The sequence below is a fragment of the Paraburkholderia haematera genome (genome assembly GCF_905220975.1).
GTDB classification, from domain to species: domain Bacteria; phylum Pseudomonadota; class Gammaproteobacteria; order Burkholderiales; family Burkholderiaceae; genus Paraburkholderia; species Paraburkholderia haematera.
Genome location: NZ_CAJNBK010000013.1, coordinates 112532 through 159670 on the forward strand (window position 1 = coordinate 112532; position 47139 = coordinate 159670).

The window sequence follows — 47139 nt, forward strand, 5'->3', positions numbered from 1 at the left end:
CACGAAGCCGATCAAGTAACGCACGCTGGATGAAACGAAGGGCGGTATCGTCGACGATGCCGCCCTTCGCTTTTGTCTATGATGTGCGCTTCGATGTGCACTTTGTGCGCCAACCCTTCCCACCGCTCATGTCTATCACTTCCCTGCTCGTCCAATCGCTTCCTGTGCTCGCACAGGGCGCCGTCCTGACGGTCAAGTTCGCGGTCCTGTCGATGATCTTCGGCCTGCTCGCAGGCGCCGTTCTCGCGGTGATGGGCATCAGCCACAGCCGCGTGCTGAACTGGATCGCGCGCGTGTACGTCAGCCTGTTTCGCGGCACGCCGCTGCTGGTGCAGATCTTCGTGATCTATTACGGCTTGCCGAGTCTCGGCATTTCGCTCGACCCCACGCCCGCGGGCGTGATCGCGTTGTCGGCGAACGTGGCGGCGTATCTGTCGGAAAGCATGCGCGGTGCGATTCTCGGCATTCCCAGCGGCCAGTGGCTGGCCGCCTATAGTCTGGGACTCTCGCGACGCCAGACGCTGCGCTATGTGATCGCGCCGCAGGCTTTGCGCATCGCCGTGCCGAGTCTGTCGAACAGCTTGATCAGCCTGATCAAGGATACGTCGCTGGTGTCGGTGATAACCGTGACCGAACTGCTGCGCAGCGCGCAGGAGATCATCGCGTCGACCTATCAGCCGCTGCCGCTGTACCTCGCGGCAGCCGCGGTGTACTGGGTGCTGTGCCAGGTGCTCGAATGGGTGCAGCACTGGTACGAAAAGCGCCTGGCGCTGCCGTCACGCCACTGAAGCCCCGCACCTCGCCGCCAACCTACCGGCTGACGGCGAGCGACGCCGTATCCAGCGACGCGCCGAAGCGCTCGAAGCGCGGCTTGTAGTAGTGATCCGGGTCGAGCGAAAACGCGACGTGACGCGTGCGGCCCATCAGTTCCTTGCGCGGAAAGAAGCCGAAGTAACGCGAGTCGGCGCTGTTATCGCGATTGTCGCCGAGCATCAGATACTCGCCTCGCGGCACAACCACCGGCCCGAACGAACTACGCGGACTCGGCGCCTCGGGCGCAAGCCGCACGCTGTGCGCAACGCCGTCGAAGCGCTCGGTCAGATAGTCGCCAGGTGTAGTTGCATCGCCTGGCAGCGGCTTCAGGTGCAGCGGCCGATAATTCGCGCGCACGCCGTTCACATACAGCACGTTGTTGCGCATGGCGACACTGTCGCCGGGCAAGCCGATCAGACGCTTGACGATCAACTCATGCGCGGCCGAAGAATCGATCGTGACGATATCGCCGCGCTGCGGATCGTGCAGATGCGCGATCGTGATGTGGGTGAGCGGCACGCGCAGATCGTAGGCCATCTTGTCGACGAAAATCCGGTCGCCTTCGCGGATCGTCGGCAACATCGAACCGCTCGGCACGACGTTCCAGTCGGCCACGGCGCTGCGGAACAGCACCATCAGAAACAGAAAGGCGATGAGGCTCTTGTTGTCGCGCCACAGTTTTCCAAGCATGCGCATTGCAGGCGGCTCCGGAGGAAGGGGAATCGAAAGCTGTGGGTACGCGGCCCTTTTTCGAGTCCGCGCGCCCGTGCAAATCGTACCACCGCCACTGGAAGCACCGCGGCGACGCGCCCTTACTCTCCCGCGAACTTAAGCCCCAGCGCGGCGCGCGCGGCGTCGGCCATTTCGATCATCTGCAACGATTTGCTATGCGGCATCAGCGGGCTCTCGATCTGCCCCGCCCGAATCAGCTCGCAAAAGTGCGCGGTCTCGTAGTTCAGACCGCCGCCCTCGAACGGTTCCTCGAGTTCGACCACGCGACCATCGGCGTAGCGGATCGTCGCGCGTGCCGGATTCCACCAGGGCTCATGAATCGTGACATGCCCGCCGGTGGCCATCAGCAATGCGTCACCCTTGCCGTGCAGATCGAGTCCACAAAACAACTGAGCGATCCCGCGCTCATGCTGACTGTTCAGACTCGCGAACGTATCGACGCCGGTCTTGCCGAGCCGCCCGAGCGTCTGCACCTCACGCGGCGCACCAAGCCAGTCGACCGCGAGAAACATCTCATAGACCCCGATATCGAGCAGCGCGCCGCCCGCGTGCTCGAACGACAGCGACGGATGATCGTCCGGCACACCCGGCACCGAACAGCCGGCACGCACGAGACCGATTTCGCCGATCGGCTCGGCATCCAGATGCGCGCGCAACTTTCTGTAGAGCGGATAAAACGGCGGCTTCATGGCTTCCATGAAAAGCCGTTGCCTGGCGCGCGCGACGTCGAGCACACGCTCGAGTTGCGGCTTGTTGATGGTGGCGGGTTTCTCGCACAGCACGTGCAGGCCGGCTTGCAACGCGGCGATCGCGTAGTCGGCGTGACTGTCCTGGACCGTGGCGATATACAGCGCGTCGATACCGCTCGCGAGCAATGCGTCGAAACTCGCGCACACTTCGCCACCGAATTCTCCGGCGAAAGCCAAGGCAGGTTCCGCGCGACGTGACCACAGCGCGGTCAGTTGCGCCTGCGGCACATGAGCGAGTCCTTGAGCAAACCGACGGGCAATGCGGCCCGTTCCGACGATCCCCCAGCGAATCATGCCGCGCGAGGAGGTTTCTTGCGTTGCGATTGTCATCGTTCCTTCGAGTCCGTGCAGTTCAGAACAGGCGCTATTGTGACGCAAGCCGCGCGCCTGCGCGCACACTGCCGCACCGTTCGCTATGCAAAAGACTCTGCGGGAAATCGATCTGAACCGACGTAGCAGCCGCGCTCAGTCGCGCATTGGCGGTTCCGAAGTGAACTTGCTGCCAATCTCTTCCGCGGTGTAGTCGATCATCGCCAGCGAGGCGATTTCCGCTTCCCTCGGATCACGCCGTTCGATCGCTTCCACCACGCGTTGATGCGTGCTCACCGCCTTCTCCCACAACCCTTCCTTCTGATTGACGATCGGGTTGACGGTCGACAGCGCGCCGCGAATGATCGCCGCCATCTGCTTGAAGAACTGATTGGCGCTCGCCACCACGATGCGCGCGTGGAACAGTTCGTCGGCGGCCTGGTAGCCGGCTTCGCCCGGCCGGATCACACGGAACGCTTCGAAGGCCTCGCGAATCGCCGCGACGTCGGCGGCACTGCCCCGTCCGGCCGCCTGCGCCGAGGCGCGTGGTTCGATCAGGATGCGAAACTCGATGACGTCGCGCAGAAAAAGCGGATCGGGCTTCGCGCGAAAACGCCAGTTCACGACGTCCTCGTCGATCATGCGCCAATCGCTCATCGGCCGGATGCGCGTGCCGATCTTGGGCCGCACGTCCAGCATGTCGCGCGCGAGCAGCATCGACAGCGCCTCGCGCATGACGGTGCGGCTGACGTCGAACTCCTTCGAGAGCACATCCTGCGGTGGCAGGATGGCGCCGTATTTCTCTTCGACAATGCCGGTCACGAGCCCGTCCATGACTTTGCTGACCAGCGATCGATCCTTGTTTGCCTGTTCCATGACCCTCTCCCCGAAGCGGTGTTTGCCCCCGCGTAGCCTGTTGATCAACCGGCCCGATGTGTCGTTTTATCGATGCGTATCGGTTCTTTTACGATACGTTGCTAGCTTCGAAACGGATGCGCCAGTTGGGAAACGTCCTGAGAGGGTTATCCCTCTGAAGAATTGTTTCTTCCATGTAACGCCGCATGTTTTGACGGGCCATAAGCTTGCGTCTCAAGCGTGCCTGCGTAGCAAAATTTGCATAGTGCGAAGACGCACGTAGTGAATCGAATTGTCTGATCCTCACGCCCTGGACGGTTCCGGACAGGCAAGCGGTGTTTCAAAACGACGCGTCCGCCAACGCATGGCGCCCGCCAAAGAGCGTTCAGCGACGGTTTGAGTGAACTCGACAGACAGGCATCGCGCGCATTGACCGGGAATGGACCGCACGAGTTCACCGTGCTGCTCACACGCATGCGGACCGTGCCGGGCGGAAAGAAATATTCGGACAATTCAATGTGCGCGGAAGGCGGGAACAGCATCCGCACCATTACAGGAGCTCGGACGTATTGACGAACGCCGCGCCGTCGCGCTCGCGGCGCCGCGCCCCGAAGAGCGGCTGGCTGCCGCGCACCTGGCGGGTCAGGCCGATGAACGGCACGCCATGTTCGAGGTACGGCCCTTCCGTCTTGCGAAAGCCGAATTGCTCGTAGAAGTCGCGCAACCCGAGCGGCGCGCTCACGCGAGCGGCATGTCCCGGCCAACGTTCGGCGATCGCCTGCAGCACCCGTTCGAGCAACAGCTCGGCGGTGCCGTCGCCGCGCCGCAGCGGGCTCGTCAGCACCTTGTCGATGGTGATTTCCGGATCTTCGGCGTCGCCGGGCTGCAGCCGTGCGTAGGCGAGAACCGGCATGGGCCGCGCCATATCCTCGACGGCGAAGACGTGCAGCGCGCTCTCATCCCGGCCATCGGCGTCAAGACAGACGTGCGATTGCTCGACCACGAAGACCGCACTGCGCGCCCGCAAGATCAGATACAACTCACGTGCCGAAAGCTGCTCGAAATCCAGCGTTTTCCAATTCATCGCATTCCCCAGCGGTAATAAGTTCAGCGAGGACGGCGTCGCACGCCGCCCCCGACGGCCTGAGTCAACACGCCGGCTTGTTGTCATGGCTACACGGTACGTCCGCGAAACGCGTGTTTCCGTGCGCCATCGCACTGACGCTGGGCTTTACCAATTCTTAAATACGAGGAGGCGTCGGGGCGTGGCATGCCCCGTTCGTTTTATGCCAGCAATACTCGAGAGACCGTCCATCAACAAGGGGGCACCCCAATATGAAAACAGCTCTGCGTCGCATCCTTTCCGAATCGGCCCGTCTCGACGTCCCGCCGGACACTTTGGCCGACGACGCCGACCTCTACGCCGCGGGTCTGTCCTCGCTCGCGACAGTGCATCTGATGCTGGCCATCGAAGACGAATTCGACATTGAAATTCCAGACCGCATGCTGACGCGCCGGTTGTTCTCGAGCATCGATTCGATGGCCGCCGCGGTCGCCGAGCTGCAACAGGCGAAGGCGGCGGCATGAGCGCCCCGCTGCTGGACGCGTCCGCGGCGACGGCACCGCTCGCCGGTGCGGGCGTCGTGCTGAGCGCGGTGGAAACCGAACCCGGCTGGCGTGCGGCGGCGCAGCGCTGCGCCGCCGTGGCCGCGCAGTTCGCCGATTCGGTGGACCGCGACGCGCGTTTTCCTCAGGAGGCTTTCGAAGCGCTCAAGCGCGAACGTTTGCTGTCGGCGATGGTGCCGGCCGCATTCGGCGGCGCGGGGCTGTCGCTCGCGGATGTCGGTGCGATCTGCGAAACGCTCGCGCAGGGGTGCGCTTCCACCGCGATGGTGTATGCCATGCATCAGATCCAGGTGGCCTGCATCGAGGCGCACGGCAGCGAGTCGGCATGGCAGCGGCAACTGCTCGCGCGCCTCGCCGAGCATCAATGGCTGCTGGCTTCGGCGACGTCTGAAGAAAACATCGGCGGCAATATGCGCACCAGCGCCTGCTCGGTCGAGCTCGATGGAGCGCCTGGTCAGCAACGCTTTCGCATCGAAAAGCTCGCGCCGACGATCTCGTACGGCGCACACGCCGACGGCATTCTGGTCACCGCGCGGCGCACCGCCGAATCGGCCGCGGCCGACCAGGTGCTGATCGTCGCGTTACGTGAAGAAACGCAGCTGGAAAAGCGCGGCGGGTGGGATTCGATGGGTATGCGCGGCACGTGCAGCGAGGGTTTCCGGCTCGTCGCCACGGGTCTCGCCGAACAGATCCTGCCGACACCCTTCGCCGAAATCGCCGATCAAACCATGCTGCCGGTCTCGCACACGCTGTGGGCCTCTGTATGGACCGGCGTCGCCGGCGACGCGGTGAATCGCGCGAAAGCCTTCTTCCGTGCGCAAGCGCGCTCGACACCCGGCTCGATTCCGCCGGCAGGCCTGCGCCTCGCCGAAGCGGTCGGCCTGCTGCAGATGATGCAGGCACGCCTGTCGGTCGCGTTCGACGCGGCGCGCGCTGCCCACCACGCACGGCACGGCGGCTGCCAGGCCGATGCGCCGCTCTCGGCGATGCTCGGCTTCGCCTCCGACATGAATACGCTGAAGACCAGCGTCTCGACCACCGCGCTGCAGGTCGTGCAGGAAGTGCTGATGATCTGCGGCATGGCGGGCTACAAGAACGGCACGGAATACAGCGTGGGACGGCATCTGCGCGACCTCTACTCCGCGCCGCTGATGATCAACAACGACCGCATCGCGCAGAACACGGCGAGCCTGTTGCTCGCGCAGCGTCCTGCCGCCCCGGGGAGAGCCTGACATGAACACGATGACCGATACCGCCGCGCTGGCGGCGGCAACGGCCGCTTCCGCTCAGGAACCCGCGGCGCCCACGTTCCGCGACGAACTGCTCGCCGCCGGCCTGTTGATCGATACCGGCGAAAACGGCCTGTATGGCCGCAGCCAGATTTTCGAGGACGTGGTGGAGCGTCTGAACGTGGCGATCACGCATCTCGGCGCGGATCAGCAGCCGGAAGTGCTGCGCTTTCCGCCCGCCATGCGCCGCACCGATTTCGAAGACAGCGAATATCTGAAAAGCTTTCCGAACCTCGCCGGCACGATCCATTCGTTCTGCGGCAACGACCTGGGCCACCACCGCCTGCTGCGCGCACTCGACGACGCGATGACCGAACGCGACGACGACCGCAGCGACGAATGGATGGCGCAGCAGAAGCCGACCCGCGTGGTCCTCACGCCGGCTGCCTGCTATCCGATCTATCCGGTGATGGCGCGACGCGGCCCGCTGCCCGCCGGCGGCCGCACCATCGACGTGTTGTCGTATTGCTTCCGTCACGAGCCGTCGCTCGATCCGGGCCGCATGCAGATGTTCCGGCAACGCGAATACGTGCGCCTCGGCAACGCCGAGCAGGTGATGGCGTTCCGGCAGATGTGGGTGGAACGCGGCTCGCTGCTGATTACGCTGCTGCAACTGCCGGTGGAAGTGGATCTGGCCAACGACCCGTTCTTCGGCCGCGGCGGCAAGATCGTCGCCGATAGCCAGCGTGCTCAGGCGCTCAAGTTCGAACTGCTGATTCCGATCGCGGACGCGGACGGCAAGACCGCGTGTCTCTCGTTCAACTATCACATGGAGCACTTCGGCGCGATCTGGAAGATCGCATGCGAAGACGGCACGGTGGCGCACACGGGTTGCGTCGGCTTCGGCATGGAGCGCATCACGCTCGCGCTTTTCCGTCATCACGGGCTCGACGTCAAGGCATGGCCGGACGAGGTGCGCGCGCTGCTGTGGGGCGACACCGGGGCGTGCGTGGCGCGGGGCATGCAGGCCATGCGGCCGGCTTCCATGGTGGCCGGGCAAGGTGGCGGAGATCGCGTATGAATCCATCCTTGATCCCCACACCGAAGGGCGGGCAATCGGCCTTCCCATTGTCCCGCCGGCTCGATCTGCCGGCTCAGGATGGCACGACCGCGCCCGCAACGCCGCCGCTGCGCCAGCACGCGCCGCATGCGCTGCACCAGGGCGAGCGCGTGTGGCAGGAGACCAATTGCTACGTAGACCTGTGGATCGAACTGCTGCACGGCTTTGGTCTCGATCCGCGCGCGGCATTCGGCTTTACCGTCACGCAGGACTTCGAAGGCGATCAGTTCACGTTTTTTAAATTCCCGCTCGAAGACCTCGAGCGGCTGTACGGCACGCAAGTGCAGGAACTGGCGATCTACGACTCACTCGAAGCACGCGTGCTCGCGCAGACTTTGCGCGGCCATACCGTGCTGGTGGAAGTAGACGGCTATTACCTGCCGAATACGCGGGCCACGTCGTATCGGCGCGAGCATCCGAAAACCACGATCGGGATCGACTTCATCGATCCCGCGGCGCGCCGCCTCGGCTATTTCCACAACACCGGCTATCACCTGCTCGAGGGCGAAGACTACGACGGCGTATTTCGCAAGCTGCCGCAATTCGCGCAGCAGCCGGACCTGCTGTTTCCGTATGTAGAATTCGCCAAACAGGTTCGGCCGGCCCTGGAAGGCACCGCGCTCGCCGAAGCATCGGCGGAATTGTTGTGCGCGCATCTAAACCGGCGGCCGCTGACCAATCCGATCTCGCAGTGGCGCGAAGCGTTTCCCGCGCATCTGGAAACGCTGCTCGAACGCGGCGAGGCCTTCTTCCACCCATACTCGTTCAACCTGATGCGGCAGCTCGGTGCGAACTTCGAATTTCTCTCGAAGTATCTATTGTGGCTCTCGGCACAAGGCTTCGAGATGCCGGCCTCGATCGTGACGGCGGCGCAGAGCATTGCGTCGGAGTCGATGGTGATGCAGTTCCGGCTCGTGCGCGCTATCGCGCGCGGGCGCCGCGATTCGTGTGAAGACTGTTTCGACGTACTCGAAAGCGCCTATGAAAAGACGCTGCCGCCACTTGCCGCGCTTGTGCTGTGACGCGTTCGGACCTCTGGCCACAACAACTCGACACCGGCTGGCAATGCGTCAGCACACCGGCCGGCGCATGTGCCTCTCCCGCCGACTTACCCATGCAGGGCTGGCTCGCCGCGCAAGTACCCGGCACGGTGGCGAGCGCGCGCCGTGCCGCGGGCCTGCTGGACACCGCGAATCCACCACCGCTCGCCTTCGACGATCACTGGTACCGGCTCACGCTGACAGGTACAGGCAAACGCCGCTTGCGCCTGCACGGCCTCGCCACGCTCGCCGAAGTGTGGCTCGACGGCATCAAGCGGCTCGACTCCGATTCGATGTTCGTCGCGCACGATCTTGACATCGAACTGCACGGCAGCGCGACACTCGCGCTGTGCTTCCGCTCGCTGACACCGGCGCTGGCGGCCAAGCGCTCACGCGCGCGCTGGCGGCCGCGGCTCGTCACGCCGTCCACCTTGCGCAACGTGCGCACCACCCTGCTCGGTTATATGCCGGGATGGTGTCCCCAGGTGCAAGCGGTTGGCCCATGGCGGCCGATTGAGATATTGAGCGACGCATCGCACGCATTCGACACGCTCGATCTTGGAAGCCGCCTCGAAGACGACGACGGCGTTGTTTCGCTGACGCTACATTTTCTTCATCCGCATGACGGCAACGCGTGCGACGCCTTGTTGAATTGCGGTGGCTCTGTTTCGTCTTTGAAATGGAGCGATGCATATACACTGACCGGCAGCGTACGTGTTCCCCATGCCGAACGCTGGTGGCCACACACGCACGGCGAGCCCACTTTATATCCTCTGACGTTGCAGCTTGATGACGCGCGCGCGACATCCCATTCATTGGGATCGATCGGCTTTCGCAGCATCGAAGCGGATCGCGGCGCGGACGGAACGGGCTTCGCATTGCGCGTAAATGGCACGCCGGTTTTCTGCCGCGGCGCCTGTTGGACCAGTGCGGACCTCGTCACGCTGGGCGGCACCGAGGCGCAACTGCGCCATGCTTTTACGCTCGCCCGCGATGCGGGCATGAACATGCTGCGGGTCGGCGGCACGATGGTGTACGAGTCCGACACGTTCTACGCGCTCGCCGACGAATACGGCCTGCTCGTGTGGCAAGACTTCGCGCTGGCGAATTTCGACTACCCGAACGATGCCGCCTTCGGCGCTTCCATCGAGCGCGAAGCAACACAATTTCTGACTCGCACGCGGCGCTTCGCATCGCTTGCGGTGCTGTGCGGGGGCAGCGAAGTCGACCAGCAGGCGGCCATGTTCGGCCTGCCTGCATCGATGCGCGCGCAACCACTTTTTACAGGGCTGTTACCCGCCATCGTCGCGCGCGAACGGCCAGATGTACCGTACGTGAGCAACTCCCCCTCGGGTGGCGCGTGGCCGTTCTCAACTAATGAAGGCATTACGCACTACTACGGCGTGGGCGCCTATCAACGCCCGCTCGACGACGTGCGCCGCTCGCAGGTACGTTTCGCAGCCGAATGCCTCGCCTTCGCCAATGTGCCGGACAGCGCCACCTTGAGCGACGCAACCGGCACGATCCATCCGCACGATCCGCGCTGGAAAGCGGCCGTGCCGCGCGATCCCGGCGCCGGCTGGGATTTCGACGACGTGCGCGACCATTATCTTCAGACGCTTTACGGAATCGAGCCGGCGCGCTTGCGTTACGAAGATCCGGAGCGCTATCTGGACGTGTCGCGCGCCGTGGTCGCCGAGCTGATGAGCGACGTGTTCGCCGAATGGCGCCGCGCGGGCTCGACGTGCGGCGGCGCACTGGTGTGGCAGCTCCAGGATCTGCGCCCCGGCGCGGGCTGGGGCTTGATCGACGCCACAGGACGGCCCAAAAGCGCACTGCACGGGCTTGCGCGCACGCTGCAACCCATCCAGCTGCTCATCACCGACGAAGGGCTCAACGGGCTCGATATTCATCTGCTGAACGAACGTCCTCAACCGTTGCACGCGCAACTGGATCTGGTCTGTTTACGCGACGGCTGTGTCAAGGTCGTGTCGGCCAGCCGCGCAATCGAACTGGAGCCGCACAGCACGCAGCGTATCGGCGCGGCGGAATGCCTCGGCCAGTTCTTCGATTTCACGCACGCCTACCGCTTCGGCCCGCGCGCCCACGACGTCACGATTGCAACACTGCGCGATCCGGCGAGCGGCCAGATCGTGTCAGAAGCGGTTCATCTGCCGGAGCGCCACGCCGGCGAGCGCCACGAGCTCGGCCTGACGGCTCGCGCCCAGCGCACCGCCGACGGCTGGCAGTTGATTATCGAAGCGAAGCGCTTTGCGCGCTTCGTTCATATCATTGACGCACATTACCGCGCCGCGCACGACTGGTTCCATCTGCCGCCGAACCGCCCCTGCGCCGTGCCGCTGCAACGCATTGAAGAACTCGTTGCAGATGCATCTAATGCGGTGTTTAAAGCTGATGCAACATGCGAGACGCCCGCCGGCGAAGTTCGTGCTCTCAATGCGTTATCGGCCACGTTCTACGGCTGAATGTCGTCCTTGAACTAACTATCCCTCAAAAACGCGTAAAACCTCGCGCCGCGCGAACCAACTGTCTGGTCTGCGGAATCACTGTCGGTTTATTCGCGACTTTCCAGTCTTCAAAAAAGACACTTCGCACTGCTCCGTACGCAGCGCATGGAACACATCTGAATCAATTCCGGCACATCTTGGACGGCCTGCTCAAACGCACACGCGACGGCGATTTCATCTCCGAGACATCTGCTGCAATGCGATGCGCAACAGGCGCTAACCCAATCCGATCAATGACTTGGCTCGAATAAAAATACCCCTCGAGGGGAGTGTGCGTTAAGCGGACGTTGTACAGAATTGAAACAAAAACCCACATTTGGCTTCGCGCATCGCTATGGCTTTGTTCGCTGCGCCGCACCAGCACTCGTTTTCCCCAGGGTTGGCACGCTCCTCGCTAAAGGTAAAGCGCAACACCGCGTCGTTGCAACGAGATCGACATAAGAACAGCGGTGGAGCATCAGGCCAATACGGGGCCGTACCTGTTCATCCCTTTGCTGCTCGCCATGCAGCACATCGTTAAGTCAAGGATGCAGGCATCGGATTAAAAACACGAAACCATGCAATGCGTGGCTTCAACGAGGACCGATCATGTTGACACTTCAATCAGATCTGCACGGCAACCATTTGCTCGGCGCTTTACCGTCCCACGAATGGCAAGCACTTGCCCCTCACCTCGAACTCGTTCATCTGCGCACCGAACAATTGCTGTGCGATTCAGGTCAACGCATCCATCACGTCTACTTCCCGACCACAGCGATCATCTCGATGCTCTCGACGATGGAAGACGGCAGCTCGGTCGAAATTGCCGCGGTCGGCCGCGAAGGCATGACCGGCGTGCCGGTCCTCACGGGCGGCGAAACCATGCCGAACCGCGTGCAGGTGCAATGCGCCGGCTTCGCCTACCGGATGAGCGCACAGGCGCTCAAGCAGCAATTCGCGCGCTCCGACTTCCTGCGCCGCCTGATGCTGCTGTACATGCACGCCCTTCTCACGCAAGTCGCGCAAACCGCGGCCTGCAATCGCCACCACGCGTTGAACAAGCAGCTGTGCCGCTGGCTGCTGATCGAGGTGGACCGCGTGGCATCGAACGATCTGACGGTCACCCAGCAACTGATTGCCGACATGCTCGGCGTGCGCCGCGAAGGCATTACCGAAGCGGCGGGCAAGCTGCATGACGAAGGCCTGATTCATCACAGCCGCGGTCATATCAAGGTGCTCGATCGCAAGGGCCTCGAGGCTCGTGCCTGCGAATGCTACGGCCTCGTCAAACGCGAATTCGATCGTCTGCTGCCGCGCCTGCGCCAGGCTGAAACCGTCGAGTAAGCAGGCCAATCGGGGCTGCGATGTTCGACTACAGGGTTACAGGGTAGATCACCATGTTCAGGAATACTGCGCGATGTCTCGACGCACTCTTTGTGATTGCGGGCGGGCTGCTCGCTCATTGGATGCGTTTTTCCACGCCAATTGCGTTGCCGGACATCGAGCGTCTCCTGATCGCCTTTAACTGCGTGCTCGTGTTGCTGCTGTTTCCCGGCTTCGGCGTGTATGAACCGTGGCGCGGCAAGGCGCTGCCTGCCATGCTATTGAGAGTGGCCGCCGCGTGGCTGGTCGTGGTCGCGACCTCCCTTCTGCTGGCCTTCACCCTGCACCGCATGGATGCGGTTTCGCGGCTGTGGTTCGGTTACGCCACACTGATCTCCGGCGCGCTGATCGTCTTCACCAAGTGCCTCGTGCATGTGGCCTTGCGCAGCGTGCGCCGGCGCGGCATGAACGTTCGCACGGTCGCGATCGTCGGTGCGCCCGGTTTCTCGCGTACGTTGCTCGCGCATCTGGATCATGCGCCGCAAGCCGGCTTCAAGCCGGTCTGCGTGTTTGATACTAGCGACGCCAGCATCGAGGCGGCCGGCATGTATGGCGCGCGTTTCCATCGCCTGCCGGTGCTGACCGATCCGAACGCGTTCGCCGCCAAGGTGCGCGAAGAGCATGTGAACGAGGTGTGGCTCGCCTTACCGCTTTCCGAAGAACATACGATCTATCGCTTCACGCGTATCTTCAGACATGACTTTGTGAATCTGCGATTCATTCCCGATGTGCGCAGCCTCTCGCTTTTCAACCACGCGCTGGTTGATGTCGTCGGTTTACCGACGCTCAATCTGAGCGCGACCCCCGTCTCGTCGCCGCAGATGTGGCCCAAACTGATCTTCGACCGGTTGTTCGCGACGGCCGCCCTATTCGCACTCGCGCCGGTGTTCCTCGTGCTCGCGATCGGCATCAAGCTGAGCTCGCCCGGGCCGGTGTTCTTCCGCCAGACCCGCAAGGGCGTGGACGGCCAGCCGTTCGCGATCTACAAGTTCCGCTCGATGAGCGTGCACCACGAAGCCTACGGCCAGCTCACGCAGGCCGCGCGCAACGACACGCGTGTCACGAAGCTCGGCGCCTTCATGCGCCGCACCAGTCTCGACGAACTGCCGCAATTTCTGAACGTGCTGCTCGGTCAGATGTCGGTAGTCGGTCCGCGTCCCCATGCGGTCGAACATGACGATCTCTACAAGGATCAGGTGTACGGTTATATGAACCGCTACCGGATCAAGCCAGGTATCACCGGCTGGGCGCAAGTGAACGGTTATCGCGGCGCCACCACCAAGGTCGAAAAGATGGAGGCGCGCGTCAAGTTCGATCTCTTCTACATCCACAACTGGTCGTTCTGGTTCGATATGAAGATCGTGTTCATTACGATTTTCAAGGGATTCGTCGGCCGCAACGCCTTCTGAGCGTGCCAGCGCGGATTCCTGCGCGCATTGTCGTTGGCATCTGAGCGCGGGGGCGCGGAGGCGCGGCGCTCGCGTTTTGCAAATGGCGAGTTGGCCGACTCCCCGCAATGCGCGGGGATTGCAGGAGGTGGCCCGCTTATAGAAACGCGCTGACGTCGGTATGAAAACGCACGGCCAGCGCCTTCGCCACCTTTTTGCTGATGGCGCGCCGGCCCGCGAGAATATCGCTCACCACCGTGGGCGATGCGATACCGATCAGATCCTTCTGCTTGAGCCCATGCGTCTCCAGCAGATGCCGCAACACCTCGCGTGGCTCCGCCTTCGGGATCGTCACGTTGCTCGCTTCCCAGCTTTCGATCAGGTCGGTGACGATCGCAAACAGATCGGCAAGCGGATCCTCCGCGTTTCCGTTCAGGTGATCGGCGAGCGAATTGGCGAGCCGCACCATCTTCTGATAGTCCTGCTCGTTGCGAATGGGGGTGATCGGCAGCTGCGTTTGCAGTGCGGACCAGGTTTGAGCGATGTCGGGAAAGGCTCCCGGAAGGCGATCGGCATTCATGAGTTTATATTCTTCCTCGTCCAAACGTCGTATTCCGCGTGCGTCGAACCGTGACGAACGAATAACGACTGCCTGTTGTAGTGAATCGCCGCGATGATCCGGAACCGGTTGCCGCCACCATCGAAAACGATGTAGTGCGGCGGCACGTAGTCCACACCCGCGAACGTCTGCGTCAGGTCGTTATAGCCATACGCGAGGCAAGCCCGCGCAAGTGCGTACCACGCCAACGACGCACTGCGCGCCTGCGGATGTCTCTTTATAAAGTCCAGCAATGCCTTCTTTGAAATGACCCGCATCGAATTTCCTCGCATGGTTTCGCGCACTGAACATGCACGCTCTACCTGCAAGGCTAATGGGACGGGATCAGCACCGATAGTCGGCCATTTGGCATAGGCCAAACAGCTGACTATCGCTCACTGCGGTACAACAAACTCATTTTATTCGCATATCGCGAAGTTCTCGATATGCGAACAGTCATATTCTGCCGCGATCATGCGCGTCACTTAGCGCCATGAAGGCGCCCGCGTTGCAGATGATCGTTGAGGACTTTGAACGGCGCCGCGCAAACGGCAGGTTTTGGATGAACGAGGTTGTGACGGGTTTGCCGCCCAGCGGCCGGCGGTCTTCGAGGAAATCGACGAGACTGAAGCGATCTGCATCGGAAGAGCACTCAATGATCTGTTCGAGCACTTTCTCGGCGACGCCGGGTGCGACGAGCCAGTCGTGCACGATCGCCACGTTCATGATCTCCCCACCTGTAGATATGCGAAGCGCCCCACAGCCATACCGACGAGTGTAAGTGCCACATTATTTACCGTGCGTGCGCATGCCCACATTCAACGCGCGACAGTGAGCGAATAATGACGGCCAGCCGTTCGCTTCTTGCGAACCCGGTGCTTGCCGATGCGGGTTTGTGCAGATGGATGCGGGGCGATGCGGGGAGAGCGAGCCCGCAGAAGCAGGCTCGCAGGCGGATGGAAAACCGCGGTAATCAGCTCTTGCTGTATTCGATCGTCTCGACGCCCGTATCCGTGCCGAGCATGCACAGATTCGCGCCACGGCCCGCGAACAGGCCCACCGTCACCACGCCCGGCCATGCATTGATGTGCATTTCCAGCGTGCGCGGGTCGCTGATGCGCAGACCCTTGACGTCGATAATCTCGTTGCCGTTATCGGTAATGAACGGCACACCCTCTTTGGTTACGCGCACCACCGGCACGCCGCCGAGCGCCGTCACACGGCGGCCGATCGCGGTGCGAGCCATCGGCACGACTTCGATCGGCAACGGGAAGTTGCCAAGCGTGTCGACCCGCTTGCTCGCATCGGCGATGCAGACGAACACGTCCGACACCGAGGCGACGATCTTCTCGCGCGTCAGCGCGCCGCCGCCGCCCTTGATCATGGCGCCGCTGTGGTCGATCTCATCGGCGCCGTCCACATACACCGGCAGCGAATCGATTTCGTTCAGGTCGAGCACCTTGAAACCGTGCGATTGCAGACGCGCGGTGGTGGCGAGCGAGCTCGACACCGCGCCGCGATAGCGGGTCTTGCTGGCGGCCAGCGCGTCGATGAAACAGTTCGCGGTGGAGCCCGTGCCGACGCCGATCACGGAGCCTTCCGGCACGTTGGCGTTCACATAATCGGCAGCGGCCTGGCCGACCAGTTGCTTGAGTTCGTCTTGGGTCATGGGGAATGCAGGCGAGCGTAAAAAACGACAAGTTTACAGGAGTCGAGAATGAGCGCTGGTTTTATCGGACGCGGAGGCCGCTAAAAATGATCGCCACGAGCGCCGGAACGCCGTTTTTTCCGGCGACATGTGAGCCGGTCCTGCCGTGAGCATTGAGAGCTCGGCGAACGGACCGGCGTCGATTGATCAGTAGATTTACTTCTTCACCGAGCGCTGACGGACGGCTTCAAACAGGCACACGCCGCTCGCCACGGAAACGTTCAGGCTTTCGACGGTACCCGCCATCGGAATCTGCATGACCACGTCGCAGGTATCGCGCGTGAGGCGGCGCATGCCCTCGCCTTCAGCACCCATCACCAGCGCGACCGGGCCGTCGAGTTCAGTCTCGTACAGGCTCTTGGTGGCTTCGCCGGCGGTGCCGACCACCCACACGCCCGCGTCCTTCAACTCACGCAGCGCGCGCGCCAGATTCGTGACGGTGATGTACGGCACGGTGTCGGCTGCGCCGCTCGCCACCTTCGCGGCCGTCGCGTTCAAACCCACCGCGCGGTCGCGCGGCACGATCACCGCGTGCGCGCCGGCCGCATCGGCCACCCGCAGGCAGGCACCGAGATTGTGCGGATCGGTCACGCCGTCCAGCACCAGGATCAACGGCGAACCGTTGATGCCGTCAAGCAATTCGGCCAGGTTCTGCGCGAGCGGCATGTCGGTCGCACGCGCGACCACGCCCTGGTGACGCTCGGTATGCGCGAGACCCCACAGACGCGTTTCGTCGGCGGCGATCAGACGCACGCCCGCTTCCTTCGCCGTATGCAGGAATTCGGTCATACGACGGTCTTTGCGCGTAGCGTCGTAATAGACCTCTTCGACCGTCGACGCATCGTGCCGCATACGCGCGGTCACTGCGTGGAAACCGTATAGAACCTTGAGACGTGACATGACTGAAAAACCTTTGATTGAGCGCGCCTCGAAACGCGCGCTGCTGTGATGAATACGCGCCTGCCTGGCGTGTTGCTAGCGTATCTGATTCGATACTTGACTTGATTGCGAAAAACGAAAACTGCGAACGAAGACCGCGAACGAAGACCGCGAACAAAAACCACGAACGAAGACCGCGCGCAACCGGTACGTTTGAACGTACCCGATGCGCGCGGTTCAGGCCGTCACGCGACTTCAGCGCTTTTTTCGGGCCTGCGATTTCGATGCCGGCTTGGCCGACGCGCCGCCGTGCTTCTTCGCCGCGCCGCGTGCTGCGCGTGCTTCCTTGACGGCCGCGGTTTGCGCCGGTGCAGCCTTCTTGCGCCGTCCACCCGCGCCGGCCGCCGCGCCGCCCACGCCATCTACCGGCGGCAACGAACGTACGCGCGCACCGCCGCTTTCGCCGGATGCCTTGTCGGCGAGAGCCGGACGACTCGCGGGCGGCTTGATCGGCGTATCGCGCACGAGGCGGAAGTCGATCTTGCGCGCATCGAGATCGACGCGGCTCACCTGCACCCGCACGCGATCCGACAGGCGGTAGCGAATGCCGGTGCGCTCACCGCGCAGCTCGTTCTTGATCTCGTCGTACTGGAAGTAGTCCGAGCCCAGTTCGGTGACGTGCACGAGGCCTTCGATAAACAGTGAATCGAGCTGCACGAAAATGCCGAACGACGTCACGCCGTTCACCATGCCGCCGTACTCTTCACCGAGTTTGTCGCGCATGAAGTAGCACTTGAGCCAGGCTTCGACGTCGCGCGATGCTTCGTCCGCGCGGCGTTCGTTGGCCGAGCAATGCAGACCGAGTTCTTCCCAGATCGCCACGTTGTTCGCGCGCTGACGGCCTCGTTTTTCCTCGTCGGACTGCTGCATCGCGCGGGCACGCGGCGACAGCGCCGTATTCAACTCGACGCCCTGCGGCGGCTCCGGCTGATACTTGCGGCCTTGCAAAATGGCGTAGATCGCCCGGTGCGTGAGCAGGTCCGGATAACGGCGAATCGGGCTCGTGAAGTGCGCGTACGCCTCATACGCCAGACCGAAGTGGCCGATGTTGTCCGGACTGTAGACGGCCTGTTGCATCGAACGCAGCAGCATGGTTTGCAACATCTGCGCGTCGGGCCGTTCGCGGATCTGCGCCATCAGCGCGGCGTAATCACTGGCGTGCGGTTTGTCGCCGCCGGCAAGCGTGAGGCCCATGCCGCGCAGGAACGTGCGCAGATTCTCGAGCTTCTCGGCGGTTGGCCCGGCGTGCACGCGGAACAGACCCGGGTGCTTGTTGCGCTTGAGGAAGTCGGCCGCGCAGACGTTCGCGGCCAGCATGCATTCCTCGATCAGCTTGTGTGCGTCGTTGCGGGTGCGCGGAATGATCTGTTCGATCTTGCCCTGCGCATTGCAGACGATGTACGTTTCTGTCGTATCGAAGTCGATTGCACCGCGTTTCTGCCGTGCGGCGAACAGCGACTTGTAGACGCCATACAGATTCTGCAGTTGCGGCAACAAGGCAGCGCGGCGCGCGGCCTCCGGCCCCTTGGTGTTTTTCAGCACCGCGGCCACTTCCGTATAGGTCAGCCGCGCGGCCGAGTGCATCACACCGGGATAGAACTGATACGCCTTCACTTCGCCGCGCGCGGTGACGATCATGTCGCACACCAGCACGCAACGGTCGACGTTCGGATTGAGCGAGCACAGTCCGTTCGACAGCTTCTCCGGCAGCATCGGAATCACGCGGCGCGGGAAGTACACCGAGGTGCTGCGCTCGATCGCGTCCGCGTCGAGCCCGCTCTTCGGGTGCACGTAGTGCGAGACGTCCGCGATCGCGACGATCAGGCGGAAGCCTTCGCCGCGGCCGACCTGAACCGGTTCGCAATAGACAGCGTCGTCGAAGTCGCGGGCGTCTTCACCGTCGATCGTGACGAGCGGCACGTCGCGCAGATCGATGCGATGGCGCGCGTCGACCGGGCGGACTTCGTCGGGCAGCCTGGCGGCTTCGTCGAGCGCGGCCTGGCTGAATTCGTGCGGCACGCCGTACTTGCGCACCGCGATTTCGATTTCCATGCCGGGGTCGTCAATATCGCCGAGCACTTCCACCACGCGGCCGAGCGGCTGCGAATGACGGCTCGGGAAATCGGTCAACTCGACCACCACCACCTGGCCGACCTTGGCCTTCTTGGTGTTCTGCGTGATCAGGATGTCGTGACCGATCCGCTTGTCTTCAGGCGCGACGATCAGCGCGCCGTTCTCGTTGAGGAGGCGGCCGATCACCCGCTTGTTGGCCCGATCCGTGACTTCGACGATATGCCCTTCCGGCCTGCCGCGGCGGTCATAGCCGACGATGCGTGCGAGCACGCGATCGTTGTGCATGACCTTCTGCATTTCGCCGGTGGGCAGGAACAGATCGTCCTGACCGTCGTCGCGAATGAGGAAGCCGTAGCCGTCGCGATGGCCCTGTACGCGGCCCCCGACAAAGTTCGACGGATGGGTCAGTTGATAGAGATTGCGCTGATCGAGCCGGATCTGGCCGTCGCGCTCCATGGCGCCTAAGCGCTTGAAAAATCCTTCGCGCTCCTGGCGCTTGATCGACAGGGCTTCGGCGATGTCGTTCGCGGCAAGCGGCGCTTCACTCGTGCGCAGGACGCCCAGGATTTCTTCGCGGCTCGGAATCGGATACGGGAATTTGCTCAAGGGCTTGTCGATGATTTTTTCTCGTTGCATGGACGTCGGTCGGCGATGTGGCTCGGCTTAAGAAGCGTTTGGGTTGCGCTTAAGTTGCACTTGCGATTGCACTGGAATGACTGCTCGGGTCCGGCTCGTTCAAGTCTGAGTCCGACGGGCGTGTGCACCGTGCCAACGAACTACTGCGAGGCATTCTAACACCCGTCTTGGGCGCCACGCGGCCCGTCAATAGCCGCTGTGAGCCGCATGCAGGCTCGCTGCCGCGATGTTTAAGCGACTTTTGAGAAACGCTTGACAGCCCTGAATCTGTCGCTATAATGGCGTTCTTTGCTGTTCATCACCTGCCCAGGTGGCGAAATTGGTAGACGCACTAGGTTCAGGTCCTAGCGGTGGCAACACTGTGGAGGTTCGAGTCCTCTCTTGGGCACCAGATTCGAAAATGAAGCCGCCTTCGGGCGGCTTCATTTTTTTGTGTGAGGCTGCGTGATCCGGTTCGGCTTGTGTCGATCCGATTGTGTGGTTAGCAGGACGGTTGAGTCTCCGTATTTGAGCAGTGAAGTTTTGCTTCGCTGCACGACTCAACCGGGCGATTGATGAAGCGATAGTTAGTTCGCATGTGGGGATTGACACGCTGCATCAGCACGCTAAAATAGCTGTCTAGCTTGAAGACGTGCCCAGGTGGCGGAATTGGTAGACGCACTAGGTTCAGGTCCTAGCGGTGGCAACACCGTGGAGGTTCGAGTCCTCTCCTGGGCACCACCCCTCTTCAAGTGAAACAAAGCACCCCGTTAAGCCTTAGCGCTTCGCGGGGTTTTTTGTTTTTGGACATGCAAGATCGCCTGCGCCAAGCCAGCCTCCAAGTAGTACAACAGCCAGTACGTTGAAAGTTCAGGAGATCGCCGCTGACTGACTGGAACTAGCTGACAGACTCGGGTGGCAACGCTTTCGTTTTTCTTTAGTCAGCGAGCTCGTACGCTGACAACCTTAAGTCGCTTCATGATTCAGCGTTCTGAGTCGCTTGGATCGGCCGGGCGCCCTTGCCTCGGCGAAACGCGTATTCGGAGGCGCGTCGCATATCGTCATCGAGCTCGAACGCCAGCTTGCGTCGGCGGAATATAAGAGGCACCCAAACCGCAGTCGTCAATGCCCAACGACTCGATAGAGCCGAGTAGAGAATTACACCTGGCAAATATCGATAGCGCCGATATTCGACCACGTCACCGAAGAAATCCCAAGGGTTCCAACCAACCAGACCAAATCGGCCACAGAAACGCATGGCTAGGTGGAGCTTTAATTCCCGTATTTCGTCCTCGATGGCCTTGGTGCTGTAGAGCTTACCGCGCCAGCGCCGCCAACCACTGGCTTAATGGCCCACGAAACCAAGGCAGATCCGACCGCCCCAAGCCATTTGAGCGCCAATTTCCCCAATTGCGTCACGATCTGGCTTTCCAGCATGGCATTCCTCGTTTGTTGCTCGTCGGTTCGGTGCACACCGAGGGCGCTCAATGCCACCAACCTTCCTACCTGCTGACCGACCGGACCCCATCTGCGAAACGGCGGAGTGTAGTGGTCAAGTTATTTCGGACGGGGCAGATAGGTTCTTTAACTGTCGGTTTCGCCTCGTAGGCAACAGCTCTCCCTCGAGCACAGTCAGCAAATCACGGCCCGGGCCATTCCATCAGCCCGATCCTGAATTCAGCAAGCCGGTTCTCAATCTCCCCTACCGCGTCGCCGTAGTGAGACTCGCCCCGCAACATATGCATCACCAGCCGATCATGCAGGTCGGGGGCATCCAGAATGCCGACGATCTGTTGCTTGCTTTCCGCGGAAGCGATAGACGCTATATCCAATCCCAGCAATCTCGGACCGGCGCGCTCGAACACATAATCGCACGCGGCCAGCAATGGCAACTCTTCTCCATACAGCCTGTCGACGTTGCCTGCAGCAGCATAATTTTCCAGCAGATACCGGAAGTCCACCGCGTCTTTCGAATTGGACTGCCCACGGTCCAGCCACGCGATCAACTTTGTCATCACGAGACCCGGTATCGATGCAACGGGGATCTCACAGTGATCTGCGATGCACACGGTCACCGCACTATCCAGCGCTTCGGCGTAGCCCACTACGTTCATCACGATTGTCATGTCCGGAGGCCACGCCACTTGCGCGGGAGAAATCTCGACGCCGCCGAACGGGACCAGATCGACCGGAAAGCCATCTCCCACGGTTGGCGAATAGTGAAACCGATGCAGGACTGGCGCGGTTGAGAGGGAATCCGTGGAGGTGATACATCAGGATATCGCGCGCCGTCGCACCGACAACGAAATACCGCATGCCCATCAATCGGGCAACGCGATCCATGATCGTCAGCAGAACCTGCTTTCCTTCCGGTAGCGGCGTCTTAAGATGGACTGGAGTCATCCGCCTGCTCCATCTGGTTGCGAATCAACACCGCAGCCTCCGCATTGCGAGGCTCCCTCGTACGCTGCAAATCTGCGTACACGAGCAAAGGTGGCGCCGTCACTTTTTCCGTCCGTGCCTCGTCGAGATGCCAGAAGGCATCGATGATTTCGAGTGTGCCGGCGGGATCGGCACGCAAGCGGTGACGCTTCGCGAGCGCCATCGTCACCGCCAGTCTTGCCGTGGGTTCGACATAGAGCGTTTGCGCGGCCGGTCGAAGCTGCCCGGTCAGTTTTGCAGCAGCAACCTCCCCGCTCCACCACGCCTGCCCTGCAGGAAGCTCGGCATGCTGCCACCACGATGGATCGCCTACTGCGAACCGTTGCACGTTGAGCTTCGGCAGCAGGCGAAGCGCATAGTTGATCGCCCACTCTTCCCAGAGCGCTGCAGGATCGAGCAATCGCCTGTCGTCCGTGCCCGCCAGCAAGCCGCGCTCACGCAGGTCGTCCAGCACACTGCCAACGGTGCCAAGCGCCACACCCGCCGCCGCCGCAATTTCCCGGTATGGACGGTTAAGCAACTCTGGAGCAGATAGCAGCACAAAAATCATCCTGAGCGCAGAGGCGCTCGCGGAGACGGCGGGCTTCCCCGATCTCGATGCCAGACGCCTGATCTCGGGATTCGCCGGCCTGCCTGTTACAAGCATGTACTGGCCAGGCGCATGCACGTACAGATTGCCAGCCAGATCGATGAACTGCAGGTCGTGCTCGACGCACTCGTCCGCTAACGCGGGTGTCAAATAGGCAGTGGTCAGCAGGACTGGAAAGGCCGCGGCGTGGTTCATCGCCGCAAGGGCGTTGACTTCTTCCCGCGATCTTATCCGGCCTCTGGCCGCAAGCGTGTATTGCTGGATCACACTGTTCACATCGAGCGTCAGTTGCCCCTCTCCGGCTAGCCCGGCTTTTCTCCCGCCAGGATAGAAGCCGACGATACGCAATGGAACGCGTCCTCGCCGGGTCACGGCGCCAACGATCCGGCTGAGCAGCGCTTGGGTCGGGCGGTCGAAACCCAGAAGGTCATACGGATCGGCGTTCATAAAGTTTGCTTGTTCAGAAAATGTGAACATACTGACATTATGAACAGCAAACCTCCCTTGTTCAACTATTTTTCTTGTTCATACTTTTTGAACAGCAATCCAGCCTGAACAAGCTCGTACTCCCAACGCTACATTGCCGGCACCGAAGATCGTTGACTGAAATGACCTTCGCTGTCTCTGGGTTCAGGGTTCAGGGTTCAGGGTTCAGGGTTCAGGGTTCAGGGTTCAGGGTTCCGGCTTCCGGCTTCCGGCTTCCGGCTTCCGGCTTCCGGCTTCGACGCTATCTCAGCAGCGAACGCATCGACGCGCCCGCGAACAGAGGTCTGTAGACCACAGGAAGGCATTGATCCAGTCGAACATCGGCGGGCCGAGTCCACCGCCCGCAAACGCGCAGCCGAAGGCGCCTTCCATCTCGTGGCCAGGCGGTGGCTCGACTTCAAACGCAAGGAATGGGCCGACGAAACCTACCGGAAGGCAGAGTTTGTCGTACGCGAGTACCTGACTCCCGCGCTCCGCAAGAAACCCATCTCAACGCTCGCCACGCCAGAGGTCAAGCCCGTACTCGAAGCGATTGCCTCTCATGCGCCTAACCTCGCGACCAAGGTACGGCAGTATGTCGGTGGCATCGTGACGTACGCCGTCCAGACCAGACTGCGCGAAGATGGCGCCGCCTTGACACCGCGCGGCGTTGTGCCGCGCCACAAGAAAGGTCACATACCAGCGATTACCAAGCCTGCGGACATTGCGCCGCTCGTTCTTGCTATCGATGCCTACAAGTCGCCCATTACTCGCGCCGCCCTCAAGCCTTGCTTCTTCAAGCCTCTTGACCCAGGATAAATTTTCGGTCATCTGCACTTCTGTGACAAGAGAGATGACGTGAAGCGACTCTTTCAAATTGACCGGAGTAGGTTTTCTTTTCGGTTCACGCGTAGTTATCCTTATTAGATGACGTTACCGGCTACGGCAGCACACAGTCCAACCATCGCGTGTCGGAAACAAATTGCGGTGGCGGAGTCACGCGACTCCGCCACCCTGCCCGCTTAGAAGCGGTGAATGATACCCACGCCTGCAGCGAACTGGCTGCGTGACGAGGACGGCGCGCTGTTCTGGCCGTCGCCGATATCGGCCGTTGCGTCGATGATGCTCGTGGCGGTGCCGGCCTTGTTCGGGACCAGGGTCTTGCCGCCCGCACGCTGGTAGGCCTCCAGCGCGTACAGGCCGGTCCGCTTGGAGAGGCTGTAGTACTGCGAGAGATTGAACTGCTGATAGCTGGCCGCGCTCGTGATGCCGTTCGACTCCGTTGCGCGCGTATAACTATAGCCGGCGGCCAGGTCCAGCGCCGACAGCGGCTTGAAGTGCAGCACCGCGCCCGCGGTGTTGAAAATCGCCTCGTTGTGGAACGCCGAGTGGATGCCCGGGATGTACTGCACGTTCGAATACGAGAACGACACGTCCCATTGCGAAGTGAACGCATAGCCGCCCGTCACCGCAACGCGCTGTTGCGCCTGCGCCGTCTGGTAGCCGTTGTTGATGCCCGACACAGCCGTCTGCGCGCCGTTATTCGACGTCGTGGAGTTGGGGTCCCACGCACCGCCGCCCGACGCCGCATTATTGATGCGCTGGTAACCCGCCGCGATCCCGAACGGACCGTTCAGGTACTGGACCGCCGCGCTATACGTCGATCCGGCATTGGTGCTGCCCGCCACGCCGCCCAGCGAATACGAACCGCTCACCGTCAGGCCATGCAGGCTCGGCGACGTGTACACCAGCGAGTTATTCGCGCGGTACAGCGTATCCAGCGAATCGATGTCGCCCGGGTGTGCGCCGTATGCGCCCGTCAGCCACGTGGTCGGGCTATAGGGCGACAGCAGCGTGTAGTACGACGTGTACTGGCGGCCGGCCGTGAACGTACCGTACATCGCATTGGTCACACCGACGTAGGCTTGCCGGTTGAACGCCAGACCGGTGACGGACTGCGCGCCGGTTGCACTGTTAAAGCCTTCTTCCAACTGGAAGATCGCCTTCGTGCCGCCGCCCAGGTCCTCGCCGCCCTTCAGGCCGAAGCGGCTGCCCGCCCAGACGCCGTTGACCATCTTGACCACCGAACGACCGCCGGTCGTCGAACCAAGCGACGTCTGGCTGCTCTGATAGCCGATCCCCGCATCGACGATACCGTACAACGTCACGCTGCTCTGAGCGTGCGCGCCGAGGGCGACCAACCCAAGGGCCGAGGTTACCAATGCCTTTTTCATTTCTGCTCCTCTTTAAAAAAATTATTCTCAATCACTAACACCAGTCATCGCCCCGGCAATCCAAGGTGTGTAGCGCTAGCCGGCACCAGCATGCCGGTGCGAATGCGCAGAGGGGTGAGCACTGAGTGGCCCAGATTTGCAATCCAACCCGAAGTGTTGTTCAAACGCGGTCCGATGTCTTTCGGGGTTTATACGCATTTGTACGATCTAGTTAGTTTTTTTACTCGCGTGGTTCTGGTTGAGGTGGAGTGGCGGCTTGGTATCGAGCACGATCGAGCGGAGTCAAAATTCCCCTTTACAATATCTGACATATCAGTTATTGTAAATTTCAACACATCAAGGGGACGTCATGGACCACTACACGACCAGGAATTTCACGCTCACGCAAAGCGTCGGTTTCATGCTGACCAAGGCGCGCAACCTGATCACCGCGGAAATGGATTCAGCGCTCAAGGACCTCGACATCACCAGCCAGCAGATGGGCATCCTGCTTTCAATGCGGCGCGGCGCGGCGTCAACGCCGTTCGAACTGTCCAAGCTGCTTGGGATCGATACGGGCCTGATGACACGCATGCTGGACAAGCTGGAAACCAACGGTTTGCTGGAACGCTCACGAAGTGGCGACGATCGCCGCGTGGTCAACCTGGCGCTGACGGCGAAGGGCGAGGAAATCGCGGCCCAGATTCCCGAGATCGCGCCACAAGTGTTGAACGCCCGGCTGAAGAAGTTCACCAAGGCCGAGTTCCAGGAATTGTGCCGGCTGCTTCGCAAGTTCATTGGCGACTGAGCCGCGCGGAGCAAGAACCGCGAAGCGCTGAAAGCGGCCGTACGTCATGTCCGTTTCACCGGTTCTTTTTAGAGCCGTCTAGCGAGGGCAAAAAGTCTACCGGGCTCTGCCCGCCTCACTCCAATTGAAACCTGAACCAAGCTGCATCGCCGGCGCCCACTTCGTGCACGCCTGAAAACCCAGCGCGGCGCCGCCGACCGCAAACAGAACCGGGATCAGAAAATCGTGGCTCACCCGGGTGAACTCGAAGACGAGAACCACGGCCGTTATCGGCATCTGCATCGAAGCAGCCAGAAACGCCGTCGCCCCGACAACGGCAAATGCGCCTAAGGAAGCGCCGGGCCAAAACAGACTCCAGGCCCCGCCGAGCACGATCGCCAACAACGCGCCATTCGCAAGCCCTGGCGTCAATAGACCGCCTTCCGCACCCGAGCGCAGACTACTCACGGTAATCACCACTTTCAGCACCAGCAGCATGGCCGCGAGAGCGATCGTCAGGTTGCCGTCGAATGCCAGTCCCGCAGGTCCTTTGCCGTTGCCGAGCAATTGCGGAAAGTGCATCGCCAGGACGCCGATGATCGCGAAGTTCAAGAGCGACAACACCGGCATACGCCAATCCTTCGGCGCCTGCGCACGCGCGCGCTTCGTCAGTTCCGTAAAACCCCACGCCGCTGCACCGAAAATCGGCCCGCACACCACGGACCAGGCCACCAGCGATGCGCTCAACGTCAACGGCTGCACCAGATACTGATGCTCATTGCCCAGACCGGATTGTGCGACCAGCGCCGCCACCGCGGATGTCACGACCGCAGGCACCAACGCCTTCCAGCCGAACGTCCCCAACAGGACCTCGAGCACGAACACCGCGCCGCCAAGCGGCACGTTGTAGACGGCAGCCAGACCTGCGCCGGCGCCACACGCGACCATGATCCGGCTTTGCTCGACCGATAACCCCGCGCGCTGCGACAGCCACCCGGCCAGCACCGAACCGATCTCGCGCGGAGCGACTTCGCGCCCGAGCGGCGAGCCGAGCGCCACCGTCACAATCTGCAGCAACGCATGCACGACAGTACTCAGTACAGGCATGCGTGGATCGTCGGATTTGACGGCCTGCCGAATGCTCACGAGCGGCCGCCCGAAGCGATACAGCGACCACCAGCCGAGCCCGGCCACCAGTCCGCACGTCGTCAGAACGAGCAGGCGACGCTCAGGCACGGCATGGGTGACACCTTGCAGAAAACTCTCGTCGCCGATCAGGTACGCCACGCTGTAGCCGTAGGCCAGATGCTGAATGCCGTGCAGCAGCAAGGCGAGCAGCATGCCGCCGAGGCCGGCGCCAATGCCGGTCAGCAACGTCACCGCGGCCAATACTCCAAGCGGTTTTGGCCCGCGCGGCACGGCCGCGGAAGTGAGTAATTTGAGTGACATGACGCGTCGAGACCGGTGGTATCAATGGGATGGCGGTCATGTTATTCCGCGCCGCAGCATGAATCAAATTGATTTTTCTGCTCGACTGATGCGTCATGCGCATATATTGCACGCGCCGCTCTCCTTCAACGGAAACGGAAACGTCAATACCTGAGCCGGTCCCGATCGTGGGACCCGGCGGCACGCATCCACCGGCATCCCCCCACTCTTCGCCTTACCTCAGTTCACCGACAAGAAAAACATCGACACCACACACACGACGCCGACGAACCACACCAGCGAGCGCAACGACGCCAGATTCGCCACATACAGCACGCCATGCAGCACGCGCGTAACGACAAACGTAATCGCCAGCCAGTTGATCCATTGGCTCGAACCGCCTGCCTGCCCGGCGACGACGATCGCCGCGGTAAACATCGCCAGCGCTTCCCACGCATTCTGATGCGCCGCGTGAGTACGCGCGCGCCAGCCTTCGAGGCCGGCGAGATAAGCGCGCGGCGCGCCGTTGTCGTAGCGCTTGCTGACCTTCGCGAGCATGGTCCACGGAAACGGCAGCACCATCACGATGAGCAGGCATAGATGCGGAATTGTCATTCGTCTTTTCCTTTGTATGCGCGGCGCGAATGCCGCGAGCCGCTGTTATACCCGCCTGCATCCGCTGCCGCCAATCTGAATCACACGAGTGCCGCCTCTACCGGCACGCGAAACCCGGAAGTCAGATTGACCGTATTGCCACTCGCCGACACCAGATAAACATTACAAATAACAAACGAAACGTCAGACACGATTAATACAATAATTACATTTACCAAACAATCCCTATGCTGCGAGATTCAGTATGAAATTCGCTCCAGGGATTAATACGGATAAACGTGGGTTCAATCATGCAAGCGTTTAACGCTCGGCGTACACTCGCTCGGAGCCCACAGCACAGGCCGCACGGGGCTGCAGAGCCGCCCGTTGTGAAACACGGGTTATTGGAGACTCAGGAGAACAATCAATGAGCTGGACACGGGAACAGAGAAACGTCACGATCGCCGCCTATCTGGGCTGGACTCTCGACGCATTCGATTTCTTTCTAATGGTGTTCGTATTGAAAGATATCGCGGCGGAGTTCAATACAAAAATCCCGACGATCGCCTTCGGCATTACGCTGACCCTGGCGATGCGTCCACTCGGCGCATTGATTTTTGGCTGGCTCGCCGACAAATACGGCCGCCGTCCCACGCTGATGGTCAACATCGCGTGCTTCTCGCTGCTGGAATTGCTGTCCGGCTTTTCGCCCAACCTGACCACCCTGCTCGTGCTGCGCGCGCTGTTCGGCATCGCGATGGGCGGCGAATGGGGCGTGGGCGGCGCATTGACGATGGAAACCGTGCCGGCGAAGTCGCGCGGCATCGTCTCGGGTCTCCTGCAGGCCGGCTATCCGAGCGGCTATCTGCTCGCCTCGGTCGTGTTCGGGGTCTTCTACCAATACATCGGCTGGCGCGGCATGTTCTTCGTCGGCGTGCTGCCCGCGTTGCTGGTGCTGTATATCCGCGCGCACGTGCCGGAGTCACCGGCCTTCAAGACACTCGAGAAGAAAGAGCATCTGGGTCTCGTCGCCACGCTCAAGCAGAACATCGGGCTGTCGCTCTATGCAATCGTGCTGATGACCGCGTTCAACTTCTTCTCGCACGGTTCGCAGGATCTGTATCCGACCTTCCTGCGCGTGCAGCATGGGTTCGACGCGCATACCGTGTCGTTGATCACGATCACGCTGAACATCGGCGCGATTTGCGGCGGCCTGTTCTTCGGCTATATCTCGGAGAAGATCGGCCGTAAGCGCGCGATCTTCATCGCCGCGTTGATCGCGTTGCCGGTGTTGCCGCTGTGGGCTTTCTCGTCCACGCCTGTACTGCTCGCGGCCGGCGCCTTCCTGATGCAGATCTCCGTGCAAGGCGCATGGGGTGTGATTCCGGTGCACCTGAACGAAATCTCGCCCGATGAAATTCGCGCGACGTTCCCGGGCCTCGTGTATCAACTCGGCAATCTGATCGCGTCGGTGAACGGCCCGCTGCAGGCGAGCGCCGCCGAGGCACACGGCAACAACTACGCGCTGATCATGGCAGTCGTGATCGGTATCGTGGTGGTGGTGATCGCCGCGTTGATTCCGTTCAGCCGCGAACGCCGCGGCATCGACATGACGCAGTCGGCGAAACAGGTCGAAGCACGCGCCTAAGAAAGTCCCCCTGGGATCGGGGGATTGATGGACAGCTTTAAGCGTTCGAACTAAACGGCTTTTTCGCCGGCGCTTTATCGGGCACAATAGAAACAAAGGCGGCTCGAACCGCCGCCAAGAAAAGCAAGCGCAAGGCCAAACACAGGTAGCAAGCAATACGAGGCCGTTCCGATTTCGATCGGAACGGCCTTTTTTATTTCCGCGCGGTTTGACGCGCCCGCGCGCATTGGAAAGACGGACCTTCGTCAGGTCTTCTAGAGGAGTTAGTCCACACAGAGTCCTTGATCGCAGTCCTCATCCTTCTTTATCCTGAAAAAAACGACTGTTTCAAATAGTCATTTGAATCGCTTGTTTGCGGGCCGGATGCCCGGCAACTGGGAGACGCAAAATGGCAGTTCGCACAACAGGCCGGCATGCCGGCGACACGAAGTCCCGCATCCTCGACGCCGCCGAAACACTCTTCGTCGAATGCGGCTATGAGGCTATGTCGCTGCGCCAGATTACTTCGCGTGCCGAAGTGAATCTCGCGGCAGTCAACTATCACTTCGGCAGCAAGGAATCGCTGATTCACTCGATGCTGTCGCGCCGGCTCGACCGGCTCAACCAGGAGCGGCTCAAGCTGCTCGACCGCTTCGACGAAATGCTCGGCGCGAGACTGACTTGCGAGCACGTGCTCGGCGCGATGTTCATTCCCGCGCTGCGGCTGTCGCGCGATCCGCGCGTCGGCGGCAAGGCGTTTCTGCGCTTGCTGGGGCGCGCTTATACGGATCCGTCCGCGTTCATCCGGGACTTTCTGAATGCGCATTACGAGTCGGTGGCGATACGTTTTTTCGATGCCTTCCAGCGCGCGCTGCCGCATCTGCCGCGTGAAGAACTCGGCTGGCGTCTGCACTTCGCCATCGGTGCGCTGTCCGGGGTGCTGGCCGGCACCGATACCGACAGCCTGATTTCCGAGTTCTCACAGGGCAAGTCGATGAACGATCTGCAACTGATCGCGCGTCTCGCTTCGTTGATGGTGGCCGCGCTGAAAGCGCCCTTGCCCGACGGCTCGCAACTGGCCACCTTCGCCGCCGTGCTGGGCGATGCAACCGAAGGCGGCCCGGAAGGCCAGATGGAATGCGCGACCCCGGCTGTGGACATACAGCAGGTGTCAGGCGGGTTTGAGCCCTCGGAGCCGGGAGCCTCGGACGGTGAACGACACGGCGGCGGCAACATGGAGGCTAGTTCGTTTCAGCCCGCGTTGCACGGCACGGCGTGAACCGAATGGCGCGGGCGGCGCTGCCGCAGGCCGTCCGCGCGCAAATAAAACATCATGAATACCGCACACCCGAGCAGCACGTCTAAGTCCCGCACCTAAGCAACGTCACGCTGTCGAACTGTAAACACGACACGAAACGCGAAGCAGGCACGCAGCGCAGCAGCAACACCGCCAGTTAGAAGACCAACAGAACGCGAGCCGTCCGCGACCCGTGGATGCGTTCGCACGCACCATCGAAACAGGAGGAAACGTCATGCCGTGGTTCATCCTAGTGCTCGTCATTGCCGCGCTCGCGCTCGTCTACGTTCAGGCGCGCGCTTCATGGTGGCTTGCCTTCATGATCGTCTGGGTGGCAGCCGCGCATGTCAGCGGAGCAGCGGGCCCGGTGGCGACGACGGCGCTCGCGATCATCTTCGTCCTCCCCGCCCTCGTTCTTACGATCAAACCACTGCGCCGCGCGTGGCTCGCGAAGCCGGTCCTCGACATCTTCCGCAAAATCCTGCTGGAGATGTCACCGACCGAGCGCGATGCTATCGAAGCCGGCACCGTCTGGTGGGACGCCCAACTGTTCTCCGGACGCCCGCATTGGGACACCCTGCTCGGCTACGGCCCGGCCACGCTCACCGCCGAGGAACAGGCGTTTCTCGACGTCGAATGCGAGCATCTGTGCGATCTGGCGAACGACTGGGAAACCACCATGGTGTGGCAGGATCTGTCGCCGGAAACCTGGCAGTACATCAAGGCACAAGGCTTTCTCGGCATGATCATTCCGAAGCGGTACGGCGGCAAGCAGTTCTCCGCGTATGCGCATTCGCAGGTCATCATGAAGCTCTCCACGCGCTGCTCGGCCGCCGCCGTTTCGGTGATGGTGCCGAACTCGCTTGGCCCCGCTGAACTGCTGATGCATTACGGCACCGAAGAGCAGAAAAATCATTATCTGCCGCGGCTCGCTCGCGGCGACGATATCCCCTGCTTCGCGTTGACGAGCCCTTATGCGGGTTCGGATGCGGCAGCGATTCCCGACGTCGGCATCGTCTGCAAGGGCACGTTCGAAGGCCGCGAAACGCTGGGTTTTCGCGTTACCTGGGACAAGCGCTATATCACGCTCGGGCCGATCGCCACCGTGCTCGGCCTCGCGTTCCGCGCGCTCGATCCCGACCATCTGCTCGGCTCGAATGAAGAACCGGGTATCACCTGTGCGCTGATTCCGACCGACCATCCGGGTGTCAATATCGGCCGCCGTCACTGGCCGCTGAACGCGGTGTTTCAGAACGGTCCGAACTCCGGCAAAGACGTCTTCATTCCGCTCGACTGGGTAATCGGCGGCCGCGCGCAAGTCGGCAACGGCTGGCGCATGCTGATGGAGTGTCTCGCGGCGGGCCGCGCGATTTCGCTGCCCTCGTCGAATGTGGGGATGGCGAAGATCGCCGTGCGTGGCACCGGGGCCTATGCCGCGATTCGCCGCCAGTTCCGCACCGCCGTCGGCAAGTTCGAAGGCGTGCAGGAAGCGCTCGGCCGCATGGGCGGCAATCTCTATGTGATGGACGCCGCGCGCCGCCTGTCCGCGCATGCGGTGGACCTCGGCGAAAAACCCTCGGTGATTTCGGCGATCGCGAAGTATCACATCACCGAACGTGCCCGCATGGTCATCAACGACGGCATGGACGTCGCCGCCGGCAAGGGCATCTGCATGGGTCCGTCGAACTTTCTTGCGCGCGCCTATCAGCAGGTGCCGATCGCGATCACCGTGGAAGGCGCGAACATCCTCACGCGTTGCCTGATCATCTTCGGCCAGGGTGCGATTCGCTGCCATCCGTATGTGCTGAAGGAAATGGCAGCCACGCGCGAGACGGATCGCGCCAGGGCGCTGCGCGATTTCGATGCGGCTTTCTTCGGCCACGTCAGCTTCACGCTCTCCAACGTCGTGCGCAGTTTCGTTTATGGCATCACGGGCGGCGCGTTCATCGCCAAACCGCGTACGGCGTACGCGCCGCTGCTGCCGTACTACCGCGCAGCGACCCGCATGTCGAGCGCATTCGCGCTGCTCGCCGACGTCTCCATGTTCGTGCTCGGCGGCGATCTGAAACGGCGTGAGCGCATTTCCGGGCGTCTGGGCGATGTGCTCTCGCAGCTCTACCTGATCTCAGCGACACTCAAGCGCTTTGAAGACGAAGGCCGTCAGGAAGAAGATCTGCCGCTGGTGCGCTGGGGCGTCGAAGACTCGCTGTACAAGGCGCAACATGCGCTCGACGGCGTACTCGCGAACTACCCGAACCGCCTCGCCGCGAATCTCGTGCGCGTGCTGGCCTTCCCGTTCGGCCTGCCGTATCGCGAGCCGTCCGATCGCCTCGGCACCGAGATCGCGGAGCTGATGCAAACGCCGGGCGCGGCGCGCAACCGCCTCGTGTCCGACTCGTATGTGCCGCATCCGGATGTCGATGCGCTCGGCTACGGCGAACTCGTGTTCGCGCTCAACCCGCGCTTCACGCAGATCGACCAGAAACTGCGTGAAGCGGTCAAGCAAGGCCTGCTCGAACCGATGCCGCAGAGCTTGCCGCAACTGGCCGCGTGGACCGAAGCGGCCCAGCACAAAGGCCTGATCGATGCCGACGATCGCCGCGTGCTCGAAGACTACGCGCGGTATGGCGCGCAAGTCGTGCAGGTCGACGACTTCCCCGCCGACTTCGATATGCTCGCCAACTTGCAAAAGCGCAAGGACGCGCTCGAAAAAGCGCTGGAACTCGCGGCCTGAGTACCTTAAAAAAACATCCAGGCGGGGCACACGCAGATGCCCCAAACTGGGTGCACACTGACACACGTCCGACTTCCCCCAGGGGACTTCCTTCGACCGTGGCCAGCGGAGCAACCAAGAATATGAACGACTCTTATCTGAACTTCGTCAATTCGCCATTCGGCGCGCGCCTCGCGCGCTCGTTAGGCCTGCCGAAGCCTGAGGTACTGCGCCGCTATCGCGCGGACCAGCCCGAGTTCGACGGCCTGATCGCGATCGGCGCGGGCCGCGAGCCGCATCTGCTCGACGCGCTCGCGAATCTCGTGGCGGGCATCGGCATGACCAGCGTGGCGCATGAAAGCGCGGGGCTGTGGGTGCCGCTCGCGCATCGCCATGGTTTGATGACCGGCCGATTCGAGGCCGCGGAATCCGGTTCGCACGGCAAGCTCACCGCCCTGCTATTCGACGCGAGCGGTATCGAAGACAGCAGTCAGCTCGAACCGCTGCATGGTTTCTTCCACGATACGTTGCGCTCGCTCGGCAAGTGCGGCCGCATCATCGTGCTGGGGCGGCCGCCGGAAGCCTGCGCGACCCCGCGCCAATGGACCGCGCAGCGCGCGCTCGAAGGCCTCACGCGTTCGCTCGGCAAGGAAGCACGGCGCGGCATTACCGCGAATCTCGTCTATGTGGAGCAAGGCGCCGAAACCGGTATCGAAGCGACGTTGCGATTCTTTCTATCGCCGCGCTCCGCCTATGTGTCGGGACAGGTCGTGCGCATCGGCGCGCGGGCCGGCACCGGGACCATGCCGGCGTTCGACTGGCATCAGCCACTGGCGGGCCGGCGGGCCGTGGTCACCGGTGCCGCGCGCGGCATTGGCGCGTCGATTGCGAGCGTGCTCGCTGCGGAAGGCGCGCACGTCATCGGCATCGACATCCCGTCGGCGCGCGAGGCGCTCGACGCGACGATGCGCCAGTTGAACGGCACCGCCCTCGCCTTCGACATCGCCGCGCCCGAAGCGCCCGCGCAGATCGCCGCAGCGCTCGACGAACAGGGCGTGGATATCGTCGTGCACAATGCGGGCATCACCAAGGACAAAACCATTGCGAAGATGACCGACGCGGCGTGGCAAAGCGTGATCGACATCAACCTGTCCGCGCAGGAACGGATCGACGACGCCCTGCTCGCGGCCGGCATCTTGCGCGACGGCGGCCGCATCATCGGCGTGTCGTCGATCAGCGGCATTGCCGGCAATCTCGGCCAGACCAATTACGCCGCGTCAAAAGCCGGCGTAATCGGCCGGGTGCAAAGCATGGCACCACATCTGCGCGCGCGCGGCATCACGATCAATGCAGTCGCGCCCGGTTTTATCGAAACGCAGATGACCGCGAAGATTCCGCTGACCATCCGCGAGGCCGGCCGCCGGATGAATTCGATGAGCCAGGGCGGCCAGCCGGTGGACGTCGCACAGACCATCGCGTGGCTCGCGCATCCGGGATCGGCGGGCGTCAGCGGCCAGATCGTGCGCGTATGCGGACAAAGCCTGATTGGAGCGTGAGCATGGCTGAGCCGGGTGATCCGTTCACGAGTGGTCAAAGTGCGGGCGCGGTCCGTCCGAAGACCGTCGTCATCGAGCAATTGCCGGCGCCGGCGAAGCTGTATGGGCGCGCGTTGTCGGGCATCGTCAAACGCGGGCGCGACTCGCACTTGCCGGCGTTGCGCCTCGTGCGTCCCGCGGTGGCCCTCGACCCAGGACCGGTCTGGCGGTATGCGCGGGTCTGCGGCTTCATCCCCGAGCACGGCGTGCCGCTCACGTATCCGCATCTGCTGGCCTTCCCCCTGCATCTGCTGATGCTGACCGACCCCGCGTTTCCCTGGCCGGCGCTCGGCCTCGTGCATCTGGCGAATCACGTGCGGCTGCGCCGGCCGCTCGCTTACAAGGACATGTTGCGCGTCGAGGTGGAATTCGGCACGCTGCTGCGTCACGACAAGGGCCAGGCGTTCGTGCTGCATACCCGCATGTATCGCCGCGGCGAAGCGGTATGGGACGGCGACAGCGTCTATCTGAAACGTAGCGTGCCGGCGAGCGGCAGCCCCCTCGATCCGCTGGAACTCGGGCAGGACGCGCTGGAGCGCATCTCGCGCTGGCAACTACCGCCGCAACTGGGGCGCGACTACGCGAGCGTGTCCGGCGACTACAACCCGATTCACCTGACTGCGCTGTCCGCGAAAGCATTCGGCTTTCCGCGCGCCATTGCGCATGGCATGTGGACGCTGGCGCGCGCCGTCTCCGCGCTGCAACCGCCGAAACCGCTCGCGGAGGCCACACTCTCCGCCGAATTCAAATTGCCGATGCTGCTGCCGGGCGAAGCGTCGCTGTGGAGCGCGTTGCCCTCGTTGATCGAGCGGGACATCGAAGTACGCGACATCGCCGGAGAAAAACCGCATTTGCGCGGTCGCATGCAATGGAGGCTGCTATGAGGCAAACGCACCCGCGCGCAAGTTTTCGTCACTGCATGGAATTGAAGCCGCCTGAAAATCGTTGTTGAGCTAACGGAATCGTCAACGCAAATAAGCCTTAATTGCGATTCACGCCATTTGCATCATTCGCACCATTGAATAACCAGGGAACGACCCAAAGGAGCCGAGCATGTCCAACCCGCAACCCGCCGTGCGCCGCGTCGCCATCATCGGCGGCAACCGGATTCCGTTTGCCCGCTCGAACACCGCTTACGCGACCGCGTCGAATCAGGACATGCTGACCTTCACGCTGCAAGGCCTGATCGATCGCTACAACCTGCACGGCGAACGCCTGGGTGAAGTGGCGGCCGGCGCCGTCATCAAGCACTCGCGCGATTTCAACCTGACGCGCGAATCCGTGCTGTCCACCACACTTGCGAAAGAAACGCCGGCCTACGACGTGCAGCAGGCCTGCGGCACCGGGCTGGAAGCGGCCATTCTTGTCGCCAACAAAATCGCCCTCGGGCAGATCGAGGTGGGTATCGCGGGCGGTGTCGATACGACATCCGATGCACCGATCGGCGTCAACGAGCGCATGCGCAAAATCCTGCTCGAAGCGAATCGCGGCAAGAGCACCGGCCAACGCGTCGGCGCACTGGCCAAACTGCGGCCGGGCATGTTTTTCAAGCCGCTTCTGCCGCGCAACGGCGAACCGCGCACCGGGCTGTCGATGGGCGAGCATTGCGAACTGATGGCCAAACGCTGGAACATCTCGCGCGAAGCGCAGGACGTGCTCGCTTACGACAGCCACCGCAAGCTCACCGAGGCGTATGCGCGCGGCTTCGTCAACGATCTCATGACGCCCTACCGTGGCCTTGCGCGCGACAACAATCTGCGCTCCGACCTGACGCTCGAAAAACTCTCCGGTCTGAAGCCGGTATTCGACCGCGACGCAGGCACGCTGACCGCCGGCAATTCAACACCGTTGACCGACGGCGCATCCGCCGTGCTGCTGGCAAGCGAGGATTGGGCGGCCCGGCATAACCTGCCGGTGCTGGCGTATCTGAGCTGGTCCGAAACCGCCGCCGTCGACTTTTTCGACAAGAAAGAAGGCCTGCTGATGGCGCCCGCTTATGCCGTGCCGCGCATGCTGGCGCGCGCCGGGCTCGCCTTGCAGGATTTCGATCTGTACGAGATTCACGAAGCCTTTGCCGCGCAGGTGTTGTGCACGCTCGCCGCATGGCAGGATGACGAATATTGCCGCACGCAGCTCGGTTTGCCGGGACCACTCGGCGCGATCGATCGGGCAAAATTGAATGTGAACGGCAGCTCGCTCGCCACCGGCCATCCGTTTGCCGCCACGGGTGGCCGCATCGTCGCCGGGCTCGCGAAAATGCTCGCGCAACTCGATAAGCCGGCCGGCACCGCACGCGGGCTGATCTCGATTTGCGCGGCGGGTGGCCAGGGCGTGGTGGCAATTCTGGAACGCTGAGCGCCGCGGTTGGCTCAGCGCGTGTTTCAATGAATGCCTGGCTTCCAAGGCGACCGCAATGACCGCGTTGATCGCTGCTTTGATGACTTCATGACTGGCTGCAAGACCAGCACACAAACGGATGAAGCCCCTGCTTCAGGAGACGACCGATGACCCAGCCCACGCAAGCCCCGCTCTCGCCCGCCGCCGCAAACGCACCGCTCGCAAACGCAGCGGACCCGATGCCTGGTCAAGCGGTGAATCACGCGCCCAACACCGACGGCATCTGGTACGCGTCGTATCCGGCAGACGTACCGCGTGAGATCGACGTCAACCAGTACGAATCGCTCGTGCAGTTCTTCGACGAATGCATCGCGCAGTTCCGAGAGCGCGTGGCGTATGTGAGCGTGGGCGCGAACATGACGTATGGCGAGCTGGGCCGCAAGGCGGCTGCCTTCGCCGCGTATCTGCAAAGCATCGGCGTGAAGTCCGGCGAGCGCGTCGCGATCATGCTGCCGAACACGTTTCAATATCCGGTGTCGCTGTTCGGCGTGCTCAAGGCGGGCGGCGTGGTGGTCAACGTCAATCCGCTCTACACGGTGCGCGAGCTTGCGCATCAACTGAAGGACAGCGGCGCGCAAACCATCATCGTGTTCGAGAACTTCGCCAAGACCGTTGAAGATGCGCTGCCGGGCACCAAGGTGCAGAACGTTATCGTGACCGGCCTCGGCGATCTGCTCGCCGACGGCCTGAATCTGAAGGGACGCCTGCTCAATTTCATGCTGCGCCACGTGAAGAAGATGGTGCCGAAGTACAACCTGCCGAAAGCCGTGCCGCTGCTCGAAGCGCTCGCGATCGGCTACACGCGGCCGCTGACGCCCGTGCGCCCCACTCACAACGACATTGCCTTCCTGCAATACACCGGCGGCACCACCGGCGTGGCCAAAGGCGCGATGCTCACGCACAGGAACATCATCGCCAACCTGTTGCAGGCGAAGGCGTGGTCCGAAGGCCAGTTGAGCGGCGAGATCGAAACGGTGCTCACGCCGCTGCCGCTTTATCACATCTATTCGCTGACGGTGAACGCGCTGATCTTCATGGGGCTCGGCGGGCGCAATATTCTGATCGCCAATCCGCGCGACATGAAACGCGTGATGATGATCATCCGTCACGAGAAATTCACCGGCATGACAGCTGTGAACACGCTCTACAACGCGTTCCTCGACAACGAAGAGTTCTGCAAGCGCGACTTCTCGAACCTGAAGCTCGCGATGGCGGGCGGTATGGCCACGCAGAAGTCGGTTGCCGATCGCTTCAAGGCGGTCACCGGCAAGCCGATCATCGAAGGCTATGGACTGACCGAGTGCTCGCCGATCGTGTCGATGAATCCGGTCGACCTGAGCAATATGCGCGACTTCGAAGGCTCGATCGGCTTGCCCGCGCCATCCACGCAAGTGCGCTTCAGGAAAGACGACGGCGCGTGGGCGAACATCGGCGAAGCGGGCGAATTGTGCGTGAAAGGGCCACAGGTGATGAAAGGCTACTGGAATCGCCCGGAAGAAACCGCCAAGGTGATCGACGACGACGGCTGGCTCGCCACCGGCGACATCGGCGTGATGGATTCGCGCGGCTTCATCCGTCTGATCGACCGGAAGAAGGACATGATCCTGGTGTCGGGTTTCAACGTCTATCCGAACGAGATCGAAGACGTGATCGCAACGCTTCCGGATGTGCGCGAAGTCGCCGCAATCGGCGTGCCCGATGCGGCGCAAGGCGAGCGGGTGAAGGTGTTCATCGTCAAGCGCAATCCGTCGCTGACCGTGGAACAGGTGATCGCCCACTGCCGCAAAAACCTCACAGGGTACAAGGTGCCGAAGCTCGTCGAGTTTCGCGACGAGCTGCCGCAAACCAACGTCGGCAAGATTCTGCGCCGCGCGCTGCGCGACGAGGAACTCGCGAAGCAAAAACCTGCCTGACAGGCAAGGCGTTCGATATCGCGCCGGCTATCTTTTCGGAGAGATTCATGAAGCACAGCTTGTCCGTACGCTCGCGCCGCTCACCGGCCTTCATGCGCCTCGCCCGTTTTTCATCGGAGACCGCGACATTGAGTGCGTCCCTGACTGCTTCATTACGCGCGGTCTCATCACGGCGAGCTCTGATCGGCGCGCTAATAGCCGGCGTTGCTACGGTGGCCATGCCGCCGGTGTTCGCGCAGAACGACGACACGCCGCCCGCGCTCGACGCCGCCGGCGCCAGCGCCGTGAAGGCACCCGTCACGCCGTCCTCGCAGGTCGGCAAGCTCACGCTCGATCAGCAGGTCAAGTGGCTGCGCGCCGCGCAACAAAGCGGCGCAATGGAGAAGCTCGACGACACGCAACTGGTCGCCCTGTTCCAGTCGCTCGATCCGCTGGCGTTGCCGCGTTACATCAAGGAAGGGCCGAACGGTTACCCTTCATACGAGTTCGTCATGTCACGCTCGGAACGCATTCACGGCCAGTGGCCCGACAAGCCGGATCATATGCTGGTGCGCATCGCCCACGATCCGCTGCGAATCTACGCGAAATGGCTGCCCGACGGCGCGCACGCCGGTCAGGAAATCATCTACGACGAATCCAGACGCACCGACGAAATGTATGGCCACCTCGGCGGCATCATGAATGTCATGCCGCTGTGGACCTCGCTGAACGGCGCCCTCGCCCGTGCGCAATCGAACCACCAGGTGCGCGATCTCGGCACCGAGTACATTGCCAATCAGTACCTTTCCGAAGGCAAAAAATACATCGAGGCCGGCGTGCCGCGTTCGACTCAGGTGGAAGTGAAAACGATCGACGGCGTGCGCGTAGTGGCCTTCACCTTCGAAACGCCGAATGGCCAGCCGCAGTTCTATGCGAAGAAAGAGACGCTCGGGCTCGATCTGCGGCATCCGTATTTCCGCACGGTCGAGTCATATAACAACGACGGCAAGATCTTCGAGAAGATCGTCTTCGAAAGCATCACGCCGAAAACCTTCGACGACTCGACCTTCGATCCGAAGAACAAGGCCTATAAGTTCTAGCGGTTCTGGCGGTTCTAGCGGACAAGACGCGGCGTGAGCGCGAAGGCAACATGCGCGATAGGCCCCGCGCCCTGCTCGTAACGGTGCTCGACCATGTGGGTCACACGGGTGGCAAATTCCTTGAGCACGAAGTAATCGGATGCGCGTGTGAGGCCGATCAGCGACGCGGGCGTTTGGCTGAGGCGCGGTGCCAGCGTCGAGTACCAGAGCACGCCCATGTCGTCGCCGGGTTCGAAAACGGGCAGCTTCATATGCGCAACGTAGTCGGCGAATGCGAGGCCGCCTGTCAGGGAGGAATCGATCACGGCGAGGGTGTCGTGGAGAGCGGCTGCATGCGCAAGCCATGGCCACGCGCCACCTGCCGCGGTCGAAAGCCATGCGCCAGTCATCATGAATGTGCGTCGGTCCATGGCTTCACGTATAACCCCGCCGGTCGCGCCACGCCGCCGGCCAGATCCCCTGCTTGCCCGGCGCAAGGATGCCATTCGGGTCGAGTGCATCCTTGATCGTTTCCGAGAGTCTCAGCAACGCGCCGTCGTTGAAACTGTACTGCGCCGCGGCGAAATCCATGTACGCGAGATGCGCGCGATATTCGCCGTAACCCGCGGCGCGCGCATCGCTCATCAGCGAACGCAGTAAAGCCCCCGCCTGCTCGACCTGATCCGCGTCGTCGCGGTCGAAAATCGCCGCGAAGATGTGATGCAGATGACGCACGCCAGCCGTAAAACCGCCGTAATAATCAAAGCCGTATTCCGCCGCGCGCGTCTTGACCATAGTGTATTGGCGCAGCGCGTCGCGCCCGGTCGCCGGGCACACCGGTGCAAAGTCCACATGCGCACCCGCGCCGCCGCGCCAGTCGAGCATGCGGAACGCGCTCATCGCGGGGATGCCTGCCATATTGCGATCGCCGCCCGCGGTGGGTTGCGCATCGCCCGCATAGCGAGCGGCCGAAAATTTCGCTTGCGGCACGCGCGCGAACGCGCGCTGCACGATCGCATAGCGCGCGTCGATCAATTCAGGTGTCCCGTATAGCGCGAAATGCAGATTCCAGCGGCCCACATTCAGCTTGTCGAGCATCGCCGCCACGGCGTTCTCGGGCATCGCGCCTTTGCCTTCGTACCACTGCTGTCGGGCCGACAGTCCCGCGGCCCGGCGCAAACCGCCCTCGACCACCGCTTGATTGCGGATCGTTTCATCGAGCCGCAACGGCCGCAGGATATCGACAATCGCTTCGAGATCCGCTTCGTGCCGAAACTGGATTTCGCCCAACAGATAAGCGGGCGGCGCCGGCATCAGCCAGACACCGAGCTTGGTGACGATGCCGTAGTTCGACTGCATGAACATCGCGTCGAAAGAAGGTCCGTAGCCCGGTCGATACAGTTGCCACGCGGTGCCGATTTCGATTCCGCCCATCCCGGTGCGCAGCACGTCGCCGTTGGCGAGCACCACTTCCATGCCGCACTGCGCCGCTGCGTGATCGCCGTATGCGGTATAGCCAAAGCCCCGCTCGAGCGTATTGCCGACCACGCTGCCCCAACCCGCCGCGGGCGGATCGACCCAAAGCTGGTAGCCTTTGTCGCGCAGATGCGCGTAGAGATCGAAGTAGCTGACGCCTGGCTCGACCAGCGCGTAGGCGAGTGTTTCGTTCACCTCGATGATACGGTTCATCCGCTGCAGATCGAGCACCACCGAACCCGGCAGCCGCGGCGCGGCGCCACCGTACGCGAAGTTGCGTCCGGTCGAGACTGTCCACAACGGAATCCGGAATTGATTGGCAATCCGTAACACCGCGCGAATTTCGTCGACGGATGCGGGCAGCAGCGCGGCGGACGCCGAGAACGCTTCGCGCTCGCCGGGTGCGAACGGATCGAGATACGCGGCGAGCGCGGCGGCCGAGGTCACCACCTGCGGCTCACCGACAATCGAGCGCCAGGCAGCGAGCGCGCGATCGAACGCGGCGGCGGAAACTTTCGGCGGCAAGTTGCGCGTCAAGGTGTCTCCTTTGCGGCCGCTTGAATGGACGACCTCAGGCTAGCGGTGCATCCCACTTCCACCGCCATGCGACATGCCGCTCCACACGTGAGTCGGCCCACCGCCATGCCAGTTGCCATGCGCACCCATTCCATATGATCCGTGCCCATAACGCACATGGTCCATGTGATGAAAATGATGGAAGCGGTCCACGAAAATGAACGATACACCGCCAGCGAATACCACCGGCGGTCCCCAGTACCATGGATCGTAGTAATACACCGGTGCCGGAGCTAATGCCAGCGCGGCGGCATCGTCTTCGACGATCTGCCAGCTGCCGTCCGGCTGAAGGCACGCGCGACCGCTGATCTGTTGCATGACGCCGTCGATTTCCGCCTGTCCCACGACGAAGCGGCACGTCGAAGTGTCGTTTAACGGCGCATTGTCGTCCGATTGCGCCGCGACCGGCGCAGCGCTTGCGGCCCACAGGCACAGACACGCGGCGCCGGAGCACAGCCCTGCGCCGAGCTGATGGAAAGTAAGCATGATTTCGCTGCCTCGACGCGCCGGCGTTGCGACTCGCAAAAAGCATGTCGACACCGTGAAGACCCCGTCGGTTTGCCTCGCACGAGACCGTGCCGTCCCGGCGCGCACGCCAGCCGGGACGGCATGATCCTGCTGCGAGTAAACGAAACGCCGCGCGACGCTATTCCGGCGGCGCGCGCGCGTGCAGGGCGTTTCTGTTACAGCGTGTTGCAGCGAAATTTTGGGGCCGGCGCGTTGTCTGACCAGGTGCTTGTGGTGAGCTCGGTGCTACTGCCAGGTCTCCGGTTTGCCGCCGAGCGCGCTGCACACCTCAATCGCAATCGAGCGCAGCTTGCCTTCCGCAATCGGCCCGGACAACGCGTAGCCCATGCGATCGCTGACCCAGTAAAAGGTCCGGCGGTTACCGTCGCGGAACAGACGGAACGCGGTTTCGTCGCGAGAAATACCCGTGACGTACAGCGTGAGCCGCGCACCGCTGCTATTTTCGTACATGAACTGTGCGGCCGGTCCGGCTTCGCCGGGTAGTAAACGCCCCCCCACCAGCGAATAACCGTACTCCTGCAACGAAGGCACCGACAGCGGCCGGTTCAGGCGCTTGGACAGCCAGTTGATCAGATGCTCTTCCTCGCTCGCGGCGACTTCGACGGGATGACGCCGCTCGGGCGTGTACACCGCATAGGCGATGTCGGCGCGCTCGGCAAAGCTCGGCGGCTGGCCACCCAGACCGTTCCACGCGCCGCCCGTCAGCCTCGGTGCGAGCGGCCCCAAGGCGAGTGCGAGACCCGCGCCGGCCGCGAGCCAGCACGCCGCGAGGCCGACGCGTTGCCACCACGGCGTCGAACGCCGCACGACGATGAAGGCCGGCTCGTCGGCCTCCCGCTGCCCCATGCTTCCGACACTCCCGTGGTGCTCGTTGCGCTGTGGCGCACTGCACAGCGCCTGCAGCGCCGCTTTCTGGGCGCGCCACGCGGCCACCCTTGCGGCAGCCTGCGGTTGCTGCGCCAGCTCCGTCTCGATCGCGGCGCGCGCCGCAGCGGTCAACTCGCCGTCGACATACGCTGACAGCGCGCGCAAATCGGGCCCGTCAGGCAAGCTGGAATCGTGGTTGTTATCCATCACGGATTTCTCACTACTTTCAGCGGCTGGACTTTACGCGCCAGACCCACAGCGCCCCCTTCCACCGGCCCCTCCGTCATCAGCACGCGCATGTGTTCCCGCGCGCGCGACAGCCGCGACATCACCGTGCCGATCGGCACGCCGAGCGCTTTCGACGCTTCCTGATAAGACAGCTCCTCCACGCACACGAGCAGCAGCACTTCCCGTTGCTCGACTGGCAGGCAATACAGTGCGCGCTGCAGATCGCGCAACACCAGACCGTCGACTTCGCCATACGGCGCTTCGAGATTGCGCCATGGCGCGCTTTCCTCGTCGACAGCAATCTCGCGGCGGCCGCGCAACTGATCGATATAAAGATGCCGCAGGATCGTCAGGAGCCACGCGCGCAGGTTGCTGTTCGGACGGAACGCCGACCAGCGCGCGAGCGCGCGCTCCGCCGTATCCTGCACGAGGTCGTCGGCCCATGCGCGGTCGCCCGTCAGTGCGCGCGCATAGCGGCGCAACTGCGGGAGCCACGAAATCACTTCCGCTTCGAAATTCACCCGGCGTGGCAACGCTCAGTAGCCGCCGCCACTGCCGGTGCCACCACTGGTGCTCGAGGCGCCGCTGTCGGTCGCGGAGGTGCAGGCGCTCGTTGCGAGCGAGCCTAGCGCGAGCGCGAGCAGCACGAATGCGGCAGAAAGAACACGGGATACTTTCATGGTGAGTCTCCTGATGAGCGCCCGGCCGGCGCCTGCGAGCCGGGGATCCGATTGGCCACGACCGGCAACGTGCGCAACGTACGTAATGTGCGCAACGTGCGATATGCAACGCTGCCATGTCTGACTTAACGCGAGCGGACAGTGATTTATTCCACGTGCGGCAGCGGCAGGCACCTTCTTTTTCCGCCATCCGCGTCCGGCCCGCTCAAACGTGGCCGAAGAAGGCGCTATTCGTAGGCAGATTCGTAACTCAACGTTACAGTCAATAGTTATCAGATGCTTATGTGCGCGCAAGCCGTTATAGTGGACGCAGTTCGGCCGCCGACGCGTTCCGCCCCCACACAGGGTAGAATCGCGGCGAACAACCGTTTTACTAACTTGAATTGTCCATGGCTTCCGCAGAATCGCATCCGCAAAACGATTTCATGAACGCTGCGCGCAAAGAACGAAAGCGCGTTGAGATCTATCTTGTCAACGGCATTCGCCTGACAGGGTGCATCGAGTCGTTCGATCAGTACCTGGTGATGCTGCGCACGCCTGTCGGCCTGCAAGGCATCTACAAGCGCGCGATCTCGACGATCCAGCTCGACACCGGCACACGTCCAGCGCCGCGCGCCGGACGGCCTTCGCACGGCGAGCACACCACGCGCGGCCCGCACGGCTCGCGTGAACCGCGCGAGCATCGCGAACCACGCGAGCCGCGCGAGTCGTACGGCGCGCCGGCCTCGGATCGCCCGGCTTCCGATCGTAGCAGCAGCACGTCCGACGGGCCAGTGGTCGTCACACGCCGCCGGCGTCTTTTCGGCACGGGCGGGGGCGACGGGGGCAACCATGGCGGCAGCAATCATGGTGGCAATGGCGGTAGCAGCGGCGGCAACGAATAAACCGCCGCCTCAGCGGCCGGCTACTCCGACGGAAAACCGAGCCGCTGCAAAATCTTCTCCAGTCGCAGCACCTGCAAGTCCGTCAGCTCAAATCCGCATTTGACCGCCAGCACGCGGCGCCGCCAGTACACGGCGTCCAGCATGCGCAGTGCCGGTTGCCGTGTCGCCCAATCCAGATGTTCCAGTTCGGCTTCCACTACGTGTGATGCGTTGAAGCGCTGCGCGCGCGCAGGGTTTTTCCGGTCCATGTCGTTCACTGCCTTGTTGTTCGCTACTTTTGTTTGCTAGTTTTGTTTGCTCCCCTCCCGAGCTGGATGTTGCCCGTTCACGGTTTGCCGGACGGTGTGGCCGGCAGTTGCTTTTGTTTTCCGGCGACACTCGGAGAACGACTTGATGCGGGATGGTTTTAATTTTTGCTTTTTTCTTGTTGTTTTCTGATCTGGTTTTTGGGGTTCGAGCGTCAGGTTGTTGTGAAGGAAATGCTTACGGTGTGAGTCCCCTGGACGCTCGGCTCATGCTCGCGCAGGTCCGCTTTGGGCTATGCTGAACTGTCAGCTTTCTACTTCTAGCGGAGCATGTCATGACCAAGCAGAAGCAACAGGCACCTCACCCAAAGGAAACGCCGCAACCCGCTGAGTCCGTCGAGAGCCGGCTCGATGAGGCACTCGAGGAAAGCTTTCCCGCCAGTGATCCGATCGCCGTCGATGTGGGGGAGCCGAGGCACTTGCCAGTGGGGGAGGTGCATTCGCATGGGAAGAAGAAGCAGCATTAGAGGGGGGGGGTTTTGCCATGGGCAGGGGGTTTTTTCTGTTTGCCTCTGGTGTTGGCCTTTCCTTGATTTGTTATTGGTTTATTAGCGTTGCCCCTGTGCGGGGCGGCACTCACTTCTCTTTGCCTGCCGCAAAGAGAAGTAAGCAAGAGAAAGCGGCTCAAACCGCCAGCTCATAAGCGGGCACCCCGCGCAGCCACGGTAGTGGTGCATCTGGAATCTGTGTTCCCGCACATTCGGCATGTGTGACAAGGGTGTCATTCGCTCCCACTCCGCACTGCGTGCGTCGCGGATGGGTATGCATGGGATACCGCGTGGGGTGCATCGGG

General features: G+C 62.3%; 43 protein-coding genes, 2 tRNA genes and 1 pseudogene (1 of these 46 running past the window's edge). 24 read left to right on the forward strand and 22 right to left on the reverse strand.

Annotated elements, in window-relative coordinates; translation table 11 throughout:
- Together KHO23_RS21895 and KHO23_RS21900 are read left to right on the forward strand one after the other, a co-directional pair.
- A protein-coding gene (locus KHO23_RS21895) for a cystine ABC transporter substrate-binding protein (protein ID WP_211613327.1) crosses the window boundary here: on the forward strand, window positions 1-19 show its 3' portion. It extends 776 nt beyond the left edge of the window; the window shows 19 of its 795 coding nt (coding positions 777-795); its start codon lies beyond the left edge, outside the window; its stop codon occupies window positions 17-19.
- Window positions 20-128: 109 nt separating this feature from the next.
- A complete protein-coding gene (locus tag KHO23_RS21900) occupies window positions 129-788 on the forward strand; it encodes an amino acid ABC transporter permease (RefSeq protein WP_211613328.1) in 660 nt (219 codons plus the stop codon).
- Window positions 789-810: 22 nt separating this feature from the next.
- On the opposite strand, the gene lepB is transcribed toward KHO23_RS21900, so the two are convergent.
- The 4 genes from lepB to KHO23_RS21920 form a co-directional block, all read right to left on the reverse strand.
- Complete coding sequence (lepB, locus tag KHO23_RS21905; protein ID WP_211613329.1) at window positions 811-1509, reverse strand: signal peptidase I; 699 nt, start codon at window positions 1507-1509, stop codon at window positions 811-813.
- Between the two features lie 116 nt (window positions 1510-1625).
- Window positions 1626-2624: a Gfo/Idh/MocA family protein gene (locus KHO23_RS21910; protein ID WP_211613330.1), complete on the reverse strand. Its 999-nt coding sequence runs from the start codon at window positions 2622-2624 to the stop codon at window positions 1626-1628.
- A gap of 135 nt (window positions 2625-2759) precedes the next feature.
- Window positions 2760-3479: a FadR/GntR family transcriptional regulator gene (locus KHO23_RS21915; RefSeq protein WP_211613331.1), complete on the reverse strand. Its 720-nt coding sequence runs from the start codon at window positions 3477-3479 to the stop codon at window positions 2760-2762.
- Window positions 3480-4008: 529 nt separating this feature from the next.
- The gene (locus KHO23_RS21920) at window positions 4009-4542 is read right to left on the reverse strand and encodes a GNAT family N-acetyltransferase (protein ID WP_211613332.1); all 534 of its coding nucleotides are present in this window, start codon (window positions 4540-4542) and stop codon (window positions 4009-4011) included.
- A 251-nt stretch (window positions 4543-4793) separates the two neighbouring features.
- Here KHO23_RS21920 and KHO23_RS21925 point away from each other — a divergent pair, with 251 nt between their 5' ends.
- From KHO23_RS21925 to KHO23_RS21955, 7 genes are all read left to right on the forward strand, one after another.
- Complete coding sequence (locus tag KHO23_RS21925; protein ID WP_211613333.1) at window positions 4794-5045, forward strand: acyl carrier protein; 252 nt, start codon at window positions 4794-4796, stop codon at window positions 5043-5045.
- Window positions 5042-6316: an acyl-CoA dehydrogenase family protein gene (locus tag KHO23_RS21930; protein ID WP_211613334.1), complete on the forward strand. Its 1275-nt coding sequence runs from the start codon at window positions 5042-5044 to the stop codon at window positions 6314-6316. Before KHO23_RS21925 ends, KHO23_RS21930 begins: the two co-directional genes overlap by 4 nt.
- Before the next feature lies 1 nt (window position 6317).
- A complete protein-coding gene (locus tag KHO23_RS21935; protein ID WP_211613335.1) occupies window positions 6318-7394 on the forward strand; it encodes an amino acid--[acyl-carrier-protein] ligase in 1077 nt (358 codons plus the stop codon).
- Window positions 7391-8455 carry a DUF1839 family protein gene (locus KHO23_RS21940; RefSeq protein WP_211613336.1) on the forward strand — a complete coding sequence of 355 codons (1065 nt, stop codon included), beginning with the start codon at window positions 7391-7393 and terminating at the stop codon, window positions 8453-8455. Before KHO23_RS21935 ends, KHO23_RS21940 begins: the two co-directional genes overlap by 4 nt.
- Entirely contained in the window at window positions 8452-10959 is a 2508-nt protein-coding gene (locus tag KHO23_RS21945) for a glycosyl hydrolase 2 galactose-binding domain-containing protein (RefSeq protein ID WP_236066949.1), read from the forward strand. Before KHO23_RS21940 ends, KHO23_RS21945 begins: the two co-directional genes overlap by 4 nt.
- Before the next feature lie 630 nt (window positions 10960-11589).
- On the forward strand, window positions 11590-12324 hold the full coding sequence (locus tag KHO23_RS21950) for a Crp/Fnr family transcriptional regulator (RefSeq protein ID WP_006048767.1): 735 nt from the start codon (window positions 11590-11592) through the stop codon (window positions 12322-12324).
- A gap of 53 nt (window positions 12325-12377) precedes the next feature.
- Entirely contained in the window at window positions 12378-13772 is a 1395-nt protein-coding gene (locus KHO23_RS21955) for an undecaprenyl-phosphate glucose phosphotransferase (protein ID WP_211613337.1), read from the forward strand.
- A 136-nt stretch (window positions 13773-13908) separates the two neighbouring features.
- On the opposite strand, the gene KHO23_RS21960 is transcribed toward KHO23_RS21955, so the two are convergent.
- The 6 genes and pseudogenes from KHO23_RS21960 to rnr form a co-directional block, all read right to left on the reverse strand.
- Window positions 13909-14331: a helix-turn-helix domain-containing protein gene (locus KHO23_RS21960; protein ID WP_211613338.1), complete on the reverse strand. Its 423-nt coding sequence runs from the start codon at window positions 14329-14331 to the stop codon at window positions 13909-13911.
- Window positions 14328-14627 (reverse strand): type II toxin-antitoxin system HigB family toxin, encoded by a 300-nt coding sequence (locus KHO23_RS21965; protein ID WP_211613339.1) that lies wholly within the window; start codon window positions 14625-14627, stop codon window positions 14328-14330. The genes KHO23_RS21960 and KHO23_RS21965 overlap by 4 nt, the downstream gene beginning before the upstream one ends.
- A 247-nt stretch (window positions 14628-14874) precedes the next feature.
- Window positions 14875-15075 (reverse strand): annotated as a pseudogene (locus KHO23_RS21970) (glycosyltransferase family 4 protein); the annotation flags it as partial.
- A 247-nt stretch (window positions 15076-15322) separates the two neighbouring features.
- Complete coding sequence (gene rpiA, locus KHO23_RS21975; protein WP_211613340.1) at window positions 15323-16018, reverse strand: ribose-5-phosphate isomerase RpiA; 696 nt, start codon at window positions 16016-16018, stop codon at window positions 15323-15325.
- 195 nt (window positions 16019-16213) lie between these two features.
- Window positions 16214-16957: a 23S rRNA (guanosine(2251)-2'-O)-methyltransferase RlmB gene (gene rlmB / locus KHO23_RS21980; protein WP_211613341.1), complete on the reverse strand. Its 744-nt coding sequence runs from the start codon at window positions 16955-16957 to the stop codon at window positions 16214-16216.
- Between the two features lie 234 nt (window positions 16958-17191).
- Window positions 17192-19705 (reverse strand): ribonuclease R, encoded by a 2514-nt coding sequence (gene rnr, locus KHO23_RS21985; RefSeq protein WP_211613342.1) that lies wholly within the window; start codon window positions 19703-19705, stop codon window positions 17192-17194.
- 304 nt (window positions 19706-20009) lie between these two features.
- On the opposite strand from rnr, the gene KHO23_RS21990 reads away from it, so the two are divergent.
- Together KHO23_RS21990 and KHO23_RS21995 are read left to right on the forward strand one after the other, a co-directional pair.
- Window positions 20010-20096, forward strand: a tRNA-Leu gene (locus KHO23_RS21990).
- A 242-nt stretch (window positions 20097-20338) separates the two neighbouring features.
- Window positions 20339-20425, forward strand: a tRNA-Leu gene (locus tag KHO23_RS21995).
- 899 nt (window positions 20426-21324) lie between these two features.
- On the opposite strand, the gene KHO23_RS35135 is transcribed toward KHO23_RS21995, so the two are convergent.
- Both KHO23_RS35135 and KHO23_RS22005 read right to left on the reverse strand, forming a co-directional pair.
- Entirely contained in the window at window positions 21325-21810 is a 486-nt protein-coding gene (locus tag KHO23_RS35135) for a nucleotidyl transferase AbiEii/AbiGii toxin family protein (RefSeq protein WP_236066950.1), read from the reverse strand.
- A gap of 257 nt (window positions 21811-22067) precedes the next feature.
- Window positions 22068-23162: a type IV toxin-antitoxin system AbiEi family antitoxin gene (locus KHO23_RS22005; RefSeq protein ID WP_236066951.1), complete on the reverse strand. Its 1095-nt coding sequence runs from the start codon at window positions 23160-23162 to the stop codon at window positions 22068-22070.
- A gap of 414 nt (window positions 23163-23576) precedes the next feature.
- Here KHO23_RS22005 and KHO23_RS22010 point away from each other — a divergent pair, with 414 nt between their 5' ends.
- Window positions 23577-23999, forward strand: coding sequence for a phage integrase central domain-containing protein (locus tag KHO23_RS22010; RefSeq protein ID WP_236066952.1), 423 nt, complete (start codon window positions 23577-23579; stop codon window positions 23997-23999).
- Window positions 24000-24202: 203 nt separating this feature from the next.
- Here the strand turns inward: KHO23_RS22010 and KHO23_RS22015 are convergent, their stop codons facing one another.
- On the reverse strand, window positions 24203-25414 hold the full coding sequence (locus tag KHO23_RS22015) for a porin (RefSeq protein WP_211613344.1): 1212 nt from the start codon (window positions 25412-25414) through the stop codon (window positions 24203-24205).
- A gap of 349 nt (window positions 25415-25763) precedes the next feature.
- Between KHO23_RS22015 and KHO23_RS22020 the strand changes: the two genes are divergently transcribed.
- Window positions 25764-26201 (forward strand): MarR family winged helix-turn-helix transcriptional regulator, encoded by a 438-nt coding sequence (locus KHO23_RS22020; protein WP_211613345.1) that lies wholly within the window; start codon window positions 25764-25766, stop codon window positions 26199-26201.
- A gap of 96 nt (window positions 26202-26297) precedes the next feature.
- Here the strand turns inward: KHO23_RS22020 and KHO23_RS22025 are convergent, their stop codons facing one another.
- Window positions 26298-27629 (reverse strand): chloride channel protein, encoded by a 1332-nt coding sequence (locus KHO23_RS22025; RefSeq protein ID WP_211613346.1) that lies wholly within the window; start codon window positions 27627-27629, stop codon window positions 26298-26300.
- On the opposite strand from KHO23_RS22025, the gene KHO23_RS22030 reads away from it, so the two are divergent.
- Entirely contained in the window at window positions 27541-27783 is a 243-nt protein-coding gene (locus KHO23_RS22030) for a hypothetical protein (protein ID WP_211613369.1), read from the forward strand. The two genes, KHO23_RS22025 and KHO23_RS22030, sit on opposite strands and share 89 nt — an antisense overlap.
- A gap of 65 nt (window positions 27784-27848) precedes the next feature.
- Here KHO23_RS22030 and KHO23_RS22035 read toward each other — a convergent pair whose 3' ends face one another.
- Window positions 27849-28223: an MAPEG family protein gene (locus tag KHO23_RS22035; protein WP_211613347.1), complete on the reverse strand. Its 375-nt coding sequence runs from the start codon at window positions 28221-28223 to the stop codon at window positions 27849-27851.
- Between the two features lie 406 nt (window positions 28224-28629).
- Between KHO23_RS22035 and KHO23_RS22040 the strand changes: the two genes are divergently transcribed.
- The 8 genes from KHO23_RS22040 to KHO23_RS22075 all read left to right on the forward strand — a co-directional run bounded on the left by KHO23_RS22040 (window position 28630) and on the right by KHO23_RS22075 (window position 40823).
- Window positions 28630-29850, forward strand: coding sequence for an MFS transporter (locus tag KHO23_RS22040; protein ID WP_211613348.1), 1221 nt, complete (start codon window positions 28630-28632; stop codon window positions 29848-29850).
- 388 nt (window positions 29851-30238) lie between these two features.
- Window positions 30239-31108, forward strand: a complete 870-nt coding sequence (locus KHO23_RS22045) for a TetR/AcrR family transcriptional regulator (protein ID WP_211613349.1) — start codon at window positions 30239-30241, stop codon at window positions 31106-31108.
- A gap of 253 nt (window positions 31109-31361) precedes the next feature.
- A complete protein-coding gene (locus tag KHO23_RS22050; RefSeq protein ID WP_211613350.1) occupies window positions 31362-33860 on the forward strand; it encodes an acyl-CoA dehydrogenase in 2499 nt (832 codons plus the stop codon).
- A 122-nt stretch (window positions 33861-33982) separates the two neighbouring features.
- A complete protein-coding gene (locus KHO23_RS22055; RefSeq protein ID WP_211613351.1) occupies window positions 33983-35395 on the forward strand; it encodes a 3-oxoacyl-ACP reductase in 1413 nt (470 codons plus the stop codon).
- Window positions 35396-35397: 2 nt separating this feature from the next.
- Window positions 35398-36318, forward strand: coding sequence for a MaoC family dehydratase (locus tag KHO23_RS22060; protein WP_211613352.1), 921 nt, complete (start codon window positions 35398-35400; stop codon window positions 36316-36318).
- A gap of 169 nt (window positions 36319-36487) precedes the next feature.
- Window positions 36488-37789 carry an acetyl-CoA C-acetyltransferase gene (locus tag KHO23_RS22065; protein ID WP_211613353.1) on the forward strand — a complete coding sequence of 434 codons (1302 nt, stop codon included), beginning with the start codon at window positions 36488-36490 and terminating at the stop codon, window positions 37787-37789.
- Between the two features lie 149 nt (window positions 37790-37938).
- Entirely contained in the window at window positions 37939-39744 is a 1806-nt protein-coding gene (locus KHO23_RS22070; RefSeq protein WP_328821991.1) for an AMP-binding protein, read from the forward strand.
- 47 nt (window positions 39745-39791) lie between these two features.
- A complete protein-coding gene (locus tag KHO23_RS22075) occupies window positions 39792-40823 on the forward strand; it encodes a DUF1571 domain-containing protein (protein WP_211613354.1) in 1032 nt (343 codons plus the stop codon).
- A 14-nt stretch (window positions 40824-40837) separates the two neighbouring features.
- Here the strand turns inward: KHO23_RS22075 and KHO23_RS22080 are convergent, their stop codons facing one another.
- The 6 genes from KHO23_RS22080 to KHO23_RS22105 form a co-directional block, all read right to left on the reverse strand.
- Window positions 40838-41233 carry a hypothetical protein gene (locus KHO23_RS22080; protein WP_211613355.1) on the reverse strand — a complete coding sequence of 132 codons (396 nt, stop codon included), beginning with the start codon at window positions 41231-41233 and terminating at the stop codon, window positions 40838-40840.
- A gap of 4 nt (window positions 41234-41237) precedes the next feature.
- Window positions 41238-42815 (reverse strand): FAD-binding oxidoreductase, encoded by a 1578-nt coding sequence (locus KHO23_RS22085; RefSeq protein WP_211613356.1) that lies wholly within the window; start codon window positions 42813-42815, stop codon window positions 41238-41240.
- 39 nt (window positions 42816-42854) lie between these two features.
- Window positions 42855-43340, reverse strand: coding sequence for a hypothetical protein (locus KHO23_RS22090; protein WP_211613357.1), 486 nt, complete (start codon window positions 43338-43340; stop codon window positions 42855-42857).
- Window positions 43341-43607: 267 nt separating this feature from the next.
- Complete coding sequence (locus KHO23_RS22095; protein ID WP_211613358.1) at window positions 43608-44456, reverse strand: anti-sigma factor family protein; 849 nt, start codon at window positions 44454-44456, stop codon at window positions 43608-43610.
- On the reverse strand, window positions 44456-44998 hold the full coding sequence (locus KHO23_RS22100) for a sigma-70 family RNA polymerase sigma factor (protein ID WP_211613359.1): 543 nt from the start codon (window positions 44996-44998) through the stop codon (window positions 44456-44458). Before KHO23_RS22100 ends, KHO23_RS22095 begins: the two co-directional genes overlap by 1 nt.
- Window positions 44999-45013: 15 nt before the next feature.
- Complete coding sequence (locus KHO23_RS22105; protein WP_211613360.1) at window positions 45014-45157, reverse strand: hypothetical protein; 144 nt, start codon at window positions 45155-45157, stop codon at window positions 45014-45016.
- Window positions 45158-45546: 389 nt separating this feature from the next.
- On the opposite strand from KHO23_RS22105, the gene hfq reads away from it, so the two are divergent.
- The gene (gene hfq / locus KHO23_RS22110; protein ID WP_211613361.1) at window positions 45547-46041 is read left to right on the forward strand and encodes an RNA chaperone Hfq; all 495 of its coding nucleotides are present in this window, start codon (window positions 45547-45549) and stop codon (window positions 46039-46041) included.
- Window positions 46042-46061: 20 nt separating this feature from the next.
- Here the strand turns inward: hfq and KHO23_RS22115 are convergent, their stop codons facing one another.
- A complete protein-coding gene (locus tag KHO23_RS22115) occupies window positions 46062-46289 on the reverse strand; it encodes a hypothetical protein (protein ID WP_211613362.1) in 228 nt (75 codons plus the stop codon).
- A 332-nt stretch (window positions 46290-46621) separates the two neighbouring features.
- On the opposite strand from KHO23_RS22115, the gene KHO23_RS22120 reads away from it, so the two are divergent.
- The gene (locus KHO23_RS22120) at window positions 46622-46813 is read left to right on the forward strand and encodes a hypothetical protein (RefSeq protein ID WP_211613363.1); all 192 of its coding nucleotides are present in this window, start codon (window positions 46622-46624) and stop codon (window positions 46811-46813) included.
- Window positions 46814-47139: the final 326 nt, after the last annotated feature.

Coding starts and splice junctions, on each gene's coding strand:
- KHO23_RS21900 (WP_211613328.1), top strand. CDS start 129: ATGTCTATCACTTCCCTGCTCGTCCAATCGCTTCCTGTGCTCGCACAG.
- lepB (WP_211613329.1), bottom strand. CDS start 1,509: ATGCGCATGCTTGGAAAACTGTGGCGCGACAACAAGAGCCTCATCGCC.
- KHO23_RS21910 (WP_211613330.1), bottom strand. CDS start 2,624: ATGACAATCGCAACGCAAGAAACCTCCTCGCGCGGCATGATTCGCTGG.
- KHO23_RS21915 (WP_211613331.1), bottom strand. CDS start 3,479: ATGGAACAGGCAAACAAGGATCGATCGCTGGTCAGCAAAGTCATGGAC.
- KHO23_RS21920 (WP_211613332.1), bottom strand. CDS start 4,542: ATGAATTGGAAAACGCTGGATTTCGAGCAGCTTTCGGCACGTGAGTTG.
- KHO23_RS21925 (WP_211613333.1), top strand. CDS start 4,794: ATGAAAACAGCTCTGCGTCGCATCCTTTCCGAATCGGCCCGTCTCGAC.
- KHO23_RS21930 (WP_211613334.1), top strand. CDS start 5,042: ATGAGCGCCCCGCTGCTGGACGCGTCCGCGGCGACGGCACCGCTCGCC.
- KHO23_RS21935 (WP_211613335.1), top strand. CDS start 6,318: ATGAACACGATGACCGATACCGCCGCGCTGGCGGCGGCAACGGCCGCT.
- KHO23_RS21940 (WP_211613336.1), top strand. CDS start 7,391: ATGAATCCATCCTTGATCCCCACACCGAAGGGCGGGCAATCGGCCTTC.
- KHO23_RS21950 (WP_006048767.1), top strand. CDS start 11,590: ATGTTGACACTTCAATCAGATCTGCACGGCAACCATTTGCTCGGCGCT.
- KHO23_RS21955 (WP_211613337.1), top strand. CDS start 12,378: ATGTTCAGGAATACTGCGCGATGTCTCGACGCACTCTTTGTGATTGCG.
- KHO23_RS21960 (WP_211613338.1), bottom strand. CDS start 14,331: ATGAATGCCGATCGCCTTCCGGGAGCCTTTCCCGACATCGCTCAAACC.
- KHO23_RS21965 (WP_211613339.1), bottom strand. CDS start 14,627: ATGCGGGTCATTTCAAAGAAGGCATTGCTGGACTTTATAAAGAGACAT.
- rpiA (WP_211613340.1), bottom strand. CDS start 16,018: ATGACCCAAGACGAACTCAAGCAACTGGTCGGCCAGGCCGCTGCCGAT.
- rlmB (WP_211613341.1), bottom strand. CDS start 16,957: ATGTCACGTCTCAAGGTTCTATACGGTTTCCACGCAGTGACCGCGCGT.
- rnr (WP_211613342.1), bottom strand. CDS start 19,705: ATGCAACGAGAAAAAATCATCGACAAGCCCTTGAGCAAATTCCCGTAT.
- KHO23_RS35135 (WP_236066950.1), bottom strand. CDS start 21,810: ATGACAATCGTGATGAACGTAGTGGGCTACGCCGAAGCGCTGGATAGT.
- KHO23_RS22005 (WP_236066951.1), bottom strand. CDS start 23,162: ATGAACGCCGATCCGTATGACCTTCTGGGTTTCGACCGCCCGACCCAA.
- KHO23_RS22015 (WP_211613344.1), bottom strand. CDS start 25,414: ATGAAAAAGGCATTGGTAACCTCGGCCCTTGGGTTGGTCGCCCTCGGC.
- KHO23_RS22020 (WP_211613345.1), top strand. CDS start 25,764: ATGGACCACTACACGACCAGGAATTTCACGCTCACGCAAAGCGTCGGT.
- KHO23_RS22030 (WP_211613369.1), top strand. CDS start 27,541: ATGCCGGTCAGCAACGTCACCGCGGCCAATACTCCAAGCGGTTTTGGC.
- KHO23_RS22025 (WP_211613346.1), bottom strand. CDS start 27,629: ATGTCACTCAAATTACTCACTTCCGCGGCCGTGCCGCGCGGGCCAAAA.
- KHO23_RS22035 (WP_211613347.1), bottom strand. CDS start 28,223: ATGACAATTCCGCATCTATGCCTGCTCATCGTGATGGTGCTGCCGTTT.
- KHO23_RS22040 (WP_211613348.1), top strand. CDS start 28,630: ATGAGCTGGACACGGGAACAGAGAAACGTCACGATCGCCGCCTATCTG.
- KHO23_RS22045 (WP_211613349.1), top strand. CDS start 30,239: ATGGCAGTTCGCACAACAGGCCGGCATGCCGGCGACACGAAGTCCCGC.
- KHO23_RS22050 (WP_211613350.1), top strand. CDS start 31,362: ATGCCGTGGTTCATCCTAGTGCTCGTCATTGCCGCGCTCGCGCTCGTC.
- KHO23_RS22055 (WP_211613351.1), top strand. CDS start 33,983: ATGAACGACTCTTATCTGAACTTCGTCAATTCGCCATTCGGCGCGCGC.
- KHO23_RS22060 (WP_211613352.1), top strand. CDS start 35,398: ATGGCTGAGCCGGGTGATCCGTTCACGAGTGGTCAAAGTGCGGGCGCG.
- KHO23_RS22065 (WP_211613353.1), top strand. CDS start 36,488: ATGTCCAACCCGCAACCCGCCGTGCGCCGCGTCGCCATCATCGGCGGC.
- KHO23_RS22070 (WP_328821991.1), top strand. CDS start 37,939: ATGACCCAGCCCACGCAAGCCCCGCTCTCGCCCGCCGCCGCAAACGCA.
- KHO23_RS22075 (WP_211613354.1), top strand. CDS start 39,792: ATGAAGCACAGCTTGTCCGTACGCTCGCGCCGCTCACCGGCCTTCATG.
- KHO23_RS22080 (WP_211613355.1), bottom strand. CDS start 41,233: ATGGACCGACGCACATTCATGATGACTGGCGCATGGCTTTCGACCGCG.
- KHO23_RS22090 (WP_211613357.1), bottom strand. CDS start 43,340: ATGCTTACTTTCCATCAGCTCGGCGCAGGGCTGTGCTCCGGCGCCGCG.
- KHO23_RS22095 (WP_211613358.1), bottom strand. CDS start 44,456: ATGGATAACAACCACGATTCCAGCTTGCCTGACGGGCCCGATTTGCGC.
- KHO23_RS22105 (WP_211613360.1), bottom strand. CDS start 45,157: ATGAAAGTATCCCGTGTTCTTTCTGCCGCATTCGTGCTGCTCGCGCTC.
- hfq (WP_211613361.1), top strand. CDS start 45,547: ATGGCTTCCGCAGAATCGCATCCGCAAAACGATTTCATGAACGCTGCG.
- KHO23_RS22115 (WP_211613362.1), bottom strand. CDS start 46,289: ATGGACCGGAAAAACCCTGCGCGCGCGCAGCGCTTCAACGCATCACAC.
- KHO23_RS22120 (WP_211613363.1), top strand. CDS start 46,622: ATGACCAAGCAGAAGCAACAGGCACCTCACCCAAAGGAAACGCCGCAA.